The sequence below is a fragment of the Halomonas faecis genome (assembly GCF_010993975.1).
GTDB classification, from domain to species: Bacteria; Pseudomonadota; Gammaproteobacteria; order Pseudomonadales; family Halomonadaceae; genus Halomonas; species Halomonas faecis.
Map to the genome: position 1 here is coordinate 572,923 of NZ_JAACZO010000011.1, position 55,239 is coordinate 628,161.

Annotated in this window: 49 protein-coding genes, 1 tRNA gene and 1 pseudogene (1 of these 51 only partly in view); 23 read left to right on the top strand and 28 right to left on the bottom strand. The window is 65.9% G+C overall.

Annotated features, from left to right (window positions below; all coding sequences use genetic code 11):
• From GFD32_RS08005 to GFD32_RS08035, 7 genes are all read right to left on the bottom strand, one after another.
• Nucleotides 1–143, bottom strand: partial view of a 2-hydroxyacyl-CoA dehydratase gene (locus GFD32_RS08005; RefSeq protein ID WP_163576011.1) — the beginning only. Its footprint begins 322 nt before the window's first position; 143 of the gene's 465 nt are visible here — the first part of the coding sequence; its start codon is at nt 141–143; the stop codon falls past the left edge of the window.
• 90 nt (nt 144–233) lie between these two features.
• Complete coding sequence (locus GFD32_RS08010; RefSeq protein ID WP_163576012.1) at nt 234–3,377, bottom strand: efflux RND transporter permease subunit; 3,144 nt, start codon at nt 3,375–3,377, stop codon at nt 234–236.
• A complete protein-coding gene (locus GFD32_RS08015; RefSeq protein ID WP_163576013.1) occupies nt 3,374–4,570 on the bottom strand; it encodes an efflux RND transporter periplasmic adaptor subunit in 1,197 nt (398 codons plus the stop codon). Before GFD32_RS08015 ends, GFD32_RS08010 begins: the two co-directional genes overlap by 4 nt.
• Nucleotides 4,567–6,741 carry a TolC family protein gene (locus GFD32_RS08020; RefSeq protein WP_163576014.1) on the bottom strand — a complete coding sequence of 725 codons (2,175 nt, stop codon included), beginning with the start codon at nt 6,739–6,741 and terminating at the stop codon, nt 4,567–4,569. The genes GFD32_RS08015 and GFD32_RS08020 overlap by 4 nt, the downstream gene beginning before the upstream one ends.
• A gap of 143 nt (nt 6,742–6,884) precedes the next feature.
• Nucleotides 6,885–7,349: a DUF6586 family protein gene (locus GFD32_RS08025; RefSeq protein WP_163576015.1), complete on the bottom strand. Its 465-nt coding sequence runs from the start codon at nt 7,347–7,349 to the stop codon at nt 6,885–6,887.
• On the bottom strand, nt 7,346–9,973 hold the full coding sequence (gene topA, locus GFD32_RS08030) for a type I DNA topoisomerase (RefSeq protein ID WP_163576016.1): 2,628 nt from the start codon (nt 9,971–9,973) through the stop codon (nt 7,346–7,348). The genes GFD32_RS08025 and topA overlap by 4 nt, the downstream gene beginning before the upstream one ends.
• Before the next feature lie 365 nt (nt 9,974–10,338).
• Entirely contained in the window at nt 10,339–12,738 is a 2,400-nt protein-coding gene (locus GFD32_RS08035; protein WP_163576017.1) for a DUF3141 domain-containing protein, read from the bottom strand.
• Between the two features lie 338 nt (nt 12,739–13,076).
• Between GFD32_RS08035 and lipA the strand changes: the two genes are divergently transcribed.
• Nucleotides 13,077–14,132, top strand: a complete 1,056-nt coding sequence (gene lipA / locus GFD32_RS08040; protein WP_163576018.1) for a lipoyl synthase — start codon at nt 13,077–13,079, stop codon at nt 14,130–14,132.
• Here lipA and lipB read toward each other — a convergent pair.
• The 11 genes from lipB to GFD32_RS08095 all read right to left on the bottom strand — a co-directional run bounded on the left by lipB (nt 14,119) and on the right by GFD32_RS08095 (nt 24,301).
• Nucleotides 14,119–14,766 (bottom strand): lipoyl(octanoyl) transferase LipB, encoded by a 648-nt coding sequence (gene lipB, locus GFD32_RS08045; RefSeq protein ID WP_163576019.1) that lies wholly within the window; start codon nt 14,764–14,766, stop codon nt 14,119–14,121. The genes lipA and lipB overlap by 14 nt on opposite strands.
• Entirely contained in the window at nt 14,766–15,074 is a 309-nt protein-coding gene (locus tag GFD32_RS08050; protein ID WP_163576084.1) for an HP0495 family protein, read from the bottom strand. Before GFD32_RS08050 ends, lipB begins: the two co-directional genes overlap by 1 nt.
• The gene (locus GFD32_RS08055; RefSeq protein ID WP_163576020.1) at nt 15,074–16,270 is read right to left on the bottom strand and encodes a D-alanyl-D-alanine carboxypeptidase family protein; all 1,197 of its coding nucleotides are present in this window, start codon (nt 16,268–16,270) and stop codon (nt 15,074–15,076) included. Before GFD32_RS08055 ends, GFD32_RS08050 begins: the two co-directional genes overlap by 1 nt.
• Nucleotides 16,271–16,318: 48 nt before the next feature.
• Entirely contained in the window at nt 16,319–17,269 is a 951-nt protein-coding gene (locus GFD32_RS08060) for a septal ring lytic transglycosylase RlpA family protein (RefSeq protein ID WP_163576021.1), read from the bottom strand.
• The gene (mltB, locus tag GFD32_RS08065; protein WP_163576022.1) at nt 17,266–18,330 is read right to left on the bottom strand and encodes a lytic murein transglycosylase B; all 1,065 of its coding nucleotides are present in this window, start codon (nt 18,328–18,330) and stop codon (nt 17,266–17,268) included. Before mltB ends, GFD32_RS08060 begins: the two co-directional genes overlap by 4 nt.
• Before the next feature lie 51 nt (nt 18,331–18,381).
• Nucleotides 18,382–19,542 (bottom strand): rod shape-determining protein RodA, encoded by a 1,161-nt coding sequence (gene rodA, locus GFD32_RS08070; RefSeq protein WP_163576023.1) that lies wholly within the window; start codon nt 19,540–19,542, stop codon nt 18,382–18,384.
• A gap of 3 nt (nt 19,543–19,545) precedes the next feature.
• A complete protein-coding gene (gene mrdA / locus GFD32_RS08075) occupies nt 19,546–21,456 on the bottom strand; it encodes a penicillin-binding protein 2 (protein ID WP_163576024.1) in 1,911 nt (636 codons plus the stop codon).
• Between the two features lie 41 nt (nt 21,457–21,497).
• Nucleotides 21,498–21,965, bottom strand: coding sequence for a 23S rRNA (pseudouridine(1915)-N(3))-methyltransferase RlmH (rlmH, locus tag GFD32_RS08080; RefSeq protein ID WP_163576025.1), 468 nt, complete (start codon nt 21,963–21,965; stop codon nt 21,498–21,500).
• A complete protein-coding gene (rsfS, locus tag GFD32_RS08085; RefSeq protein ID WP_163576026.1) occupies nt 21,962–22,330 on the bottom strand; it encodes a ribosome silencing factor in 369 nt (122 codons plus the stop codon). The genes rlmH and rsfS overlap by 4 nt, the downstream gene beginning before the upstream one ends.
• A gap of 67 nt (nt 22,331–22,397) precedes the next feature.
• Nucleotides 22,398–23,027 carry a nicotinate-nucleotide adenylyltransferase gene (gene nadD / locus GFD32_RS08090; protein WP_163576085.1) on the bottom strand — a complete coding sequence of 210 codons (630 nt, stop codon included), beginning with the start codon at nt 23,025–23,027 and terminating at the stop codon, nt 22,398–22,400.
• A 35-nt stretch (nt 23,028–23,062) separates the two neighbouring features.
• Nucleotides 23,063–24,301, bottom strand: coding sequence for a glutamate-5-semialdehyde dehydrogenase (locus tag GFD32_RS08095; protein ID WP_407081073.1), 1,239 nt, complete (start codon nt 24,299–24,301; stop codon nt 23,063–23,065).
• Nucleotides 24,302–24,463: 162 nt separating this feature from the next.
• Between GFD32_RS08095 and GFD32_RS08100 the strand changes: the two genes are divergently transcribed.
• The 3 genes from GFD32_RS08100 to GFD32_RS08110 are packed head-to-tail and all read left to right on the top strand — an operon-like array spanning nt 24,464 to nt 27,682.
• On the top strand, nt 24,464–25,327 hold the full coding sequence (locus GFD32_RS08100; RefSeq protein ID WP_163576028.1) for a hypothetical protein: 864 nt from the start codon (nt 24,464–24,466) through the stop codon (nt 25,325–25,327).
• Nucleotides 25,320–26,252 (top strand): diguanylate cyclase domain-containing protein, encoded by a 933-nt coding sequence (locus GFD32_RS08105; protein ID WP_163576029.1) that lies wholly within the window; start codon nt 25,320–25,322, stop codon nt 26,250–26,252. The genes GFD32_RS08100 and GFD32_RS08105 overlap by 8 nt, the downstream gene beginning before the upstream one ends.
• 32 nt (nt 26,253–26,284) lie before the next feature.
• Nucleotides 26,285–27,682 carry a bifunctional DedA family/phosphatase PAP2 family protein gene (locus tag GFD32_RS08110; protein WP_163576030.1) on the top strand — a complete coding sequence of 466 codons (1,398 nt, stop codon included), beginning with the start codon at nt 26,285–26,287 and terminating at the stop codon, nt 27,680–27,682.
• A 24-nt stretch (nt 27,683–27,706) separates the two neighbouring features.
• Here the strand turns inward: GFD32_RS08110 and GFD32_RS08115 are convergent, their stop codons facing one another.
• From GFD32_RS08115 to mpl, 3 genes are all read right to left on the bottom strand, one after another.
• Nucleotides 27,707–28,333 (bottom strand): LysE family translocator, encoded by a 627-nt coding sequence (locus GFD32_RS08115; RefSeq protein ID WP_205599064.1) that lies wholly within the window; start codon nt 28,331–28,333, stop codon nt 27,707–27,709.
• 89 nt (nt 28,334–28,422) lie between these two features.
• Nucleotides 28,423–29,037: a flavin prenyltransferase UbiX gene (locus GFD32_RS08120; RefSeq protein WP_163576031.1), complete on the bottom strand. Its 615-nt coding sequence runs from the start codon at nt 29,035–29,037 to the stop codon at nt 28,423–28,425.
• Nucleotides 29,027–30,409, bottom strand: coding sequence for a UDP-N-acetylmuramate:L-alanyl-gamma-D-glutamyl-meso-diaminopimelate ligase (gene mpl / locus GFD32_RS08125; protein WP_163576032.1), 1,383 nt, complete (start codon nt 30,407–30,409; stop codon nt 29,027–29,029). The genes GFD32_RS08120 and mpl overlap by 11 nt, the downstream gene beginning before the upstream one ends.
• 172 nt (nt 30,410–30,581) lie before the next feature.
• On the opposite strand from mpl, the gene GFD32_RS08130 reads away from it, so the two are divergent.
• Nucleotides 30,582–31,841 (top strand): 6-phosphofructokinase, encoded by a 1,260-nt coding sequence (locus GFD32_RS08130; RefSeq protein WP_163576033.1) that lies wholly within the window; start codon nt 30,582–30,584, stop codon nt 31,839–31,841.
• Between the two features lie 201 nt (nt 31,842–32,042).
• On the opposite strand, the gene GFD32_RS08135 is transcribed toward GFD32_RS08130, so the two are convergent.
• A complete protein-coding gene (locus tag GFD32_RS08135) occupies nt 32,043–33,773 on the bottom strand; it encodes a bifunctional protein-serine/threonine kinase/phosphatase (RefSeq protein ID WP_163576034.1) in 1,731 nt (576 codons plus the stop codon).
• A 218-nt stretch (nt 33,774–33,991) separates the two neighbouring features.
• Between GFD32_RS08135 and ppa the strand changes: the two genes are divergently transcribed.
• Nucleotides 33,992–34,522, top strand: a complete 531-nt coding sequence (gene ppa / locus GFD32_RS08140) for an inorganic diphosphatase (protein WP_163576035.1) — start codon at nt 33,992–33,994, stop codon at nt 34,520–34,522.
• 87 nt (nt 34,523–34,609) lie between these two features.
• Here the strand turns inward: ppa and GFD32_RS08145 are convergent, their stop codons facing one another.
• Nucleotides 34,610–35,746 (bottom strand): DUF2333 family protein, encoded by a 1,137-nt coding sequence (locus GFD32_RS08145; RefSeq protein ID WP_163576036.1) that lies wholly within the window; start codon nt 35,744–35,746, stop codon nt 34,610–34,612.
• Nucleotides 35,747–35,945: 199 nt separating this feature from the next.
• Between GFD32_RS08145 and dsbD the strand changes: the two genes are divergently transcribed.
• The 7 genes from dsbD to purH all read left to right on the top strand — a co-directional run bounded on the left by dsbD (nt 35,946) and on the right by purH (nt 44,020).
• Nucleotides 35,946–37,805 carry a protein-disulfide reductase DsbD gene (dsbD, locus tag GFD32_RS08150; RefSeq protein WP_407081074.1) on the top strand — a complete coding sequence of 620 codons (1,860 nt, stop codon included), beginning with the start codon at nt 35,946–35,948 and terminating at the stop codon, nt 37,803–37,805.
• A 208-nt stretch (nt 37,806–38,013) separates the two neighbouring features.
• Nucleotides 38,014–38,472 carry an acetyl-CoA carboxylase biotin carboxyl carrier protein gene (gene accB / locus GFD32_RS08155; RefSeq protein WP_163576038.1) on the top strand — a complete coding sequence of 153 codons (459 nt, stop codon included), beginning with the start codon at nt 38,014–38,016 and terminating at the stop codon, nt 38,470–38,472.
• Between the two features lie 27 nt (nt 38,473–38,499).
• On the top strand, nt 38,500–39,840 hold the full coding sequence (accC, locus tag GFD32_RS08160; RefSeq protein WP_163576039.1) for an acetyl-CoA carboxylase biotin carboxylase subunit: 1,341 nt from the start codon (nt 38,500–38,502) through the stop codon (nt 39,838–39,840).
• A 72-nt stretch (nt 39,841–39,912) separates the two neighbouring features.
• The gene (prmA, locus tag GFD32_RS08165; RefSeq protein ID WP_163576040.1) at nt 39,913–40,827 is read left to right on the top strand and encodes a 50S ribosomal protein L11 methyltransferase; all 915 of its coding nucleotides are present in this window, start codon (nt 39,913–39,915) and stop codon (nt 40,825–40,827) included.
• A gap of 152 nt (nt 40,828–40,979) precedes the next feature.
• Nucleotides 40,980–42,035, top strand: coding sequence for a tRNA dihydrouridine synthase DusB (gene dusB, locus GFD32_RS08170; protein ID WP_163576041.1), 1,056 nt, complete (start codon nt 40,980–40,982; stop codon nt 42,033–42,035).
• Nucleotides 42,032–42,382, top strand: coding sequence for a DNA-binding transcriptional regulator Fis (fis, locus tag GFD32_RS08175; RefSeq protein WP_163576042.1), 351 nt, complete (start codon nt 42,032–42,034; stop codon nt 42,380–42,382). Before dusB ends, fis begins: the two co-directional genes overlap by 4 nt.
• Nucleotides 42,383–42,436: 54 nt before the next feature.
• Nucleotides 42,437–44,020: a bifunctional phosphoribosylaminoimidazolecarboxamide formyltransferase/IMP cyclohydrolase gene (purH, locus tag GFD32_RS08180; RefSeq protein ID WP_163576043.1), complete on the top strand. Its 1,584-nt coding sequence runs from the start codon at nt 42,437–42,439 to the stop codon at nt 44,018–44,020.
• A gap of 125 nt (nt 44,021–44,145) precedes the next feature.
• Here the strand turns inward: purH and GFD32_RS08185 are convergent, their stop codons facing one another.
• The 3 genes from GFD32_RS08185 to folE all read right to left on the bottom strand — a co-directional run bounded on the left by GFD32_RS08185 (nt 44,146) and on the right by folE (nt 46,715).
• Nucleotides 44,146–45,603 (bottom strand): NAD-dependent succinate-semialdehyde dehydrogenase, encoded by a 1,458-nt coding sequence (locus GFD32_RS08185; RefSeq protein ID WP_163576044.1) that lies wholly within the window; start codon nt 45,601–45,603, stop codon nt 44,146–44,148.
• Nucleotides 45,604–45,682: 79 nt separating this feature from the next.
• Complete coding sequence (gene folX / locus GFD32_RS08190; RefSeq protein WP_163576045.1) at nt 45,683–46,093, bottom strand: dihydroneopterin triphosphate 2'-epimerase; 411 nt, start codon at nt 46,091–46,093, stop codon at nt 45,683–45,685.
• 64 nt (nt 46,094–46,157) lie between these two features.
• A complete protein-coding gene (gene folE, locus GFD32_RS08195) occupies nt 46,158–46,715 on the bottom strand; it encodes a GTP cyclohydrolase I FolE (protein WP_163576046.1) in 558 nt (185 codons plus the stop codon).
• A gap of 274 nt (nt 46,716–46,989) precedes the next feature.
• On the opposite strand from folE, the gene GFD32_RS08200 reads away from it, so the two are divergent.
• Nucleotides 46,990–47,550 (top strand): hypothetical protein, encoded by a 561-nt coding sequence (locus GFD32_RS08200; protein ID WP_163576047.1) that lies wholly within the window; start codon nt 46,990–46,992, stop codon nt 47,548–47,550.
• A gap of 44 nt (nt 47,551–47,594) precedes the next feature.
• Here the strand turns inward: GFD32_RS08200 and GFD32_RS08205 are convergent, their stop codons facing one another.
• A complete protein-coding gene (locus GFD32_RS08205; protein ID WP_163576048.1) occupies nt 47,595–48,581 on the bottom strand; it encodes a serine/threonine protein kinase in 987 nt (328 codons plus the stop codon).
• Between the two features lie 65 nt (nt 48,582–48,646).
• The gene (locus GFD32_RS08210; protein WP_240455576.1) at nt 48,647–49,348 is read right to left on the bottom strand and encodes a ComF family protein; all 702 of its coding nucleotides are present in this window, start codon (nt 49,346–49,348) and stop codon (nt 48,647–48,649) included.
• Between the two features lie 82 nt (nt 49,349–49,430).
• Here GFD32_RS08210 and bioB point away from each other — a divergent pair, with 82 nt between their 5' ends.
• The 9 genes and pseudogenes from bioB to tnpB all read left to right on the top strand — a co-directional run.
• Entirely contained in the window at nt 49,431–50,534 is a 1,104-nt protein-coding gene (gene bioB, locus GFD32_RS08215) for a biotin synthase BioB (RefSeq protein WP_163576049.1), read from the top strand.
• Between the two features lie 6 nt (nt 50,535–50,540).
• Nucleotides 50,541–51,719, top strand: a complete 1,179-nt coding sequence (bioF, locus tag GFD32_RS08220; protein WP_163576050.1) for an 8-amino-7-oxononanoate synthase — start codon at nt 50,541–50,543, stop codon at nt 51,717–51,719.
• Entirely contained in the window at nt 51,716–52,459 is a 744-nt protein-coding gene (locus GFD32_RS08225) for an alpha/beta fold hydrolase (RefSeq protein WP_163576051.1), read from the top strand. Before bioF ends, GFD32_RS08225 begins: the two co-directional genes overlap by 4 nt.
• The gene (bioC, locus tag GFD32_RS08230) at nt 52,456–53,256 is read left to right on the top strand and encodes a malonyl-ACP O-methyltransferase BioC (RefSeq protein ID WP_163576052.1); all 801 of its coding nucleotides are present in this window, start codon (nt 52,456–52,458) and stop codon (nt 53,254–53,256) included. Before GFD32_RS08225 ends, bioC begins: the two co-directional genes overlap by 4 nt.
• Entirely contained in the window at nt 53,257–53,964 is a 708-nt protein-coding gene (gene bioD, locus GFD32_RS08235) for a dethiobiotin synthase (RefSeq protein WP_163576053.1), read from the top strand.
• A 112-nt stretch (nt 53,965–54,076) separates the two neighbouring features.
• Nucleotides 54,077–54,161 (top strand) — tRNA-Leu (locus tag GFD32_RS08240).
• A 123-nt stretch (nt 54,162–54,284) separates the two neighbouring features.
• Nucleotides 54,285–54,779 (top strand): annotated as a pseudogene (locus GFD32_RS08245) (aminotransferase class III-fold pyridoxal phosphate-dependent enzyme); the annotation flags it as partial.
• 79 nt (nt 54,780–54,858) lie between these two features.
• Nucleotides 54,859–55,068, top strand: a complete 210-nt coding sequence (locus tag GFD32_RS08250; RefSeq protein WP_163576054.1) for a hypothetical protein — start codon at nt 54,859–54,861, stop codon at nt 55,066–55,068.
• A partial coding sequence (gene tnpB, locus GFD32_RS20115; protein ID WP_205599065.1) for an IS66 family insertion sequence element accessory protein TnpB occupies nt 55,065–55,239 on the top strand: 175 nt, incomplete at its 3' end. The genes GFD32_RS08250 and tnpB, both read left to right, overlap by 4 nt.

The following is a 55,239-nucleotide window of genomic DNA, read 5'->3' on the forward strand; positions in this document are numbered from 1 at the left end:
CGCTCATGCTCGGCCAGATAATCGAGCGCCATGCGGACCCGCTCGGCTACCGACTCGGTGGCCAGCCCCGCATACCGGTCCGCGAGCCGCGCATGGTAACGGGCGGCCCAGGTCACCAGTTCTTTGACTTGATGAAAGCGCATGCACAGTTCCTCCTTGCCGTGCCGCCGCGACCATTCCGACGGCCTTTTCCTTCATCCTAGCCAAAGCACGATGAAACCGCTTGATGCGTGTCAACTCGCACGGCCTTGCTCGCGCTCAGGGACCGGGTAGTGAGTCGCACCGAAGGGCACCCGCATCAGCAGCGAGTAGAGCACCGGCACCACGCACAGAGTGATCAAGGCGGCCGCCAGCAGGCCGAAGATGATGGCGATCGCCATGGGCGCCCACAGCAGGCCGCCTCCCAGCCACAGGGGTAGCAAGCCGCCACTGGTGGTGAGAGTCGACATCACGACCGGCCGCAGCCGGCGCCGCCCCGCTTCCAGGATCGCCGCCTGCGGCGTGGCTCCTTCACGAATTTCCAGATCGATGCGGTCGATCAGCACGATGGCGTTGTTGATCACGATACCCGCCAGCGATACCACGCCAAGGAAGGTCATGATGCCGAAGTGCGAACCGGTCACGGTCAATCCCAGTATCACGCCGATCAGCGACAAAGGAATGGTGGCCAGAATGATCAGCGGGCGGCGCAGGGAGTTGAACTGAACCACCAACAGCAGCAGGATCGCCAGTCCGCCGATGGGCAGCTTATCGACGATGGAGAGAGTAGCGGTCAGCGAGGACTCCACCTCCCCTCCGAAGTCGAAAGAGTAACCGTCGGGCCAGTGGCGCTGCTGCGCTTCCAGCCAAGGCCGCAGCTCGCCGGCGAGGCCCGCGGCGGTCACCCCGGGCACCAGTTCCGACTCCACGCTAATGGTACGCTGGCGGTCGCGGCGCAGAATGCGTGCCGGCCCCCATTCCAATTCGACATCGGCCACCTGGGCCAGCGGTACCCCCTGCCCGCCCTCTGCAGGCATGACGGTGAGCCCCTCGAGCTGGTCGGGCATTCGCTGCTCGCCACCGATCTGTCGCAGGTGGATGGGGACCAGGCTATCGGCATCGCGAAAGATTCCCACCGGATAGCCCGACAACGCCGTCTGCAGGCTCAGCGCCACATCGCGCTCGGTGACCCCCGCGCGCAGAGCGCGCGCCGGGTCCACGTCGACACGCAGACGCTTGATCCATTCGCCCCAGTCATCGCGCACGTTGCGCGTGCCCGGCAGTTCGGCTACCCGCTGCGACACGGTCGCGGCAATCTCGCGCAAGCGCGTCTCATCTTCGCCGGCGATGCGTACCGCCAGCGGCACCTTGACCGGAGGCCCGAAGCTGGTGGCGGAAACGCTGGCGTTGAGGTCGGGAAAACGCTCGCCAAGCCACGCATCCAGCCGCTCGATCACCCCCTCCACCGCCTGCCAGCGATTGGCCTGGAGCAGCAGGAAAGCATACTCCGGGCTCGGTGGCTCGGGCGCATGGTTGATGATGTAACGCTCGCCGCCGAACCCGATGAAGCTGCCCCAGTGGGTGGCCCCGTCCTGGCGCCACTCGCCATCGTCATCGCGTTGGGCGGCCAGTTCATCGGCGAGGAAGGCCTCGATGCGCTCGACGGTGCTCTGGGTACGCTCAAGGGGCGCCGAATAGGGCAGTCGCAGCTCGACGGTCACCAGAGTACGCTCCGCCTGAGGGAAGAATATCTTGGGCAACGGGCCGAACCCCAGGTAGGCCACGCCCAACAGCGCCGCAACGGCCAACAGGGTCAGGCCGCGATGGCGCAGAAGGGCCAGAAGAAGGCGCCGGTACCCCGCGTAGATGCGACGACTGGCGCGCTGTGCCAGACCATGAGTCGAGCCGTCATCCGCCGGCCCGCGATGTACGCGGATGAAAGCCACGCACAGCAGCGGAATCACCGTCAGCGCCAGCAGCCAAGATGAGAGCAGAGTCAACGACACGACCTGGAACAACGAGCGTGTGTACTCACCCACGTCAGAGACGGCGAGAAACTGCGGCAGGAAGGCAGCTGCCGTGGTCAGCGAGGCGGTGAGCAGCGGAAAGCGCAGCTGCCGGGCACTGTCCAGGGCGGCCTGACGCACCGTACGACCCTCGCGCGCAGCCACCTGAATGGACTCGACCATGACGATGGCGTTGTCCACCAGCATGCCCAGGGCGATGATCAGGGCCCCCAGCGAGACCTGGTGAAGGCCAATGTCGAACAATCCCATCAAGGCCAGGCAAGAGAGAATCGACAGTGGCACCAGACTGGCGACGATCAGGCCGGTGCGCAGCCCCAGGAACAACAGCATCACCAGGCAGACCAATACCACCGCCTGCAGCAGGTTGACCAGAAATTCATTGATGCGTCCGTCCACCCGCTGAGGCTGGTTGGCCAGCACCTCGATATCGAGCCCCACCGGCAGGTGCCGCTCCAGCGATGTCACCGTCCGCTGCACCTGTTCGCCCAGGTCGAGGATGTTGCCCCCCTCGCGCATGGCGATTCCCAGCGCCAGCCCCTGCACGCCGCTGGCGTGGTAGCGCGTCATCGGCGGGTCGGCATAGCCATGGCGCACCTCGAGCAGAGAACCCAGGGGCACCAGGGCGCCGTCGGGCAGCGGCACCAGCGCGCGGCGAATGTCTTCGACGGCTTCGAAATTGCCGGTGGGCTCCAGCACCAGACGCTCGTCGGCGGTGCGAATGGCGCCGCCGGGCAACACGATGTTGCGGGCCGCGAGCAGCTGTGCGAGCCCCTGGGGGGATACGCCGAGGTCAACGAGTCGCGCCTGGTCGTAGTCGAGAAAGATGCGTTCTTCGGCATGCCCGTGAATGCTCACCTTGGCCACGTCGTCGAGGAGCAGCAGCCGGTCGCGCACGTCGTCGGCGACCGACTTGAGCTCGGCAGGCTCGAAGTCTTCCCCGGTGAGCGAGAGCATGATGCCGAAGACATCGCCGAACTCATCGTTGATCGAGGCCACCCGCGCCTCCTCGGGCAGCTCTGCGCGAGTATCGTCGATCTTGCGGCGCAGCTTGTCCCAGCCGGACTGGACGTCGCTAACATCCGGACGCAATTCGACGCGAATGATGGAAACGCCAGCACGCGAAGTGCTTTCCACGTAATCGAGTTCCGGCATTTCCATGATGGCCGTCTCGAGCGGGTCGGTGGCCAGCTGCTCGACGCGTTCCGGCGTGGCACCGGGCAGATAGGTGACGACCTGGGCCACGCGCACGGTCACGGCCGGATCCTCGGCACGCGAAATATCGAAATAGCTGATGACAGCGCCCAGCAACACCACCAACAGCGCGGCCAGGGTAACGCGGTCGTAGCGCAGCGCAGCCTCGGTGAGAGTCACGGCGTGGCCTCCAGGCCCTCGCCTTCCGACGGCCGATCGAGCCATCTCACGCGCTGGCCTTCATCGAGGCGACTCATGCCGGCGGTCACCAGAGCCATGCCCGCTTCGAGGCCCTCCCGCACTTCCAACCGCTCGCCGTGTCGACCGCCAAGCTCGACGGCAACGCGTCGAATGCGTGCCTCGCGCTCACCAGCGGACTCATCCCGAGGAGGCACGCCGGTATCGATGGGTTCGGCGATGTAGACATAGGCGCCCTGGGCATCGCGTTGCACGGCGACCATGGGTACCCAGATGCCCGCGACCGTGGAGTCGTCGGGCAGCGACAGCTCGGCGGCCATGCCCGGCCGCAGCCGTTCGCGCAGACTCGGCTCCCGGATGTCCAGAGTGACAGCCAGCGGCCAGGTGGCCTGACGCGGAGCCACCGGCAGCCCGATCTCACGGACCCGACCGGGCAACGACACGTCATGTAGAGGGAGATGCACGCGTACCGCATCGCCGGGAGCCAGGTGGCCGAGCCTCTCTTCGGGCAGCGCCGCACGGACCTCCAGATCGTCACCGCAAGCCATCATCAGAACGGGCTGCCCGGCCGCCAGATTTTCCCCGACCTCGGCCAGGCGCCGTGCCACCCGACAGTCACCCGGCGCCGTCAGCTCGGCGAACCCCTTCTGCCGCTCGGCCAGCGCCAGGGCATCGGCAGCGCTGTCTCGTTGCGCCCGCGCCGATTCGGCCTGGGCACGCGCCGCATCCAGATCACGCGCTGCTAGGCTGCCCGCTTCGTACAACCGCCTGGCACGCTGCCACTCCGCCTCGGCATTGGCCATCGCGGCGGTCGCCGCGGCCAGTGACGCCCGCGCCTGATCGCGCTTGAGATCGAAATCGTCATCATCCAGTGCCGCGAGACGCTGGCCGGCAGCGACCCTCTCACCCTCCCCCACTTCAAGGGCAGCCAACTGCCCCGCCACGCGAAAGCTCAGGCGACGGTTGGCACCGGCTTCGAGGCGCCCCGGCAAGCGCTGCTCGCTCACCGGGTCGGCTTCATTCAGTATCTGGGTGCGCACGGGTCTCAGCGGCGCCTCTGGCGGCGCTTCCTCCGCACAGCCGAGCAGCGTGAACATAAGTGGAACGGCCAACAGCCACCGCGGGTAACGCCTCTTCGCCACGCCCTCGGGCAGGGCCGCCGAGATACCGCTCATGATACGTCGTCTCCTGCACTCTCCGTGGGGTACCCCAGCAGGCGCCGTCGCGCCGCGGCATCCATCGGCCCCGGCGTCATGCCCAGGCTGCGCTGCAGGTGGACCAGGGCCTGCAGGTACTGCCAGCGAGCCTCCGTCGCGGCCAGCGCCGCCTGTCGGGCAGCGGTACGTGCATCCAGCAGCGCCACCTGATCGAGGCTGCCCTCCCGCCAGGCAGCCTCGGCGAGGTCGAGAGCGGTTCGAGTTTCCCGACGAGCGTCGTCGCGCAGCCCGAGGCGTCGCCAGGCGGCCAGCAGCTCGACGCTGGCCGCACGCAGCCGCGTCTCGATGCCCTGGCGTACCTCGGCATCGGCGAGAACCGTCTGCTCCAGTCGTGCCGCGCTGCGGTCGCGCTCGATGCTGCGCCGCCCTCCGGCATAGAGGGGAAGCCGTGCCGACAGGCCCAGGCTCCATTCGTCACGACCGGTTTCGGGCAGTGGCACCCCGGCCTGCTGCACCTGGTTGACCACTCCCTGCACGAGCGGTGACGGGGATTCCCAAGGCGCCCGATCACCGACCCCGTCACGGCTGATCTCATGGGAATAGCGCGCCTCGATACCGACCTCGGGCAGCCAGAAGGCGCGCCGACGAGACGCCAGCTCACGCTCGGCGGCGCGCTGGCGGGCGGCCAGGGCCTGAAGTTTGCTGGATTCGGCCAAGGCAGAAACGACCAGCTCGTTCTGCCAGCGGGTCAGGGTGTCGCGGCTTGCCAGCAGTCGCTGAAAGCGCGCATCGCCACCCAGCCAGCGTGGCGCTTCGATATCCGGCGCTGCCGGGGACAGGGGGACATCGGAGTCACGCCCCAGGCGTCGATTGAGAGCCAGGCGCAAGCGCTCGTGCTCGGCAACGACCGTCTCCAGGCGCTCACGAGCCTGAGCCACTTCCGCCTCGAAACGCGCCACCTCACCGCGCCCCGAAGCCCCAGCATCCAGGGCGCGCTCGGCGCTATCACGCTGGCCACGAGCCAGCTCGAGATCGGCCACCAGTACCTGGCGCCGCGCTTCCAACCGCAGCATATCGAGGAACTCACTGGCCACCGACAGCGCCAGATCCAGAGTTTCGGCCTCCAGTTGGGCTCGACGCGAACGATCGAGGCTCTCGGCAATGGCGATCCCGGCCATGGCGGGCTCAGAGAACAGCAGCTGCTCGAGCACGGCACCGCCGCTGACGCGACGTTGCGGCGACTGCCCCAGGCCGGCACGCGCACGGTTTGCGTCGATGATGCGCCCGGTCGCTTCCAGATAGAGATTGGGCAGAAACCGCGAACGCGCCAGATCGACGGCGTAGCTCTCCACCTCGACGCTCTGGTGCGTCACCGCCAACCCCAGGTTGTCGGCGAGCGCCAGGCCGACGGCCTGTTCCAGCGTCAGTTGCGTCTGCGACGTCTCCGGCTCGGCGACCAGATGAGCCTGGCTGAGCAGGTCGAAAGGCGGCGACCAGTCCACCTGTCCCACCGTCGCCAGGTTGAGCCAGGGCCGCTCGCGTTGGGGGTGGCTCTCCAGCGGCTCGGGCTGGCGGCCGCCGGCCAGGTCGTGAAGACGCAGTGCCAGGTGGCGGTGAAGAGCAACGGCATCCACGGCACCGCCCACGGAGAGCAGGGCGCCGCGTTCGACCTGTTGCGCATCCGTCAGCGCAAGACTGGGCAGCCGAGCCTCACCAAGCCGCGCGAAGAGACGACGCTGCGTGGCCTGGTCATGCTCGGGAAGCGCCAGCACCAGCGCGGCGTCCATAGCGGCGTAAGCCGAGCTTTCGGGAAGCTCATTGGCCGACAGAGCCAGCGTATCCAGCGACTGCTGGCGATGCTCGACCCGTGTCATCAGCTGCGCCTGCGCTGCCTCGACCTGTCCGGGCGGACCAATCAGCAGCAACCGACGGGCATCGTCGACGAAAGCAAAAGCGAAGGGATCGCGAGGCCCGACCAACCCCTGGGAGAGGTCATCGGCGTCGTCGACACCCGGCAAGGCGACTCCCCGACCGGCTGGAGCGGCCTCCACACGCGGGGCATCGCCCGCGGCGGAAAGCCGCTCCAGCTCGGCCTGGACGGCGGCCAGAGAGCCATGGCCGCCCGGCAGACGACGGGGATCCAGAGTCAGCGTATCCGCCCAGGCCCGGAAGGCCACCAGACTGAGCAAGAGCGCTATCCCGACGATGAACACGCGCGTCCTTGGCGATGCGTTCATGGCGTTACGACCCCGTTGGGAAAGGGAATGACCGTCGGCCGAGTGTAAACGAGTGTTTGAAAAATGTCAGCCCGGCGGCTAGGGCTCGCCGCGGGTCACCACTCCTCGCTGGTTTCACGCAGAGAGGCGATCTCGCTCTTGGCCTGAGCCAGACAGTCACGGAGCTCCTCGGCCAGCGCGGCAGCGCTGCCCACCGCGATCATGCCCGGTGCGGTGGCAGGCATGCGGCGTGCCACGCCATCCGACTCGTGCAAGGCCGTGAGCCGGGGCAACAGCCAGGCCAGCCAGCTATCGTCGCGAAGCGCCAATTCGCGCAGACGCTGCAGTTCGGCAATGCCGGCAACCTCGGCACCGAGCAGCTCGCGCCAGTCATGCCGTTCGAGACGGGCATGCTCGGTCACCTCGCGCAGCAGCGATTCCAACGCCAGCTCGACCAGGGCCAAGGCGCCCTCCTCGGCGGCCATGCGCCTGGCCTCGGCGTGCTCGTCGTCGCCAGGCGCCACGTCGAGCAACAGTTCGGCCTGGTATAGCAGCTGGTTGGTACGTCCTCGCGGCGTCACTTGCGTTTGTCCTCCACTCGCCACTGGCCATCGTCGAAGGTGGCCTTCCAGCCCGTCGCCTTGCCGTTCTCCTCGGTCATTACGTACTGCGCCTTGGCCTTGCGCGAGAAGCGGATCTGTGCCGGGCGACCGTCAGGATCCTCGCTAGGCGCGTCGAGCAGGTGGCGGTACTTGCCGGGCAGCTCCTCGGCGTGCGCCCTGAGCTCGCGCACCAGAGGTGGGCGCGTCTCGCGGTTCTTGGGGAACTTGCTCGCGGCCAGGAACAGGCCGCTGGCACCGTCGCGCAGCACGTAGTGGTCATCCACCTTCTGGCAGGCCAGCTCCGGCATGGGAATGGGGTCGATCTTGGGCGGCGCCACCTCGCCATTCTTGAGCAGTTTGCGGGTGTTCTTGCACTCGCTGTTGGTGCAACCGAAATATTTGCCGAAGCGCCCGCTCTTGAGCTGCATTTCGCTGCCGCACTTGTCACACTCGATGGTCGGGCCGTCGTAACCCTTGATGCGGAAACGCCCCTTCTCGACTTCGTAGCCGTCGCAATCCGGGCTGTCGCCGCAGATGTGCAGCTTGCGCGTCTCGTCGATGAGGTAGCTGTCCATGGCCGTGCCACACTTGGGGCAGCGGTGCTTGGCGCGCAGCGCCTGGGTCTCGGCCTCTTCGTCGGCGTCGGCGGCCACGGCTTCCTCGCCGGGCAGCAGGTCGATGGTCGTCTTGCAGCGCTCCTTGGGCGGCAGGTTGTAGCCACTGCAGCCCAGGAAGACGCCCGTCGATGCCGTACGGATCTGCATCTTGCGCCCGCAGCTCGGACAGTCGATGTTGGTGGGCACCGGTTGGTTGGGGCGCATGCCCGCTTCGCTCTGGGCCGCTTCGAGCTCCTGCTTGAATTCGGCATAGAAGGCATCGAGCAGTTCGCGCCAGTTGCGCTCGCCTTCGGCCACTTCGTCGAGGCCGTCCTCCATGCGCGCCGTGAAGGAGTAGTCCATCAGGTCGGGGAAGGATTCCTTGAGACGCTCGGTCACGATGTCGCCGAGCTTCTCGGCATAGAAGCGGCGGTTCTCGAGCTTGACGTAGCCGCGTTCCTGGATGGTCGAGATGATGGAAGCGTAGGTGGAGGGACGACCGATACCGCGCTTCTCCAGCTCCTTGACCAGGCTCGCTTCGGTGTAACGCGCCGGCGGCTTGGTGAAATGCTGCTGCGGGTCCAGCGCCTCGAGGGTCATTGGCGTGCCTTCGGCCAGATCGGGCAGCGCCTGATCCTCGTTCTTGCCGCTCGGTTTCATCACCTGAGTGTAGCCGTCGAACTTCAGCACCCGTCCCTTGGCCTTGAGCTCGTAGCCGCCGGCCTCCACGACCAGCGTCGTGGAGAGGTACTCGGCCGGCGTCATCTGGCAGGCCACGAACTGTCGCCAGATCAGTTCGTAAAGGCGTTCGGCATCGCGCTCCATTCCGGCCAGGTCGCCGGCGCGCCGCGATACGTCGGAAGGACGGATGGCCTCGTGGGCTTCCTGAGCGCCCTCCTTGCTGGAATAGCGATTGGGAGACTCGGGCAGGTAACGGCCGCCGAACTCGCCATCGATGAAATCGCGCACGCTGGCAATCGCATCGTTGGAGAGATTGGTGGAGTCGGTACGCATGTAGGTGATATAGCCCGCCTCGTAGAGGCGCTGGGCCAGCGTCATGGTCTTCTTCACCGAGAAGCCCAGGCGTCCGCTCGCCGCCTGCTGCAGCGTGGAAGTGATGAAGGGCGCGTTCGGCTTCGAGCGGGTCGGCTTGTCCTCGCGCGAGGTGATCGCCAGGCTTGCCTCGCGCAACGCCGCGATACGCTCCAGAGTTTCGGCCTCGGCGGTGGGCCGGAAGCCCTTGCCGTCCTGGCGCACCAGCTCGAAACGTACCGGCTCGCCGTCCGGGGAGACCAGGTCGGCGTGAACGTCCCAGAACTCCTCGGGTACGAAGGCGCGGATCTCGCGCTCGCGCTCGACGATCAAGCGCATGGCCACCGACTGCACGCGACCCGCCGACAGCCCGCGAGCGATCTTGGCCCACAGCAGCGGCGACAGCATGAAGCCCACCACCCGGTCCAGAAAGCGCCGCGCCTGCTGGGCCTCGACGCGGGGAATGTTCAGCGTGCCGGGGTCCTGAAAGGCATCCTTGATGGCATTCTTGGTAATTTCGTTGAACACCACACGCTTGTAGCGAGACGCCTCGCCGCCGATGGTCTCGCGAAGGTGCCAGGCGATGGCCTCCCCCTCACGGTCGAGATCGGTGGCAAGGTAGACGGCATCGGCCTTTTCAGCGAGTTTGGCCAGCTCGGCCACCACCTTTTCCTTGCCCGGCAGGATCTCGTAACGAGCCTCCCAGCCGTGCTCAGGGTCGATCCCCATGCGCCGGATCAACTGTTCGTTCGCCTTGCGCTGCTTGTAGGCGGCCTTGTCTTCCGGCGACATCTTGCGCGTCGCAGCGGCCTGGCGAGCCCGTTCCTTCGGGTCGCTGGCCGTCTTGCCCGAGCCGCTGGTCGGCAGGTCGCGGATGTGACCCACGCTCGACTTCACGATGAACTCGTTGCCGAGATACTTGTTGATCGTCTTGGCCTTGGCCGGCGACTCGACGATGACCAGTGACTTGCCCATAGTGCTCCACTTTGTGCAGGGCGGGACGACGGATCCCGCCTGACGGTTTACGTTCGCGCTTCCTGACGAACGCCTGACGAACGTTGCCTGCAGGGTGCAAAATTCGCTTACCCTACCCCAGGCATCGACTCAGTGCCAGTCGCGGCCGACGCAGTAGAGGGCAATCGCAGTTGAACGCGACGAGGGGCGCCGGGACCTGCCGACGGATCAGCCCCGAGCCAACTTGCTAACGGCGATGGCCCTGCGACGCAGTATCGGAGAGCCTAGACCGCGTGCCAGGATCGCCGCAAGCATCCGGAAACCATGCAGAGCGCCCCCTCCGGAATGCCGGAGGGGGCGCATCGTCCAACCCACGTCAGGGTCGCTCAGCGTCTGCGCGAGCGGCGTCGAACCGGCGTCCTGGCCGCCTGTGTGGCGGCACCCTCGCCCCCCGCGCTCGCCGCATCGCGGGCAACCGGTTTCTTCCACTGATCGAGCAGCCCCTCGACTTCGCCTCGGGCCAGAGAGTGGGCACGGGCGCCGCTCTCGAGCTCACCGTACACCTCGGCCAGCGCCTCGGGGCACTCTCGCGGCACCGCCGACTCCAGAGCTTGCAAGAAGAGCGTCTTGATGTGCTCGTAACGTCGGCGCGCATGTTCGGACAGCCCCCCACTGGCGGCGAGGACGTGATCGATGTGCGCCAGATGGCCCTCGATCGCCTCGGTGCTTTCGCCGTGCAACAGTTCGGGGATCGCGGCCAGTGCCGCTTCGCGGTAGTGCTTGAGAATGAAGAACTGCTCGCGCACCAACCGCTTGAAGTCGGCCAAGGAGCTGGCGGGCTCCAGTTCGGCCCGCGAGGCCCGCAGACGTTTGAAGTTGCGCTCGTCGGTGGTGGGCGAACCTCCCAGCACGTGAATCACCGAACGCATCACCGCTGCATGGCTGCCTCCCTTGGCAATGCGCCCTTCGAGTTCGAGCTGACGCTGCTCGAGGAAACGCAAGTGCTCCGGCTCGCGCCCGGGGCGCCGGCGCTGCGCATAGGCATCGCCGTACAACCCTACCATCGCCTGGAGCTGCGGCTGACCGTAGACATCCAGGAAGAAGCGCTCGGTGCTCTGGTCGCGCAGTACGCGCCAGGCATCGAGGCTGCGCGAAATCTGGCTGGAGGCTGCCTGCTCGAGCATGCGAAAGAGGTTTCCTTCCGCCACTGGATGGCGGTCCTGGCGAACCCAGTCGGCCAATACCGGCAGCGGCACCGACAGCGGATTGCGATCGGAAAGCAGCTTGTAACCCAGGCGTATGGGATGCATGCGGCGGATCCAGCGCGAGGCTTCGGGTGTCATCGCCGCGCGTATCCAGGGCTGGACGAAGAGCCGATAGAGGCCCAGGTTGATCTGCGAAACCCGCGCCACCGTGGCGAAACGGGTATCGTCCTCTTCGCGATGATGGATCTCGCGATTGAGTCCCTCGATGGAACGCGCTTTGAATTCCAGCAGGTAATCGCGTTCGATGAGGTCCGCATCGCTGCGCTCGGCAGCGCTCGACACCTTGGTTTCGTAGAGCCCCGGAGGCAAGACATCGATGTAGTCGATGTTGGCGGTGAATTCGGTATGCTCCTTACGCGATACGTTGCCCGACACGAAGATGCCCAGATGGCCGGTGGTATCGTGCACGCAGTAAACGATGGTCTGACCACTGGCAACGATGTCGTCGGCGTCCTCGTACAGGTCGCGGATCCAGCCCAGAGCCTGCGGTGGCGGCGTGATCTCGTCGCCTCGCGAGCAAAACACCACCACCGGCGAACGCACGTTGCGCAGGTCGATGCGCCGCCCATCGGAGGTGGCCAGTTGAGCCGTGGAGAGACGGTTGCCGACGAAGAGATTGTCGACGATGTACTGAATCTCCTCGCCGCCAAGCACCACGTGACCGCCCCACCAACGCTCGAAATCGAGATAGCGTTCGGCCTCGCTATCGACCTGGGCATAGAGTCGATACTGCTTGTCCCACCAGGTATTGGCCGGATTCAAGCGCTCGAAATTCTGCACCAGCCAGGCCCCGTCGAAGAGCCCGCTGCCGATATCGCTGACCAGAGCGGTGAGCCAGCTGCCGCCGGTCATGCCGCCAGAGTAGCGCATCGGCGCATGGCCGCGCTCCCCGGCCCAGTAGGAGAGTGGCGCTCCCGCGATCAGGATAGGGCCAAACACCTCCGGCTCCAGAGCCGCCGCCATCATGATTTGCCAGCCGGCCTGACAGTTGCCCACCACCATGGGCTTCTCCGAGGTCTCGGGATGGCTGGCCACCACATGCCGCAGGAAAGCGACCTCGGCCTCCACGACGTCTTCCACGGTCTGGCCGGGCTCGGGAAACGGCAGGAAGCCGATGAAGTAGCAGGGGTGGCCGGCGCGCAGCGCCACGCCAACCTCGCTGTCGGGCTTGAAGCCGCCGATGCCAGGGCCATGGCCGGCACGCGGATCCACCACCACGAAGGGCCTGGCCTGCAGATCGACTTCCACACCCTCGGGAGGCAGGATGCGCATCAGCTCGTAGTTCACTGGCCGTGGCAGCTGGCGGCCGTCCATCACCACCTCGGCGTCGAAGCCGAGGACGTTGGGTTTGGTCTTTTCGATGTGCTCCAGGTACTGGTTGCCGCGCTGGCGCATCACGTCCATGTAGAGCACGCTGCGTTCGACGGCATCTCGCCAGTAATCGAAGGCGGCGCGGCCGAAACCGAACGGATCCAGAAACGGCAGTGCCTGGGCAGGCGGTATCGGCATCAGGGGATTCATGATCGACTCCATGGTTCGAGGCTCCATGGCTCGTCGGCGACAGGGACATCCTGGCGACGAGATGAAATGTTGCATTGCAACATATGCAGGATACGCCCTCTTCACCGGGTACGCAGCCCCCTGGCAGCGATTTTTTTCATGACGCTGCGTTGCGAACGCATGACTCACCGTTCTGAGTCCCCATGCGCGGCGCCGCGCCAGCGGCAAGCCCGTGACGGCATCCCTGTGCCGCCTGCTGGCGAGTGTGGTAAATTACCGGCCTACGACCAACGTATCGATCGGCCCGCCGCGCCCTCTGCGGCATGGCCCGGCAAATGCCGAGTGGAGAGGCTCACCCTATGAGCGAGGACACCGAAAAACGCATCCCCAGCGGCGAGAAGTTTCGCACCGAGTACGGTTTTGCCGCCATCAAGGATGGCATCAAACAGAGCAAGCCGTCCGCCGGGCACAGCGGCGAACCGGGCCGCAAGCCCAAGTGGCTGCGCGCCCAGATTCCCGGCGGCGAGCGTTTCGAGGCAGTCAAGCGCAACGTCAAGGAGCATCGTCTGAGCACGGTGTGCGCCGAGTCCCACTGCCCCAACATGGGCGAGTGCTGGAGCAATGGCACCGCCACCATCATGCTGATGGGGTCGGTATGCACCCGCGCCTGCCGCTTCTGCGCGGTGGATACCGGCAATCCCGGCGGCTGGCTGGATGCCGAGGAACCGGCCAATACCGCCGAGTCGGTGGAACTGATGGGGCTGCGCTACGTGGTGCTGACCTCGGTGGACCGCGACGATCTCGACGACGGCGGCGCAGGCCACTATGCCGCCTGCATCCGTGCCATCAAGACCAACACCCCCGACGTGGTCGTCGAGGCGCTGACCCCGGACTTCGATGGCGATCCGACCGCCATCGAACGGGTGGTGGATTCCGGCCTCGAGGTCTTTGCGCAGAACGTCGAGACCGTGGAGCGCCTCACCCGTCGGGTGCGCGACCCGCGAGCCGGCTACCGCAAGACCCTCGACGTGCTGGCACACGCCAAGGCCCACAAGCCTGCCGTATTGACCAAGACCAGCCTGATGCTGGGCCTGGGCGAGACCGACGAGGAGATTCTCGCCACCTTCGACGACCTGCGCGCCATCGGCGTGGACATCGTCACCCTGGGCCAGTACCTGCGCCCGACCCGCAACCATCTGCCGGTGGAGCGCTGGGTCAGTCCAGAGGAATTCGAGCGCTATCGCCGCTTGGGACTCGAGAAGGGTTTCATGGAGGTCGCCTCGGGGCCGTTGGTACGCTCCAGCTACCGCGCCGACCGCGTGTTCGAGAAGAACAACTTGGGCCTGGCAGCTCCCTCCGAAGTACCGGGACAGCAAGCCGATCCCAACCGGATCGACGCCATCAACGTGGGCTGAGCCTCTCTCGCCCCAGTTCGAGCGCCAGGCACTCGGCCAGGCGCTCGCCCACCGTTGCCACTCCGGGGCAATCGTCAACCAGATCCGCCAGTCGCGTCATTGACATGCCGGCATGACCGCAGGGATTGATGCGCGAAAACGGCGCAAGGTCGCCGTCGACGTTGAGCGCCACGCCGTGGAAGCTCGCTCCGCGACGAATTCGCAGCCCGAGCGAAGCGATTTTGGCCTGTCCAACGTAGACCCCCGGCGCATCGGGCCGCGCCCTCGCCGTCACGCCTCGCTCCGCGAGCAGGGCGATCACCGCATTCTCGATGGCGCTCACCAGGTCGCGCACCCCGAGGCGGGCACGGCGAACGTCGAGCAGCGGATAGAGTACCACCTGCCCCGGCCCATGATAGGTCACCTGACCGCCGCGATCGGTCTGCACCACCGGGATGTCGCCCGGCATCAGCACATGCTCAGGCTTGCCGGCCCGCCCCTGAGTGAACACCGGATCGTGCTCCACCAGCCAGAACTGATCGGGCGTATCGGCAACACGCGTGTCGGTGAGTTCGCGCATCGCCTGCCAGACCGGCTCATAGGCGCGCCGACCGAGGCGATGCAGCTCGATGGGCGGCGGGGAATCGGCCGTCATCACACCACCATGTGCACGCGGCCGGTCGCCTTGAGCTCGGCGAACAGCGTCTTGAGCTGCGCTTCACCGGTGGCGCGCAGCGTCAAGCGAACCGATTGGAAACGGCCCTGGCGGCTCTCCACCACCTCGAGGGAAGAGGCATCGAAGGAGCTATCGTGACGGGTCACCACTTGGCAGACGATGGCAGCGAAATCCTCGCTGGCATCGCCCACCACCTTGATCGGATAGTCGCAGGGAAAGTCGATCTTCGCTGGCTGACGCGGAGCGCTCGTGGCGACACGCAGGTCTCGCAGGCGTTTGTCACTCATCATCCGAACCACTGCTCGTAGAGATTGCTGAAGAAGCGCTGCACCCGATCCAGCAGGCGCTTGACGAACCCGCCCTCGGCGATGCTTTCCAGGGCCACCAGCGGCTGCTCGCCGACCACTTCGTCACCCAGCATCACCTGAAGCGTACCGACCTCTTCGCCGGCCGCCACCGGTGCAGTGAGGTCGGCCCGCAAGTCCAGATGCGCGCCCAGTTCCTGGTTGCGCGAACGCGGCACGGTCATATGCACGTTCTCGTCGACACCGACACGCAACTCGTTCTTCTCGCCTCCCCAGATGCGCGGCGAGGTGAGCACGGCGCCCTGGTCGTAGAGACGCAGCGTCTCGTAGTAGCGAAATCCGTAGCTGAGCAGTTTCTGCGTTTCCTGGGCACGTGCTTCTTCCGAACTGGTGCCCATCACTACCGAAATCAGCCGCATTTCGTCACGCTCGGCCGATGCTACCAGGCAATAGCCTGCCTCTTCCGTCCAGCCGGTCTTGAGACCGTCGACGCTGGGGTCACGCCATAACAGGCGGTTGCGATTGGGTTGCGAAATACCGCCGTAGCTGAACTCCTTCTGGGCATAGGTCGCATAGTGCGAAGGATAGTCATTGATGATGTGCTCCGACAGCAGGGCCAGATCTCGCGCCGTGGAGTAGTGGTTCCCGTCGGGCAGTCCGGTAGCGTTGACGAAATTGGTGTTATGCATGCCCAGGCGAGACGCATGCTGATTCATCATGTCGGCGAAGGGTCGCTCGCCGCCGGCCAAATGCTCGGCGATCGCCACGCTGGCATCGTTGCCCGAGACGACGATGATGCCCTGCAGGAGATCCGCCACCGATACCAGAGTGTCGACCTCGATGAACATCTTCGAGCCGCCCGTACGCCATGCCTGTTCACTGATGGGCACCGTGTCGTCGGGCTGGATGTTGCCGCGATCGAGTTCGCGCTCCACCAAGTAGGCCGTCATCAACTTGGTCAGGCTAGCCGGCGGCAGGCGTTCGTCGGCATCGTGCTCGGCCAGCACACGACCGCTATCGGCATCCATGAGTATCCATGACGTGGCGGCCAGCTGTGGCGGGGCAGGGATCATCGTCTGTGGCACCGGTACCGACTGGGCCAGCGCCTGAGAAGCGACCAGCAGCAGGCTCAGCAGCATCAGTCGCCATGGGGGGAAAGCGGGGGTCGACACTCTCATGGTGTTGGGTCTCTTCACATCATCGGGGTTCAGGGGGGAGGAGCACCGTCAGTCGGTGCCCTTGACGATAAAACTCTGGGAAAAACCCGCGCGACGCAGCTCATCACGGACTGGAGCGACCTGGCCGGCATGGGCCAGGGGGCCGACCTGCACCCGGTATACGCCGGTGCCACTGGCAACCCGGACCGGACGTGACAGCTCTTCCTCGAGCTGAGCCTTGAGCTGGCGGGCATTGTCTACCGAACCGAGCGCCGCCACTTGCAGGTATAGGGGGCGCTCTTCCGCGGCCCCACTTTCCCGCTCGTCGGCACTCGCGGTTGGCGACGGCGTCGCCACGGCCTGGGTCAGCGACTGACCAGCATCGCGCGCGGGGGCAGCAGCCACCTCGCTTGCCCCACGCGCGCCGGGACGATTCTCCGCCAGCCACGCCTCAGGGTCGATGGCCTCGACTGTCACTCGCCCGGTACCCTGCTCCAGAAAGCCCAGCCGTGCAGCGGCGGCATAGGAAAGGTCGATCTCACGATCGCTATGAAAGGGGCCACGATCGTTGACGCGCACGATCGCCGAACGTCCTGTGTCGCGACTCGTCACCCGGACGTAGCTGGGCAGCGGCAACGAGCGATGGGCGGCGCTCATCTTGTACATGTCGTAGATCTCGCCATTGGAGGTGGCATAGCCGTGAAACTTCTCCCCGTACCACGAGGCCGTGCCTTCACGGGAGTAGCCACGAGCATCGGGCAATACGTGATAGGTCTTGCCCCAGACCCGGTAGGTTTCACGGTTGCCACCTGCGGACGGCGGCTCTACGCGCGGTACGGCATCGGGAATCTCGCTGACGTCCGGCGGCTGTTCAGGATAGGCATCGCCGCTGAGAGCATAGCGTCCATCGCTGGACGCCGGTTCCGTCGTCCCGCGCTCCACCGACGGTTGCGATCCCCCACGACCGGCGCAGCCAGCGAGCAACGTCACCAGGACCAAGCCGATCAGCGCGACTCTCATGCATCCTCCTCACGCTCGCTGCGAGTGGCTTCGAGGCGGTGCGGCGCAAGTGATCGACTCGCTTCGATCGCTTCGGCCAGCTCGCTCACCGCCATGGCATACAGGTGACTGTGATTGTACCGCGTTATCACATGAAAATTGTCTCGCCCCAGACGATAACGCCAGGCCGTCTCACTCGTCTCCAACGCCAAGGGGATGACCTTCTGATCGTCGCCCAGCGCCGCTTCGGTGACCACACCCGTCTCACGCAGTTCCACCATGCTGACATAAGGGGGTGACGTACGATTGAATGCGATCGCTGCGGGTGGAGCCGTAGGCCCCTCAGCCTCATGGTAGATCGGCTCGCCCGGCTGCCAACCGTGCTCGGCGAAGTAGTTGCCCACGCTGCCGATGGCGTCGACGGGGTTGGCCCACAGATCGCGCTGGCCATCGCCGTCGAAGTCCACGGCATAGGCACGATAGCTGGTGGGAATGAACTGCGGGTACCCCATCGCTCCGGCATAGGAACCGTCGATGCTGCCAGGATCCACGCCCTGTTCATGGGTGATTTCCAGAAAGGCGGCCAGTTCGCCGCGAAAGAAGTCGCCCCGCGAGGGGTGCTCGAAGGCCAGCGTCGCCAGTGAGTCGAGTACACGGTGGCTGCCGGTATGGCGGCCATAGGCCGTTTCGACGCCGATGATGGCCGCAACCACCTCGGGCGGCACGCCGAAGGCCTTCTCGGCCCGCTCGAAAGCCGGCGCGTGGGCGTCGATGAAGGCAACGCCCTGGGCAATGCGTTCGGGGGTCAGAAAGATGGCACGATACTCGTCCCAGCGCAGATGCCGCTCGGCAGCGCCGGCCATGGCTTCCAGAACGTCCGGCTGCATCACGGCCCGACGCAGAGCGGTGGCGGCCCAGTCACGCTCGAGGCCGCGAGCGTCGAGTTCCTCGACCAGGGCACGCGCACCGTCATGACGTGCCGGGTCGAACTCCCCGGCTAGTGTGAGCGCAGAGATCACCCATAGGATCAGAACCGCTACGCCGACGGCGACGCCCTTGTTCCATCTGCCCGCTGGCATCATGCGCTTGCCACTCCTGGAGGGGAAATCACCCGAATGAACCGTCGCCCACGACTAACGAGGCAGGAATCGGCGGTGTCCGTGAATGGACATGAGAATACCGAAACCCGCCATCAAGGTCACGCTGGAGGTGCCACCGAAGCTCACCAGAGGTAGCGGCACGCCGACTACCGGCAGAATGCCGCTGACCATGCCCACGTTGACGAACACGTAGATGAAGAAGGTCAGAATGATGGCCCCGCCCAACAGGCGCCCGAAGGTATCATGCGCCGTGGCAGCCAGCCACAGGCCACGCATGACGATCAGCAGATAGAGAGCGAGCACGACCAGCATGCCGATCAGTCCGAACTCCTCGCCGAGCACCGCGACGATGAAGTCGGTATGCCGCTCGGGCAGAAATTCCAGCTGCGACTGCGTACCCTCAAGCCACCCTTTCCCCCACAGGCCGCCGCTGCCGATGGCCGTGGTCGACTGGATGATGTTCCACCCCGACCCCAGAGGGTCGCTGTCGGGATTGAGGAAGGTCAACACGCGCTGACGCTGGTAATCGTGCAGGTTCATCCACAGCAGCGGCAGTGCCGACGCCGCCAGCACGCCCAGGGCGAGGATGAAACGCCAGGAAAGACCGCTCAGCAGTACCACGAAGATGCCCGCCGTGGCGACGAGCAGTGCGGTCCCCAGGTCCGGCTGCTTGGCAATCAGCACCACCGGCACCCCGATGATGAGGGCACCGACTGTCAGGTCGCGGAGCCGCGGCGGCAGTTCGTGACGGCTCAACCAGGCAGCGACCATCATCGGCATGGCGAGCTTCATCAGCTCCGAGGGCTGGAAGCGAATCACGCCGGGAATCACCAGCCAGCGCTGCGCCCCCATGCCCATGTCACCCACCAGCTCAACGGCAATCAGCATCAGCAGGCCAATGCCATAGGCCAAGGGAGCCCAGCGCAACAACGTCGACGGCGATACCTGCGCCAGCACCACCAACACGCCGGCCGCGACCAGAAAACGCGTCGCCTGAGCGACCACCACTTCCAGGCGCTGCCCGCTGGCACTGTAGAGTACGCCCAGGCCCGCCGCCATGAGCACCAGCAACAGGAACAGCAGCCAGGGATCGAGATGGGCGCGCTCCCAGGGGCCCTTGCGACGCGTCATGCCACTGTTGGGGGGACCCACTGGATAGCCGCGCAGACGCCGACTCAGGTAGTTCAACGGCATGGATCAGTTCCCCGCCACGCTTGCGTCATCGTTTTCCAGCGTCTCGCGCAACTCATCGACATCGGGCACCTCTCCTTCCTCGAGCAGCCAGGCATCGGTCATGGCCCGCGCCAGGTGTGCAGCGTGAGTACTGCCTCCACCGGCATTCTCGACGATGACCGCCACGGCAATTTCCGGCTCTTCCAGCGGAGCAAAGGCCACGAACAGCGCATGATCACGCAACCGTTCAGCCAACTCCTCGGCGTCGTAGCGTTGGTCCTGGCCCAGCGAAAAGACCTGGGCCGTGCCCGATTTGCCGCCCATGCGGTACTGCAGCCCCTCGCCGGTTCGCCGTGCCGTTCCCTCGCGCCCACTGACGACCTTCTCCATGCCGGAAAAAATATGCTCCCACCAGGCTTCGTTCTCCACGCCGATGTCGGGCGGGGTTTCAGGCAGCTCGCTGGGCACCGTGTCTTCGCCGATGCGCCGCGCCAGGCGCGGCTTGACCCACTCGCCGCGATTGGCTAGCACCGCGGTGGCAGTGGCCAGCTGCAGCGGGGTGACCTGCCAATAGCCTTGGCCGATCCCCACCGACAGCGTCTCTCCCGGATACCAGGGCTCTCCGAAACGGCCGCGCTTCCAGTCTCGGGACGGCATGAGGCCAGCACTTTCTCCGTAGACGTCATGGGCCACCCGCTGCCCGAAGCCCAGCGCGCTCATGCGTTCATGCAAGCGGTCGATGCCCAGCTCATGGGCCAGGGAGTAATAGTAGGTATTGTTGGAAACGGCAATGGAGCGCTCCAGGTCGACACGCCCGTGCCCCCAGCGCAGCCAGTTTCGATAGCGCCGCGAATCGTTGGGCAACTGGAAGTAGCCGGGATCGTAGATGGTCTTGTCCGGGGTGACCTCGCCTTCGGTCAGCCCGGCCAGGGCCAGAAACGGCTTGATCGTCGACCCCGGCGGATAATGGCCGCGAATCGCACGGTTGAATAGCGGCAGGTCGAGGTCTTCCTGCAGGGCGCGATAGGTGGTGACGTCGATCCCCGTGACGAAGCGGTTGCTGTCGAACCCGGGCGCCGACACCATGGCCAGGATCTCGCCGGTCTTGGGAGCGATGGCGACGATGGAACCACGACGCTCTTCGAGCAGCTCGTAGGCCAGCGTCTGCAACTCCTTGTCGAGGGTCAGCGTCAAATCCTTGCCAGGTACCGGGTCGGTGCGGCCCAGTTCCTGCAACACCCGCCCCCGTGCGTTGGTCTCCACCTTGCGCAGTCCCGCCTGGCCATGCAGCACGTCCTCATAGAATCGCTCCACGCCGGTCTTGCCGATGAAGTGCGTCCCGGCATAGCGACCGGCATCCAGCGACTTCAGTTCATCGGCATTGATGCGGCCCACGTAGCCCAGCGCATGGGCCATCACTTCGGCATCGGGATAGTAACGCAGCAGCTGCGCCTCCACCTCGACGCCAGGCAAGCGATGACGATTGACCGCCAGTCGGGCGATCTGATCCTCGTCGAGGTCGCTCATCAGCAGCGCCGGCTGAAAGGGGCGCTGGCGCTGGCCGGCACGCACGCGAATGGCTTCGGCCTCCTCCTCCGACAACTCCAGCAACGAGTCCAGGTGGTCCAGGGTGGCATCGATATCGTCGACTCGCTCGCGTATGAGCATCAGATTGTAGGTAGGACGGTTGTCGGCCAGCAGCACACCGTTGCGGTCATGGATCAACCCACGGGTAGGCGGCAACGGCTCGACGCGCACGCGGTTGCTTTCCGAACGCGTGGTGTAGACCTCATGCTGAACCACCTGAAGGTAACCCAGGCGCCCCATCAGCAACCCGGTCAAAGCGATGACCAGTAGCGCCGCCAGCAGCGAACGGGCACGAAAGATGCGCAGTTCGTGCTGGGGATTCTTGAGCGTGTCACGGCGAAGACGCATGCGGTCATTGACCTCGAACCGTCGTTGCAATAATACCGCCATCAGCGGTGATAGGGGTGGCCCACCAACAGCGTCCAGGCGCGATAGAGCTGCTCGGCGACGATGATCCTGACCAGGGGATGCGGCAGCGTCAGAGGCGAGAGCGACCAGCGCCGGTCGGCAGCGGCAGCGAGCGATGGTTCGAGTCCATCCGGACCACCCACCAGCAGCGCCACGTCGCGCCCTTCGAAACGCCAATTCTCGGCTTCACGCGCCAGGCGCTGGGTACTCCATGCCTGTCCACCCACCTCCAGCGCCACCGTGAGTTCGTCCCCCCGCAGGCGCTCGCGAAGCCGACGCCCCTCCAGGGCCATGGCCTTCGTCACGTCGGCGTTCTTGCCACGCGCGCCTGGGGCGATCTCCTCGATCTCCAGGGCGAAGTCACGGGGCAGCCGCCGACGGTAGGTCTCGACCCCTTCGGCCACCCAGTCGGGCATGCGCGTTCCCACCGCCAGCAGGCGGACCTTCATAGACCGCCTTGCCGACTGCCGACGTCGGCATCGCTGGGCATGTCCGCCCACAGACGTTCGAGGTCATACAGCTGTCGGGTCTCAGCGAGCATCACATGCACCACGAGGTCACCCAGATCGACCAGCACCCAGTCGGCGCCAGCCCTGCCTTCCACCCCCAGCGGCTGGATCCCCTGCTCCTTGGCCTCCTGGATGACGCGATCGGCGAGTGCCGCCACGTGGCGGGAGGACGTCCCGCTGGCCACGACCATCACATCGGTGACGCTGGTCAGCCGCGAGACGTCCAGAGTGGCCACGTCCTTGGCCTTGAGCGATTCGAGTGCGTCGAGCACCAGTGATTTCGTGGTGTGCGAATGGTTGTGCATAGCCCCTCGTCGATGGGAAGTCCGGATCGGCGTCCATTGTAGCGTCTTGCCGTGTCACTGGCAGCGGTCAATGCGACCGATAGAGGTCGCCCTCGAGAATCCGTGCTTCTACCGCTTCCGGAAGCAAGTAGCGCACACTGCGTCGCTCGGCCAGGCGATGCCGTACCGCCGTAGCGGAAATGGCCATGCGCGTGGGCAGTGCCAGTCGCAGCAGCTTCCCGGCCGGTTGCTCCATCAGCGTCTCGGCATCGGCCACTTCGCGGCCGTGGACCAGCTCCTCCAGCGCCGGCGGCAGTGGCGCTTCATGATCGGGGCGGTCGATCACCACAACATGGGCGAACTCGAAGAGCCGTTCGGGGGCATGCCAGCTGGCGAGCCGCAGGAACGCATCATGCCCCAGCGCCATGACCAGTCGCGCCTCGCCGCCCGACTCCTCGCGCAGGCTGGCCAGCGTGTCGGCGCTGAACGAAGGGCCGTCGCGCTCGAGCTCGCGGGGGTCGGCAACCAACCCGGGAGTATCGCCAATGCCCAGTCGCAGCAGCGCCAGACGCATCTCGGGCGAGACCCGCGGCTCGCCTCTCAACGGGGGCATCTTGGCGGGAATCATGCGCACCTGGTCCAGACCCAGCCCCTCGCGCAGCTCCACGGCACTGCGCAAGTGGCCGAGGTGCACCGGATCGAAAGTACCGCCAAGCATGCCGATGCGCGGCGGTACACGATACGGACGCTCTCTCACTGGCGAACCTGCCCGTCGCCGAGCACCACGTACTTACGGGTCGTCAGCCCGTCGAGACCCACCGGGCCACGGGCATGCAGCTTGTCGGTGGAAATGCCGATCTCCGCACCCAGACCATACTCGAAGCCATCGGCAAAGCGCGTCGACGCATTGACCATCACCGAGCTGGAGTCGACCTCGGCCAGAAAACGCCGCGCCAACCCATAGTGCTCGGTAACGATGGCGTCGGTATGATGAGAGCCGTAACGTTCGATATGCGCGATGGCCGCCTCGATGCCATCCACGACGCGAATGGCCAGCACCGGCGCCAGGTATTCGGCATGCCAGTCGGCTTCTTCGGCCGGCACGCAATCGGACAGGATCGTCCGGGTGCGCTCGCAGCCGCGTAGCTCGACACCATGCTCGGCATAAGCCGCGGCCAGACGCGGCAGCAGAGCTTCGGCCACCGGGGTATCGACGAGCAGCGTCTCCATGGTATTGCAGGTACCGTAGCGATGGGTCTTGGCATTCACCGCGATCGCCAGCGCTTTTTGCGGATCGGCGCTGGCATCGACATACACGTGGCAGACGCCATCGAGGTGCTTGATCACCGGCACTCGCGCTTCGCGGGCGATACGCTCGATCAACGACTTGCCACCGCGGGGAATGATCACGTCGACGTACTCGGGCATGGCGATCAGTCGTCCCACGGCCTCACGGTCGGTGGTCGCCACCACCTGCACGGCGGCTTCCGGCAGTCCTGCCTCGGCGAGTCCCGCCGTCAGGCAGGCAGCAATCGCGGCATTCGAGTCACGGGCCTCGGAGCCGCCGCGCAGAATGGCAGCATTGCCGGACTTGAGACACAGGCTCGCCGCTTCCAGGGTGACGTTGGGGCGCGATTCGTAGATGATGCCGATCACCCCCAAGGGAACTCGCATCTGACCGACCTGGATACCGCTCGGGCGCGCCTTCAAGCCATCGATCTCACCCACCGGATCGGGCAAGCTCACCACCTGATGCAGCCCTTCCACCATGGCATCGATACGGGCATCATCGAGAGCCAGACGATCGAGGAGGGCCGCATCGAGCCCTGCTGCACGCCCGCGCTGCACATCGCGCGCATTGGCGGCCAGGACTTCGGCACGCTCCCGCTCGAGCCGGTCGGCCATAGCCAACAGGGCAGCGTTCTTCATGGCGGTGGGGGCGCGCCGCATCTGTGCGGCAGCATCCCGTGCAGCCTGCCCGAGTCGAGTCATGTAGGCGGCGACATCTCCGACATCACCGGCGGCGTTACCTGTGGATCGAGAAGCGAGAACTGACATGCGTTGTGACTCTCCTGGGTCAAAGCGCGAAGGGCACTTTGGTCGTTATACTGTGGGCGGACCGTCCTGCGGTGGGATCATTCATAGTAAGGCACCATGCAAAGCAAGTACAAAGTCGGGCTGATGCGTCTCAATCTGCTGGCCGGAGCCCTCCTGCTGGCCTTCCTTGCGCCTCGTCAGACACAGCTGGCCAGCGCGCTACTGCTGTGGCTGGGCGTCCTCTGGCTGACGCTGACGGCGGCACTGCTCGAATTCAGCCACCGCCGGCCCGCCATGCTGCCCTGGCAACTGCTGCCCGGCTTGCTGCTCACCGGCCTGCTGTGGACGGCGCCGGAAGGCTATGCACTGTGGTTCTGGCTGTGGCCTGCCGTGCTGCTGATGCCGCAACCCAGCTGGACGCTGGGCACCAACCTGATGCTGGCGGGAATTTCCTGGTGGGCACTCTACCCACTGTTCGGCCCCATCCAGGCGGCGTTCGTCGGGCTGACGCTGGCCGTGCTGACGGCCATGGCCATGGCACGCCGCCATCAGCCGCAACAGCCGGTGGTCCGCCAACGGGTACGGCTAGTACCGGGCCTCCCTTTGTGGTCGGCGCATCAGCTGACGGAGGACCTCCCTCGAGAGCGTGCCCGCTGCCAGCGTGAAGACGTCCACGGCGAGCTGCTATTGCTCGAGGTGCCACGTCACCAACTCTGGACCACGGCACGCATGTTGTGCCACCAGCTGTATGGCTTCGAGAGTTGCTACCGCCTTGACTCACGCACCCTGGCAGCTCTACTGCTCAGTCGCGATGACGTTCAGGCCGGGCAGCGCAGATCGACGCTGATGGCCACCCTGCCGACGCCACGCAAGGCACGCTTCCTGACCCTGGCGACGGCCGATGACCTGGGGATTCCCCTGGCCGACTTCCAGCGCCAGCGCACAGCTCTCACCACCGACCGCGAGTTCGAGCATGGATGAAAGCACTCCCAACACGGCCGGGCGCTTTGCACTCGCCTATGTGTCAGGCGCCCTGCTGCTGGTCAGCTATGCCGCATGGCACTATCTGATGGGCCACTATGCACGCATCCTGCTTCCCGCATTGCTGGCCATACTGATGCTGGTTGCCGCCGTACTGCGCCTGACGGTCCTCAACCACCCACGTCTTCCCGCCTATCTCGCACTGATCGCCGGCTACCTGCTGCTGGCGGTGGAGCTGCCGCGGCTGGGAGATTCCGCTACGCTATGGGTCGGTCTGGCTCCCGTGCTGTCGACACTCCTGCTGCCGCTGATGCCTGCGCTCACGCTCAATGTCGTCATGGCTCCAGCCTGGCTGCTGCTGTGCGGAGCGCCGCTTTTCAGCGACCCGTCTCTGGCCTACCTGACGGCCATGGCATTGGCTCCCCTGGCCCTCTGGGAGCAACGGCGACAGCGCGCACTCATGCTGGCCACCGACCCTCGCGACAGGGATTGCCAAGCGCTTTCTCGCGACGGCCTGCACGCGCACCTGGACAGCGAGTTCCAGCGCACCGAACTGTTGCACCAATCGCTGGCGATCGTGGTGATCCATCTGCCCCAAGTGGAAATGGCCAGCGAACAGTTCGGCAGTCGCGCACGCCAGGCGCTGCTCGACACCCTGTGCCGTGAGGTGCGCCGCTGCTCGCGCCGTCACGACTTCCTGGGCCGCCAGACCCTCTCGACTTTCTGGCTGGTGCTCCCCGACACCAGCGAAAGCGGCGCCCAACTCGTGCAGCAGCGCATCCTGCACGCACTGGAGTCCGTGGTACTGGTGGATACCGGTCCGCTGCGCTCGCGCATGGGGCTGTGCCAACGTCTGCCCGGCGAGGATTGGCAGCGGTTCCTCCGCCGCCTGCTCGATCTGACCCAGCGCCTGGAAACCCAGTAGGGAATCGCTTACTGCCGCTTCGGAGTTGCCGCTTGAACCTCACCGCCACCCTCTACCAGTTGACCCCCTCCCCGGGAATGCTGCTGCTAATCATCGGCGCGATCGCCATGATCGAATCCCTGGCCATGGTGGGGCTACTGGTGCCGGGCGTGGTACTGATAACCGCCGCTGCCTCGCTGGCCGGTCACCAGGAGCTGTCGATTCCTGCTGTGCTGCTGGCGGCCTTCGTCGGCGCTGTCATCGGCGACGGCGTAAGCTTCATCCTGGGCTACACGCTGCGCGAACGCGTGACACTGCTCTGGCCATTCTCACGCCATCCGGAGTGGCTCGCCCACGCAGCCCGCTTCTTCCAGCGCCATGGCACCCTGTCCGTGTTCCTGGGACGATTCGTCGGCCCGGTGCGTCCGGTCATCCCACTGACTGCCGGCATACTGCACATGCCACCGCGCACCTTCACCTGGGCCAACCTGGCCTCGGCGGCCCTATGGGCACCGGCCTACGTGCTGCCGGGCTACCTGCTGGGCCAGGCCTGGCAGCAACGACTCGACCTACCCCCGGGGCTGGAGCGCTGGCTGATCGTACTAGGGGTCGTCATGGTGGCACTGGCGGTGACGTTCTCGTGGCTACGCCAGCAGGTCAGCCGACCCGGCCGGCTATACCGCCTGTTGCTTAGCGGAGCGCGTCGTTATCCGCTGCTGCGACGCCTGTGGTTGGAACAAAGCGAACACGGAGAGGTACCGCTCGGCATCTGGCTGCTGCTGGTGCTATCGCTGGGCGGGCTTTCCGGCTGGACGATTCTGGTCATCCACCACGATGGCCCGCTGGAGATGGATCTCGCAGTGCAGGCCCTGTTCCAGGCGCTCGATACGCCTTGGCTGCACACCAGCAGCGAGACGCTGGCCCGGGTTGGCGACCGCTACGGCATTCTGGCGCTGAGCCTTCCCTGGGCGCTGTGGCTGCTGACCCGACACCGGCTCGACGCGCTAGTGCAGGGTATCGCCGGTCTCGTTGGCATCGCACTGCTCAACACCCTGGGCAAGCTGCTGATCGGCCGCGCGCGGCCTTTCGCACCGGAGTACCTGGCCGACTCGCTGGCCTACCCCAGCGCTCACACCTCCACCACGGTGGTGCTGCTCGGCACGGCTGCCGCCTTCGTCGCCAGCGAGCTTCCTCACCGGCAACGTTTCTGGCCCTATTGGATCGCCATTCTCCTGACGCTACCCATGGCTCTGTCGCGCCTGACCCTTGGGGTACACTGGCTCAGCGACGTGGTGGGCGGCGCCCTGCTGGGGCTGGTGGTGTGCGCTCTGGTGCAGCTCGCCTGGCAGCGACGCCCACGCCCCTCTCTCGCCCCCTGTCCCTGGACGTGGCTGCTGCTCGGCTCGCTGCTGCTGACCACGATCCGGGTGGTTTGGCTGCCGCTAGCTTAGTGGGCTTTTCCCAGCGAAGCCCGGTCAGCCAAGCGCCAGCCACGCCCCTACCCCCACCATCAACGATCCCGCCAGGCGATTGAGCAACCGCACGTTGCCGCTTTCGCCCAGCAGTCGGCGCAGGGTGCGTCCGCCGCTGGCGTAGAGCATCAGGGCAAGGAATTCGATGACCAGAATCACCGCCACCAGCATGGCCAGTTGGGGCGCCAAGGGGCGGGAAGCCTCCAGGAAAGGAGGCAGCAAGGCGACGAAGAACGCCCACCCCTTGGGGTTGGCAACGGCCGTCACGAACCCCTGCAGGGCCAGCTGTCCACGGGCCACCGGGGCGGCATCACGATCCAGCGTCAGCGGGATCGCCATGCGCCCGCGCGAACGCCACATCATGACCCCCAGATAGCCGAGATAGGCTCCGCCCACCCATTTGAACATGGCGAACAGCGCCGGCTGGCGCAGCATCAGCGTGGCCACGCCGGCCCCGGCCGAGGCGGCCACCAGCCCCACGCCGGCGAGCTCCCCGGCCATCATCCACAGGGTGCGGCGCACGCCCTGCGTCATGCCCAGCACCATGGAGAGCGTCATGCACATCCCCGGGGTGAGCGAAACGAGCAGGAAGGTCGGCACGAAGACCGAAAGCATCGACAGCTGCAGCATCGTCGCCATTCTCCATCCCTGGAAAGTTCAGGAACCACACAGCATACCATCGCCGCATGACACCGGCATGATGGCAACGAGCCACCCGCCTACTCGCCCCAACGCGGCATCAGCCGGTGAGGGATGCCGAGCTGGTTGAGAATGCGAGCGACGATGAAGTCGACCAGATCGTCCACCGAGCGCGGCTGGTGATAGAAACCCGGTGCGGCAGGCAGGATGACCGCCCCCAGCCGGGACAGGCTGAGCATGTGCTCGAGATGGATGGCCGACAGCGGCGTCTCGCGCGGCACCAGGATCAATTGGCGCCGCTCCTTGAGCGCCACATCGGCGGCGCGCTCGATCAGGTTATTGCTGGCTCCCGTCGCCACTGCCGAGAGGGTGCCGGTGGAGCACGGGCAGATCACCATCGACGACGACGCCCCGGAACCGGACGCCACCGGCGCCATCCACTCCTCGCGACCGAAGCAACGGACCTGTCCGTGGCGCGCGCCGCTGCGCTGCGCGAGCGCCTCGGCCAGGCGTGCCGGGCGCGCCGGCAATTCCGCTGTCGTCTCGGTCTCGATGACCAGGTGGGCGGCCTTGGAGATCATCACCCACACCTCATGGTCGGCGGCCACCAGGGCATCGATGAGACGCAGACCGTACTGGGCACCGGAAGCACCGGTCAGCGCCACCGTGATTGGTCGCTGGAAATCAACGCCCATGCGCCACCTCCAGGGCGGCGAGCAGCTTCTCGTGGATGCCGCCAAACCCGCCGTTGGACATCACCACGACACGGTCGAGAGGTCGTGCCTCGGCCACCACCATCGCCACCAGGTCGTCCAGGGTAGTGGCAAGCCGCCCCGGTACCGCACCCGCTTCGAGTACCGATTCCAGCGACCAGTCGAGCCCTTCCGGCTGGTACCACCAGGCGGCGTCGGCGGCCGCCACGCTGGCCGCCAGGCGGTCGCGCAGCGTACCCAGCCGCATGGTGTTGGAACGCGGCTCGATCACCGCCAGCAGCCGCCCGCGCGGGGTGGCGGCCCGCAACCCTTCGAGGGTGGCGGCGATCGCCGTGGGATGGTGGGCGAAGTCGTCGATGACCTGGATGCCAGCCACCTCGCCGCGCACCTCCTGGCGTCGACGCGGCGTCTCGAAACGGGCGAGAGCCGCCGCGCCGCGCGCGAGGTCGACGCCGCAGGCGTGGGCCGCAGCCAGGGCGGCCAGAGCATTGCAGGCGTTGTAAGTGCCGGTGAGCGACCAGTCGACGACGGCGTCCTCGTCGACCTCGGCCGTCTGGTGAACGACCCGAAAGCGCGAAGCATCGTCACGTTCGAGTTCGAGGCGCCAAGGGCTCGACGATTCGCTACCGAAACGCTCCACCGGCGTCCAGCACCCCATTGTCAGCACCCTGTCCAGCGCCGGCTCGCCATCGGCCACCAGCAGCAGCCCCTTGCCTGGCACGGTACGCACCAGGTGATGGAACTGCCGTTCGATGGCGGCTAGGTCGTCGAAGATGTCGGCGTGATCGAACTCCAGATTGCCCAGTACGGCGATCTCGGGGCGGTAGTGGACGAACTTGGAGCGCTTGTCGAAGAAAGCGGTATCGTACTCGTCGGCCTCCACCACGAAGGGGGCATCCGCTGCCCCGAGGCGCGCCGAAACGCCGAAGTTGCGCGGCACCCCACCGATCAGAAAGCCCGGCGAGAGCCCTGCAGATTCCAACAGCCAAGCGACCAGACTCGCCGTGGTGGTCTTGCCGTGGGTGCCCGCTACGGCAATGACTCGCCGACCGGGCAGCACTCGCTCGGCGAGCCACTGCGGGCCGGAGACGTAAGGCAGCCCGGCGTCGAGCACCGCTTCCACCTCGGGGTTGCCGCGCGACAGGGCATTGCCGATCACCACCAAGTCTGGATGCGGTTCGAGATTGGCCGCCGCATAGCCGTCGCACAGGCCGATACCCGCCTCGACGAGCTGGGTGCTCATCGGCGGATAGACGCCAGCGTCCGAGCCGCTGACGGTGAAGCCGGCTTCACGTGCCAACAGCGCCAGGCTGCCCATGAAGGTGCCGCAGATTCCGAGAATGTGCAGGTGCATGCCGACGTCGACTCCTCGCCAGTCTGGCGGGCCGGCCGCGGCCCGCTATCAGTGAAGCGGCAGACTAGCACGCTGGCCGGGGGCCCTCCAGCGGATGCAGCCTCAGGCGCTTTGCGCTAGAATTCTTCGCCCGATTGCCAACCCCGCCCACGATCCAGGAGCATGCAGCCCCATGGCCCCGCATAATGCCTTCTATGCCCAGTCCGGTGGTGTCACCGCCGTGATCAATGCCAGCGCCTGTGGCGTGATCGAGGCCTGTCAGCGTCACCCCGACCGCATCGGCAAAGTCTATGCCGGCCACAACGGCATCATCGGCGCCCTCACCGAAGATCTGATCGACGTCAGCCGGGAGTCCGCCGAGACCGTCGCTGCCCTGCGCCACACGCCGGGCGGTGCCTTCGGATCGTGCCGCTACAAGCTCAAGGACATCGAGACTCACCGAGCCCAATACGAGCGGCTGATCGAAGTCTTCAAGGCTCACGACATCCGCTACTTCTTCTACAACGGCGGCGGCGACAGCGCCGACACTTGTCTCAAGGTTTCCCAGCTCTCCGAGAAGCTGGGCTACCCGCTTACCGCCATCCACGTCCCCAAGACCGTGGACAACGACCTGCCGATCACCGACAACTCGCCGGGCTTCGGTAGCGTTGCCAAGTACATCGCCACTTCCACGCTGGAAGCCTCGCTGGACATCGCCTCCATGTGCGCCACCTCCACCAAGGTGTTCGTGCTCGAGGTAATGGGCCGCCACGCCGGCTGGATCGCCGCCGCCGGGGCTCTCGCCGGTCGGGGCGAGAGCGAACCGCCGCACCTGGTGATCTTCCCCGAGGTGCACTTCGACCGCGAGGCGGTGATGGCTCGGGTCGACGAAGCGGTCAAGCGCTACGGCTACTGCGTGATCGTGGTCTCCGAGGGGGCCCGCTACGAGGACGGCACCTTCCTGGCCGACTCCGGCAACACCGACGCCTTCGGCCACCGCCAGCTGGGCGGGGTGGCCCCCACCCTCGCCGGCATGGTCAAGCAGGATCTAGGCTACAAGTATCACTGGGCGGTGGCCGACTACCTGCAACGCGCCGCCCGTCACCTCGCCTCGAGAACCGACGTGGAACAGTCCTATGCGGTGGGCGAAAAGGCCGTGGAGCTGGCTCTCGAGGGCAAGAACGCCATGATGCCGACCATTCGACGCCTCAACGACACCCCCTATGAGTGGCGTATTGAGGCGGCTCCGCTCGCCGAAATCGCCAATCGCGAGAAATTCATGCCACGCGACTTCATCCGCGCGGACGGCTTCGGCATCACGGAGGCGTGCCGCACCTACCTGGCTCCGCTGATCCAGGGCGAGGAATACCCCCCGTTCGAGAACGGCCTGCCCAAGGTCGCCAAGCTCGCCAAGCACCGCGTCGAGCGCAAGCTGCCCGAGTTCACGATCTGAGCGGCGGGCTGCGGGCTGCGGGCTGCGGGCTGCGGGCTGCGGGCTGCGGGCTGCGGGCTGCGGGCTGCGGGCTGCGGGCTGCGGGCTGCGGGCTGCGGGCTGCGGGCTGCGGGCTGCGGGCAATAGTCTAACTCGCCCCTCGAAACCCGAAGCTCGTGGCTCGTGGCTCGTGGCTCGTGGCTCGTGGCTCGTGGCTCGTGGTCAGCGCAGCAGCCAGGACAGCACCAGCAACAGCAGCAAGAGGCCGGCGACCCCCTGCCAGAAGCTGGCCGGATCGCCCACCCACCGGCGTCGCTGGCGTTGCGACGCGCCGGGCCGGTCGTCATGGTGACGCAGTGCGTAGAGCAGCTCCGACATGCGGCGAAAGCGCAGCGAGCGCTGCGGGTCGAGCGCCCGGCGCAGGGTATCGTCGAGCGCCGCCGAGACCTCCGGATTCACGGTGCGCGCGCTGCGATAGGCGAGCTGTTCCAGATCGGTATGACTGCGCAACTGGCTGGGCACCCGGGCATAGGGAAGCTCGCCGGTGAGCAACCAGTAGATGGTCGAGGCCAGCGAATACTGATCGCTGCGCCGCCCCACGCTGTCGTCGAGGGCATATTCCGGAGCACTGTGTTCGTTGAGCCCCACCTGCCGTGCCAGCTCGCGGGAGCGACGATGCCCCTCCAGGTCGCGCATATGGCAAGCGCTGAAGTCGGTGAGCACCACTTGCCCATGGGCGTCGATCAACACGTTGTCGGGATGGATGCGCTGATGCAGAAGGTCGCGGTGGTGAAGCGCCTGCGTCGCCTTGCCCAACTGCAGGGCGATGTCCAGGCGCTGGGACAGGCTCGCCTGGGGATGGCGCCGAGCCCACTCGGTTAGCGTCTCTCCTTCGACGTAGGCCATCAGATAATAGAGGTAGCGGCGTGGCCGGGAAGGCTCCATGACGCGTACCACGAAGGGCGACTTGACTCGCTCGACGACCCACTGCTGCAGCAGGAAATGCTCCAGATACGCATTACGGTTGGAAAGCTCGGGGCTCGGCGCCTTCATGACCATTTCGCGCTCGGTGCGCACATCGCGAACCCGGTAGACCCGCGACTGGGCGGTGCGCGACAGCACCTCCTGTACTTCCAGGCCCTCGAGGCGCTCACCCACGGTGAGCTCGGGAGGAATCGGCAGATCGCCGTAGATCTTGCCGGGATGATCCTCTTGCTGCTCGGGCAGCGCATCGACACGCACCAATTGGAAGCAGAACTGGTCGGCACCGTAGCCTCGCGACTGGGCGCGTTCGCGTGCCGCCTGCGCCATGCGCTCGCAGGCGGCATCCAGATCGCTGGCATCCATGCGAATCAGCTGCACGTAGTCCGAGGGCATCAGCGTGCCCCGCACCGCCTGGGTGGTGAACAGAAAGATGTCGCCTTGCTTGAGCGGCAGGCGGAGATAGTCGATATCGATGCTGCCGTCGAGGCCCAAGGCGCGCGACGGATAGCGGTAGCCGCCCAGATCGGAGACATGATCGCGGCTGAGCTGCTCGAACTCGGCGCCACGCAGACGGAACACCAGCGTGTCTCCCATGTGGAACAGATGGGCCTCCTGGCCACGGTAGACCATGGCCGAGAGCGCGGCCACGAAACTGCCATTCTCGACGAAGTGGCTCTGGCTGTAGCACCACGCATTGAGGGCTCGCAGCACCCGGGTAGCGGAGGTCTTGACGTCCCAGTGATCCGGGGTGGAGAAGTAATCGGCGAGAAAGCCTCGCACGCTCAAGTCGCCGGCCTGCTTGGCGATGGCATTGCGCGAGCTGGTGTCGCTGATCACGGCGCAGCCCCCCTTTGCCGTCAACAGCCCCACCTCGTCGGGAAGGCGAACCGACATGGAGCTACGATGATGACGCCGATCCGGGGCCACGAAGGCCTGTCCAATGCTCAATGACAGCTGGGTCGATGACAAGTCGCGCTCCTGATGGCCGGTGGTCCCTCGTTGGAACGGGGTCGACGGCACCCCGCCCGCACCGGCCATCATACACGCTTGTCGGAAACCGGGCCTGTCAACCAAAGCCCAAGCCACCCGAACCGCACCTATGTCGCATTGGTAATCACCCTAGCGGCTCCGTATAATTTGCAGCATTTCTCGGCCAACCCGCATTTCCGCCAACCAAGGAAGCGATGATGAACTTCGACAACATCCCTGCCGGCAAGGATCTCCCCAACGATGTCTACGTTGCCATCGAGATCCCCGCCAACCACTCGCCGATCAAGTACGAGATCGACAAGGACATGGGAGCCTTACTGGTCGACCGCTTCATGGCCACGCCGATGTTCTACCCGGCCAACTACGGCTTCATTCCCCATACCCTGGCCGACGACGGCGACCCACTGGATGCCCTGGTGGTGACGCCCTATCCGGTTCAGCCCGGCAGCATCATCCGCGCTCGTCCGGTCGGCATCCTCAACATGACCGACGAAGCCGGGGAAGACGCCAAGCTGGTCTGCGTACCCCATGCCAAGCTGTCCACCCTCTACGACGAGGTACAGGAAGTGACCGACCTGCCCGAGCTACTGCGCCAGCAGATCGCCCACTTCTTCGAGAACTACAAGGATCTCGAAAAGGGCAAGTGGGTGAAGGTGGAATCCTGGGAAGGGGCCGAAGCGGCCCGCAAGGCGATCGAGAAGTCCGTGGCCGCCTACGAAAAGGCTTGAACGACGTCGCGACAGAGTTGACCGCTGGACTTAGTTGACCACTGAACGAAGAACGGGCCACCTGCGGGTGGCCCGTTCGCTTGGCGGTCAACTCTCGTCCATTTCGTCCTCGCCGGAGACGCTCGCCTCACCCTCCGGCTCGGAAACCTCAGCACCGGAAGTGGACGCCGGATCCCTTTCCTCCTCCCCCGAGACATCCGCTTCTCGACGCTGCCGTTCTAGGTCGTCGGCCAGCGAACGGGCCAGATCGCGAGCCTGGAGCAGGTGATTGGCCATCACCAAGGAGTGATTGGCAAAGAAGCCGAAGCCGGAGCCGTTCAGCACCACGGGGCTCCACAAGCGACGCTGGGTACGCTCGAGCACCACCCGCAGTCGCTCCCAGCGCTGGGTAGCGCCCGCAGCGTCGATCACGTCGGCATGATCGCGCTGTACCCCTTCCATCAGTTGCCCCAATGCCCAGCCGGTGCCACGTGCCTCATGGAAGACGTCATCGACGCGATACCAGGGCGTCTCGTCGGGGGCGGCCTCCACGTCCAACTGGCTCACTATCTCGTCATCGGCGACGCTCGCCGACAGGCTCTGGCTCTGCGTATCGAGCCGTGCGGCCACCCGATCGAGCCATTGCGCCAGCCCTTCACCATCGGCAGCGAAGCCCGTTCCCGGCTGGGTCAAAGCGGCCAGCCGCTCGCCCAGGGCATCGCGGGCCTGTGCGAGCCTCTTCTCGGTACCGGGATAGAGCCAGTCGCGGCTATCGTGCCGAAGCGTGGCTTGCACCTCGTCCAGCTCGGCGGTCTCCTCGTCGAACATGGCCGGTAATGCAGCGGCCAGTTCCCGTGCCTGCAACAGCACGCCGTACTCCCAGGCCGGCATGTTGTCGAGCCATGCGCCGGGTGGGGCCACGTCATTGCGAAGATAGCCGCCCGGCTTGTCGAGCAGGGTATCGACCAATGTCATCAACGTCGCCAAGGTAACGGCCCCACGCTGCGCTGGCGCGGTAGCGGCTTCGGCCGTACCGTCGGCGACGGCGTCACGCTGAATGGCCGTGGCCCGCTCCACGTCGAAGGGCGCCGGAGCGCGACTCCACCACATGCCCAACACCACGACCGCGACCAGATAGATACCGGCCAGCACGACGAGAGGCTTCCAGATCCAAGCGTACTCGGGGCGTTCGAGCCTATCCGCCCGGCTGCGAGGGCGGTCGGCTTTGCGCGGTTTCAAGGCCATGACGAGGACTCCCTGTCTGAGTGGCGCGATACCGGAATTCAGCGGCGCGACAATTCGGCGCACCCCCCTTCCGGGACGTCGATCAACACGGATGACGACTTGCGTTATCCTAGCACGGTCCTGGCGCAACCGGCCGGAACTCACTGTGCCGGACCGGGTCACAATGGCGCCGCCTTCGCTCGACAAAAGGATCCTTGCGTTGATCGTCCCACGTTCGCTTCGCTGGCTCGTCGCGCTGCTTCTGCTGCTCGGCCCCTCGTTCGCCCATGCCCAGTGGTTCTCCTCCGCCGATGAAGAGGCGTTCCTGCCGGTCATGGAAGCTTTCCAGCCAAGCGTCTGGCATGACGGCGAGAGGCTCTACATCGGCTTCGAAAACGCCGCGGGCTACTACCTCTATCGCCATCGGCTCGACGTGGAAAGTCGCCATGCCGACGTAAAGCTGGGCGAAGCCTCGATCCCGCCGGGCGAGTTCAAGGACGACGAGTTTCTCGGCGAGGTCTACGTCTTCTACGAACACGTCGTCTTCGAGGCCCCCATCGAGAGCGGCCACGCCGGCCCGCTGGACGTGCGCGTCAGCTTCCAGGGCTGCGCCGATGCCGGCCTCTGTTATCCGCCGGAGACCGTCGACCTCGAGGCCCCCCAGGGCGACATGCCGGCGGCCTTCGTCGGCTGGCGTGACGGCGACGATGGCCAGCCTCAAGCCAGATCGCCGGAGACCGACAGCAGTGCTTTCACCGCCCAGAGCGGGGACGGCCGCTTCAGCGGCCTGATGCGTGAGGCGAGCCTACCACTGGCACTCGGGCTCTTTTTCCTGGCCGGCCTCGGGCTCACCTTCACGCCTTGCGTGCTGCCCATGGTGCCGATCCTGTCGTCGATCATCGTCGGCCAGAATCCCAGCCGACCGCGTGCCTTCATCCTCTCGGCAAGCTACGTGGGCGGGATGGCCGCCACCTACGCGGCAGTCGGCGTGCTGATGGGAGTGTTCGGCGCCGGCCTCAATCTCCAGGCCCGGCTGCAGTCGGCACCGGTGCTCATCACCTTCGCCGTGCTCTTCGCACTGTTCGCCCTGGCCATGTTCGGCGCCTTCGAGCTGCGCCTCTCGCCGCGCCTGGCCGGTCGTGTCGAGCGCTGGCAGGCACGCGCGCAGCGCAGCGGTCCGGGCGGTCTGGCACTGGCCGGTGCGCTCTCGGTACTGGTGGTCTCGCCCTGCGTCTCGGCTCCCCTGGCCGGTGCCCTGGTGTTCATCTCCACCACTGGCGATGCCCTCATGGGTGGCGCCGCCCTGCTAGCCCTGGGGCTGGGAATGGGCATACCGCTGCTGCTCGTCGGCACCTTCGGCACGACGGCGTTGCCGCGTAGCGGTGCCTGGATGAACGGCGTCAAGGTCGCCTTCGGCATTCTGCTGCTGGGCGTGGCCATCTGGCTCATCGAGCGCCTGGTGCCGGCACCGGTCGCACTGTTGCTGTGGGCTGCCCTGGCCATCGGTAGCGCGTTGGCGCTGGGAGCACTGACCGTCAATCAGGCCCAAGGATGGCCGCGGGTGCGACAGGCGGCCGGACTCCTGCTGCTGGCCTGGGGGGTAGCTCTGGTGATCGGCGCGGCGAGCGGCGCCCAGAATCCGCTGCGTCCGCTGGCCCCACTCACCGCATCCGGCACGGGCTCATCGGCAGAAGCCCAGGCCGTCGCCACCGTGGAGACTCAGGAAGAACTGGAACGGGCCCTCCAGCAGGCCAGCAGCCAGGGGTTGCCCGCTTTCGTGCACGTGACTGCCGACTGGTGCATCTCGTGCAAGCAGCTCGAACGCAAGGTCTACCCCGATCCCCGCGTTGCCGAGCCGCTCACCGCGTTCAGCCGCATCAATCTCGACGTCACGCGCAGCGATGACGTCAGCCGCGCCCTGCTCGACCGCTTCGATCTGTTCGGCCCACCCAGCCTGCTGTTCTTCGCCGACGGCAAGGAGCTGACCGCAGCGCGCATACAGGGCGAAGTGGATGCCGCAGAGCTAGCCCGTCATCTCGATGAAGTACTGCGAATGATGCCTTCGCGGCAAAGCGGATAGCGAGTCATGGCAGCCCTCCCGCATGGGGACGAACAGCGTTCGAAGCCAGCTGGACATCACCTGGAATTTTAGGCAAACTCCGCCGACAACACCTATCACGGGCGATAGAGCAGGCAAAATATGCCATCTTGCCGCGATCTATCGAAACACGGCGCGGGTTGACAGCGCCCGGGGCCGCCGCCAACTACCCACCGATCGAGACAGACTCATGGATATTCGCAAGGTCAAGAAACTGATCGAGTTACTCGAAGAATCCAATATCAGTGAAATCGAGATTCAGGAAGGCGAGGAGTCGGTACGCATCAGCCGCCACCCCAACGGCGTGAGCTGGCCGCAGCCCACCATGCCACAACCGGCGGCTGCCCCGCCGGCAGCCGCTCCCGGTACCGCTCCGGCAGCCGAGCCCGAACCCGCCGCACCGGCCGAACCCCAAGGCCATGCCCTCAACTCGCCCATGGTCGGCACCTTCTATCGCAGCCCGGCGCCCGGCTCCAAGCCTTTCGTGGAAGTGGGCCAGAGCGTCAAGAAGGGTGAGACGGTGTGCATCGTCGAGGCGATGAAGATGATGAACCAGATCGAGGCCGACCGCGACGGCGTGATCGAGGCGGTCCTGGCCGAGGATGGCGAACCGGTCGAGTTCGACCAGCCGCTGCTCATCATTTCCTGATACCCATCTGACACGGGCGGATCCATCATGCTGGACAAGGTACTCATCGCCAACCGCGGCGAGATCGCCCTGCGCATTCTGCGCGCCTGCAAGGAACTGGGCATCAAGACGGTCGCGGTGCACTCCAAGGCCGACCGAGAACTGATGCACGTGCGTCTCGCCGACGAAGCCGTATGCATCGGGCCGGCATCGTCGGCCCAGTCCTACCTCAACATTCCCTCGCTGATTAGCGCCGCTGAGGTCACCGACTCCAGCGCCATCCACCCCGGCTACGGCTTTCTTTCCGAGAACGCCAACTTCGCCGAGCAGGTGGAGCGCTCAGGCTTCGTGTTCATCGGCCCCCAGGCCGAGACGATTCGCCTGATGGGCGACAAGGTCAGCGCCATCGAGGCCATGAAGAAGGCCGGCGTGCCCACGGTGCCCGGCTCCGACGGCCCGCTGGGCGACGACGAGGGCGACATCATCGCCACGGCGCGGCGCATCGGCTATCCGGTGATCATCAAGGCCGCCGCCGGCGGCGGCGGGCGCGGCATGCGCGTGGTGCACACCGAGGCCCACCTTCTCTCCGCAGTCACCGTAACACGCACCGAAGCCCACTCGTCCTTCGGCGACGGTACCGTCTACATGGAGAAGTTCCTGGAACGGCCACGCCACGTCGAGGTACAGGTGATCGCCGACGGCCAGGGCAATGCCATCCATCTCTATGATCGCGACTGTTCGCTGCAGCGCCGTCACCAGAAGGTGCTGGAGGAGGCACCGGCCCCAGGCATCGACGAGGCAGCCCGCGCCGACGTGCTCGAAGCCTGCCGTCAGGCCTGCATCACCATCGGCTACCGCGGCGCCGGCACCTTCGAATTTCTCTATGAAGATGGCCAGTTCTTCTTCATCGAGATGAACACCCGCGTGCAGGTGGAGCATCCCGTCACCGAGATGGTCACCGGCGTGGACATCGTCCGCGAACAGTTGCGTATCGCCTCCGGCATGCCGCTGTCGATTTCGCAATCCGATGTCGAAGTCAACGGTCATGCCTTCGAGTGCCGCATCAATGCAGAGGATCCGCGCACCTTCATGCCCTCTCCGGGCAAGGTAACCCTCTACCACCCGCCGGGTGGACTGGGCGTGCGCATGGACTCCCACCTCTACACCGGCTACACCGTGCCACCCCACTACGACTCGCTGATCGGCAAGCTGATCACCTGGGGGGCGAGCCGCGAGAATGCCCTGGTGCGCATGCGCAACGCACTGGATGAACTGCTGGTCGAAGGCATCAAGACCAACATCGACCTGCACAAGGACCTGGTGCGTGACGGCTACTTCCAGCAGGGCGGCGTCAACATCCACTATCTGGAGAAGAAGCTCGGCGAGTGAGCCGTCCCTCCACTAACGCCAGCGGGCGGCCGTGGCCACCCCGCTGGCGTTCCCGACATCCCCGGAGGCCTCATGCCCTGGCTGCAACTCAAGGCCCGCGTCGCCCCCGAACAGGCGGAACTGCTCGAAGAGCTGCTGCTCGCCGAAGGCGCCACCGCCATCACCCTGCAGGACGCCCACGACGCCCCGGTATTCGAGCCCGAGCGGGGCACCACCCCACTATGGGACGAGACCGTCCTCACCGGGCTCTACGACGACCTGGAGGGCCTGGAGGGCATGCTCGAGCGTCTCGCCGCCGCCTGGGCCGAAGCGCTGCCTGGCGAGCCCTGCCCGACAATCGAACATGAACTGGTTGCCGATCGCGACTGGGAACGCGAGTGGATGGACGGTTTTCAGCCACTGCGCATGGGCGAGCGGCTGTGGATCGTGCCGAGCTGGCACACGCCACCGGAACCCGATGCCGTCAACTTGCATCTCGACCCGGGACTGGCCTTCGGCACCGGCACTCACCCGACCACGGCGCTGTGCCTCGCCTGGCTCGACACCCTGGCCGTGAGCGGCGAACTGGAAGGGAAGAAGGTGCTCGACGTGGGCACCGGCTCGGGCATCCTGGCCATCGCCGCACTGAAACTCGGTGCATCCCACGCCACCGGTACCGACATCGACCCCCAGGCACTCGCCGCCAGTCGCGACAACGCCGAACGCAACGGTATCGACGCCTCCCGGTTTTCCCTCTGCTACCCCGAGCAGTTCGAAACCGAGCGCCGCTTTCCCATCGTCACAGCCAACATTCTCGCCGGACCGCTGATCGAGCTAGCCCCGGTCATCGCCGCTCATGTCGCGCCGGGAGGTCGCCTGGCGCTCTCCGGCATCCTCGAGAACCAGGCTCGCAACGTGCTCGATGCCTATGCCGGCCAGGGGCTGGTCATGGACGATCCATGCCTGCGCGAGGGCTGGATACGCCTCACCGGCCGACGCACTCCCTGAACGGCTGGCAGGGAAAGCGCCATTACCCAGCACCGGAGGCAGGACGAAACGGGACGCAGTGGCTCTCACCGCCCCCCTGGATCAGCAGCGCACCTTCACCATCGCCGGACGGGGGCGTATGATATGCCCCCCGCATACCATCAGGCTCGACCATGCCAGACAGTCGCTCCTTGCCACAGATCGGCCACCACCGCCTGGCCAACCGGGTGATCCTCGCCCCCATGGCCGGTGTCACCGACCAGCCCTTCCGGACGCTGTGCCGCCAGTTGGGCGCAGGGTTGGTAGTCGGCGAGATGGTCACCTCCGACCCCGCCCTATGGCATACCCGCAAGTCGCGCCTACGCATGGACCACCGCGGCGAGCCCGGCCCTCGTAGCGTACAAATCGCCGGCGGCGATGCCGCCATGCTGGCAGAGGCGGCCCTCTTCAACGCTCGAATGGGCGCCGAGATCATCGACATCAACATGGGCTGTCCGGCGAAGAAGGTGTGCAACAAAGCAGCGGGATCGGCATTGCTGCGTGACGAATCGCTCGTGGCAGAGATCCTCGAGGCCGTGGTCGCTGCAGTGGACGTACCGGTGACTCTCAAGATTCGCACCGGATGGTGTGCCGAAAGCAACAACGGCGTACGCATCGCCCGCCTAGCCGAGGCCGCCGGCATCCAAGCGCTTGCCGTGCATGGCCGCCACCGACAGCAGCGATACGCGGGCACCGCCGAGTACGACACCATCGCCGCGATCAAGCAATCGGTTGCCATTCCCGTCTTCGCCAACGGCGATATCGACTCGCCGGAGAAAGCCGCCGCCGTTCTCGACTATACTGGTGCGAATGCCGTAATGGTCGGCCGCGCCGCTCAGGGCAATCCCTGGATATTCCGGGAGATCGACCACTACTTGCGCCATGGCCAGCGGCTACCGCCGCCGAGTGCCGCCGAGCGCGCTGCGGTTCTGCGGGAACACCTGACCGAGCTGCACCGCTTCTATGGCGATTACATGGGACTGCGCATCGCCCGCAAGCATCTCGGCTGGTATCTGGCCTCGGACACCCGCTTCGATGCTCAGGAGCGGCGCGCCCTGAGGATGGACTTCAACGCGCTGGAGCAGCCGGACGCACAACACCGCTTCATCGACGAACTTTTTCGCCCAGGGGCGACGTCGCCAGCTCGACTCGTCGCACCGCGGACAACGCATGGAACCAGTGCCGCATGAATCAGCAACCCACCCAGTCTTCCTTTTCCACCGCGGCGGAGAGCGAGCAGCCGCCCACTGAACTCTCCGTGCCCAGCAGCGCTTCCCCGCCCTCGGGCGAGCCCACCGCCCCCGTGGTCGAACGACCGCTGCGAGAGGCCGTGGACGCTGCCATGCGACGTTACTTCGCTCACCTGGATGGCGGCACCGTCACGGACCTCTATGCCATGGTGATGGCCGAGGTGGAGGCACCGCTGCTGGCCACCGTGATGGACCACGCCCAGGGCAACCAGACCCGTGCCGCCGAGATTCTCGGCCTCAACCGCGGCACCCTGCGCAAGAAGCTCAAGCAGCATGATCTGATCTGAGCGGGAACGCCCCTTCTCGCCATCCGCTTTTCGTCCACCATCAAGAGTTGCACCATGTCCGACACTCACCGTCCCCAGCCGCTCCGACGCGCGCTGCTCAGCGTCTCAGACAAGACTGGCATCGTCGATTTCGCCCGTGGCCTCAGCGAGCGCGGCGTCGAACTGCTCTCCACCGGCGGCACCTTCCGCCTGCTTCAGGAGAATGGCATCGCCGCCACCGAGGTTTCCGAGCACACTGGCTTTCCCGAGATCATGGACGGCAGAGTGAAGACCCTGCACCCGACGATCCATGGCGGCATCCTGGGGCGCCGTGGCCAGGACGACGCGGTGATGGCCGAGCACGCCATCGCGCCCATCGACATGGTGGTGGTCAACCTGTACCCCTTCGCCCAGACCGTGGCAAAACCGGACTGCACCTTGGAGGACGCCATCGAGAACATCGACATCGGCGGCCCGACCATGATACGCGCCTGCGCCAAGAACCACGCTCACACTACCGTCGTGGTGGATGCCGGCGACTACGCCCGGGTACTGGGCGAGATCGCCGCCCAGGGCGGCACGGTGAGTGACGCCACCCGCTTCGACCTGGCAGTGAAGGCTTTCGAACACACTGCCGGCTATGATGCCGCCATCGCCGACTATCTCGGCCAGCGGGTGCCGGGTGGCGAAGACGGCTTCCCACGCACCTACAACCTGCAGTTCGTAAAGAAGCAGTCGATGCGCTACGGCGAGAACCCGCATCAGAACGCAGCTTTCTACGTCGAGGCCGACGCGCAGGAAGCCAGCGTGGCCACCGCCACCCAGCGGCAGGGCAAGGCGCTCTCCTTCAACAACGTGGCCGACACCGATGCGGCCTTCGAGTGCGTCAAGGCGTTCACCGACACCGCCTGCGTGATCGTCAAGCATGCCAATCCCTGCGGAGTGGCCATGGGCGCCACTCCCCGAGAGGCCTACGACAAGGCCTTCGCCACCGACCCCACCAGCGCCTTCGGCGGCATCATCGCCTTCAACGTACCGCTGGACGCCGATACCGCACGCGCCATCATCGACCGCCAGTTCGTCGAGGTGATCATCGCCCCCGGCGTCGAAGAAGAAGCCCGCACCATCGTCGCCGAGAAACCCAACGTACGTCTGCTCGACGTCGGCGAACACTGGCCCGGCGAGCGTGAGCACGCGCATGATTTCAAGCGCGTCACCGGCGGCCTGCTAGTGCAGGACCGCGACCTGGGCATGGTCGGCCGCAATGAACTCACCGTGGTCAGCGAGCGCGTGCCCACCGAACAGGAACTGCGCGACCTCGCCTTCGCCTGGAAGGTCGCCAAGTACGTCAAGTCCAACGCCATCGTCTATGCCAAGAACGGCCAGACCATCGGCGTGGGTGCCGGCCAGATGAGTCGCGTCTATTCGGCGAAGATCGCCGGCATCAAGGCGGCCGACGAAGAGCTTCCGGTTCCCGGCTCGGTGATGGCCTCCGACGCCTTCTTTCCCTTCCGCGACGGCATCGACGCCGCTGCCGCTGCCGGTATCGCCGCGGTGATCCAGCCCGGCGGCTCGATGCGCGATCAGGAAGTGATCGACGCCGCCAACGAAGCGGGGATCGCCATGGTGTTCACTGGCATGCGCCATTTTAGGCACTGACGCCTACGGCGAGCTGGAAGGCAGCCTGTCGTCACCCAATCAGGTGTCAAGGTTTTTTCTTCCAGCTTCCAGGCACGAAGTGCCGCTCTTCAAGCTTCAAGCTTCAAGCTCCGGGCGAAGCCCGGTCAGCCCAGATCGATGCACAGATACTTGGTCTCGAGGAATTCATCCAGGCCCTGGTGACCACCCTCACGGCCGAGGCCAGACGCCTTGACCCCGCCGAAAGGCGCGGCGGCGTTGGAGATCAACCCGGTGTTGATGCCCACCATGCCGTATTCCAAAGCGTCGGCAACGCGCCACACGCGCCCCAGGTCGCGGGAGTAGAAGTAGGCAGCCAGACCATACTGAGTGTCATTGGCCATTTTGACGGCATCGGCTTCGTCTTCGAACGGAAAGACGGCCGCCAGTGGTCCGAACGTCTCTTCCTGGGCCACCTTCATGTCTTGGTTGGCGAAGCTGATCAGCGTCGGCGTAAAGAAGTTGCCACCCAGTGGGTGCGGGTGACCGCCCAGCAACAGCTCGGCACCGTGGTCGACGGCATCGTGAACATGTTCGCTGACCTTGGCCACGGCCCGCTCGTCGATCAGCGGCCCGATATTGATGTCCGGCTGGGTCCCGTCCCCCACCTTCAGCTCGCTGTTCATGGCGACGGCCAACTTCTCGCAAAACGCATTGACCACGCTGGACTGCACCAGGAAACGGTTGGTGCAGACGCAGGTCTGGCCGGCATTGCGAAACTTGGCAGCCATGGCACCCTCTACCGCGGCATCCAGATCGGCGTCCTCGAAGACCAGGAAAGGGGCATTGCCGCCCAGTTCGAGCGATATCTTCTGGATATGCTGGGCCGCGTTGGCCATCAGTTCGCGCCCCACCTCGGTGGAACCGGTGAAGGTGATCTTGCGTACCAGCGAAGACTCGGTGAGCGCTGCGGCAATCTCGCTGGCGCGTCCGGGCACCACGTTGAAGACGCCACGCGGTACGCCAGCCCGCTCGGCCAGCATCGCCAGGGCCGTGGCCGAAAACGGGGTCTGACTGGCCGGTTTGACCACGAAGGTGCAGCCCGCAGCCAGTGCAGCCCCTGCCTTGCGGGTGATCATCGCCGCCGGGAAATTCCACGGAGTGATGGCACCCACCACGCCCACCGGCTGCTTGGTGACGACGATGCGCTGATTGGGCTTGGCCGCCGGTACGGTTTCACCGTAGATGCGCCGCGCCTCCTCGGCGAACCAGCGCAAAAAGCTCGCGGCATAGGCAATCTCGCCTGCCGCTTCCTTGAGCGGCTTGCCCTGTTCAAAGGTCATGATCATGGCCAGGTCGTCCTGATGCTCGAACATCAGGTCGTGCCATTTCATGAGAATGTCGGCACGCTCGAGGGCGGTAAGGGCCTTCCATGCCGGCAGGGCCGTATCGGCGGCGGCAATGGCGCGCTCGGTTTCGGCACGCCCCAGTCGTGGCACGTTGCCGAACGACTCACCGGTGGCCGGGTTGACGACGTCGATCTGCTCGCCGCTGTCGGCGGCCACCCAGCTGCCGTCGATATAGGCGAAGGGGCAGTAGAGCTGCGTTTCCTTGAGGGCTTCCATGGGGTCTCCTGGCCGTGGTCGGCCTCGTTGACGATTTGCCTACCATGCTAAGCGCAAAGACCCCGCGGCACCAAGCCAATCACCGTGCTCGGCGCGGTTCACGGCTCGCCGACAGCGTGATCGATACCGAGTCGGCGAAGCGCAGCGCATGGGGCTTGTCGATTTCCACCTGCGCCGTGAGCACGGGTTCGTAGGACATGATCAGGTCGAGCACCTCCCGGGTCATGCGCTCCAGCAACAGGAACCGGTTGTCCTCGACATGGGCGATCAGCGCCTTGGTGATGGTGCGATAGTTCAGCGCTTGCTCGATGTGGTTGAAGGCGACCGCCTGATCAGCCCGGTAACGGATCACCGCATTGATCACCACATCCTGGCGGTTGTTGATCTCGTCTTCCTTGATGCCGATATAGGTCCGCAGCCTGAGGTTCTTGATGCGAATCGTGGCGAGGTCGTGATCGAGGTGCTGGTCATCGAGGGCATGCAGCGCCATGGTGGTCTCCCTGATTGGCGAGTCGGGGCCTGTCGAAAGGTCGTCAGCGTAGCGCGACACCGCGTCAGCGACCGTTGACCAAAGTGAGGAACTCCTGACGCGTCGGCTGATTCTCGCGGAAAGCGCCCAGCATCACCGATGACGTCATGCTGGAATTCTGCTTCTCCACTCCGCGCATCATCATGCAAAGATGGCGTGCCTCGATCACGACGGCCACGCCTCGCGCCTCGGTCACCTGCTGTACCGCTTCGGCGATCTGCCGGGTGAGGTTTTCCTGGATCTGCATGCGTCGGGCATACATGTCGACGATGCGGGCGAACTTGGAAAGTCCCAGCACCTTGCCATTGGGCAGATAGGCGATATGGCACTTACCGATGAATGGCAACAGATGGTGCTCGCACATCGAGTAGAGCTCGATATCCTTGACCAGGACCATCTCGTCGGTCTCGGAGGCAAAGACGGCCCCGTTGATGATCTCCTCGAGACGCTGAGTATAACCGCGATTGAGGAACTGCATGGCCTTGGCAGCCCGCCTGGGAGTGTCGCGCAGCCCTTCCCGATCGGGATCCTCACCCAGACCCTGGATGATCCGGCGATAATGATTGGCGAGTTCTTCTGTCATGATCAGGCCCTGTGCCAGTAGCGAGCGTTTGCCGGTCGCGGCCATAGCAGCCCGACCCAAATATGTACAAATAATATACAGAAAACATAGCTTGTACAATGAAAGCGTGCTTGGAGCCCCATTCTAGCCCAAGCCGGGCCCGATCGCCGACCTGCAACGCCATCATCCACTCGCCCTGCGACGATGCGCCCGCTGCCTCGCCTACGGCCGCTATGATAAAATGAATGGCATGTTCCATGGCGCCGAGCGCCGTTCGCTGCAATGAGATCCTGCGATGATCAAGACCCCGAACGCAATATTGACCGCCGTAGGCCTGGGCCTACTGATTCTGCCGACAGCCGCCCTGGCCGATAGCCTGACCCTTCCCGCCGATGCACGGGTCGCCGTCACCGTGGTCGACAACCTCACTCTGGATGACGCAGAAAGGGATCGCAACGATATCCTCCTGCACCCGGCCGGCGACCACGCTGCGGCTAGCCACACGCTGCCCGAGCATTGCGTCCTGGTGGGCAATGCCCGCCTCGATGGCGATCGAATCCGCATTACCACCCATGCGCTGACCTGTATCGAAGCCCAAGCCAGCGACAGTGAAATATATAGCGGTGAGATCTCCGCCGCCGCTTACGAAGACGACGGCAGCTACGGCGTACTGGCTAACTGCGACGCGGGGCGCTGTGAGCTGGCTGCGGATACCCCTTTCGTGCTGCAGCTAGCCGAGGAGCTCAGTCTGGAAGAGCAACCCAATCCCTCGGCGGAGATCAACGCGCAACGCCGTCAGGCCAATGGTGAGGGCGTCGCCAACCCCATCCCCAGCGACGCTCCCGCCCCCGACTGAACGCGGGGTAGCCGTCACCTGGCTGGCGCTCACCCAACTGATGCTCACGCCAGCCAGCGTGGCTTACGCTGCAGCACCTGACGCTGCTGCTCCAGCAGACGGATGTGACCGTCCCAGTAGCCGGAGTCCGCGAGCCAGGGAAAGGCCGGCGGAAAAGCGGGGTCGTCCCAACGAGCTACCAGCCACGCGCTGTGGCGCATCAATCTCAGGGTCCGCAACGGCTCGATGAGCCTGAGCTCGCTGCGATCGAAATCGCGATGCTGCTCGTAGCCCTCCATCACCTCCGATAGCTGCATCTGCCACTCCGCCTCATGCGCAGCAGTGAGCAGCATCCACAAATCCTGCACGGCCGGGGCCATCAGACAATCGTCGAAGTCGACCAGGGCAAAGTCCTCATCCCGCCCCAGGATATTGCCCAGGTGGCAGTCGCCATGGACACGGATCGCTCGCTCGTCGGCCCAGGCATGGGGGGTCAGGTCGCTCAGCAGTGCCTCGCTGACCCGTGCATAGGCACGCCGCTGATGGCGATCGAGCCAGGGGCTCTGCAGCACCGCTTCACTGGCCTGTCGGGCCATGGGCACGAGCGAGAGGCTGCCCCGCGCTCGAAAGCGACTGCGCTCGCCGACTGCGTGCACGGCGCCGATCAGCTCCCCCAGCGCGAAGAGGTGCGCCGGGTTCTCCAACTCAGGGGCCTGCCCAGGCAACTGCGGAAACACTGCCAGGCGAAAACCTTCGACCCGATGCAGGCTCTCACCACTGGCATCCTGCCAGGGCGCTGCCACGGCCACGCCCAATGCCACGAGCTCCTGCAAGAAGGCATGCTCCTCGCGGATCTCGGCATCGCTCCAGCGGTCAGGGCGATAGAACTTGACCACCCAGCGCCGCCGCTCGTCGTCATGCACCAGAAAGACACGATTCTCGTAACTATTCAGAGCGAAGGGTTCACCGGGCAGCCAGAACCCCAACGACTCCATGGCATCGACCACACGGGCGGGGGACAGCTCGGCGAAGGGATGAGACGAGGCTTGCATGAGGCACTCCCGTAAGATCGGCGTTGCCATGCTATCAGGGAAGCGACCCGCTGTATCCGCCTGGGTCAGTCATGGTCCAACGGGGTGCGAGCAAAGACCCAGACCTCGACGGCCTCGGCCCCGGCCTGCCGGCAGGCCCGAGCCAAAGCATCCAGGGTTCCTCCGGTGGTCATCACATCGTCGACCAGCACCACGCGACACGGCAACGCCCCACGGACTCGGAACGCCTCATTGAGGTTGCGGCGACGTTCCGCACGGTCCAGGCCGCGCTGGCTTCGGGTATCGCGCACCCGCACCGCGTGCCCCAGCGGGCATCCCAATCGGCGTGCCAGACGCCGAGCCAGCCATTCGGCCTGGTCGAAACCTCGCTGCCTGGCGCGCCGCGGATGCAGCGGCACCGGCACCACGGCTTCGGGCCAGGCTCGATCCGCTTCCGACAACCCGCTTTCCAGCAGTGCCAGCAACACCGCCCCCGCTCGCGGCGAAGCATGGAACTTGAAACGCTGCACCAGCCCCGGTACCACGTCGGCGTAACGCAGCGCGGCATGGGTGCGATCGAAGGCCGGCGGCTGACGCAGGCAGGCACCGCACACTCGCCCCACTGGGCCGTACTGCGGCTCTCCGCAGCACGGGCAAGCCGGCAAGTTCCATGGCAACTCGGCAAAGCAGCTCGCACACCAGGGTGCCTCGCCATCGGTCGCTCCCAGGCAGAAGGCGCAGCGCCCGGGCAAGGCATGTCGCAACGCCTCGTCAACCCTGTCAAACAACCGGGTTGACAAGTCCTGCCGACCCCTTACCCTGTCCGTCAACTTGGAACTCCCATTCATGTTGACCTCAAGCGAGCCCATCATGTCTTCAGCTTCCCACGCCGTCGCCGCCGATGCGAGTCTGGCAACCCATACCACCACGCGCCACGACTGGTCTCTCGACGAGATCCAGGCTCTCTTCGCCCTGCCCTTCAACGACCTGCTCTTCCGTGCCCAGCAGGTGCATCGCAGCCACTTCGATCCCAACGCCGTCCAGGTTTCCACTCTGCTCTCGATCAAGACCGGCGCCTGCCCCGAAGACTGCAAGTATTGCCCCCAGTCCGGCCACTACAACACCGGCCTCGGCAAGGAAAAGCTGCTCGAAATCGAGAAAGTGGTGGCCCAGGCCGAAGCGGCCCAAGCGGCCGGTGCCAGCCGCTTCTGCATGGGCGCCGCCTGGAAGCGCCCACGCGAGCGCGACCTCGACGTGGTGCTGGAGATGGTGCGCCGGGTCAAGGCGCTGGGGCTCGAAACGTGCATGACACTCGGAATGGTCGACGCCGACCAGGCCGACCGCCTGGCCGAGGCCGGGCTCGACTATTACAACCACAACCTGGACACTTCGCCGGAATACTACGGCGAGATCATCACCACCCGTACCTATGCCGACCGCCTGGAGACCCTGGGCCACGTACGCGAGGCGGGCATGAAGGTGTGCGCCGGCGGCATCCTCGGCATGGGCGAAGCCCCCCGCGACCGTGCCGCCCTGCTTCAACAACTGGCCCTTCTCGATCCGCACCCGGAGTCGGTGCCGATCAACATGCTGGTCAAGGTTCCCGGCACGCCGTTGGAGGACGTCCCGGATCTCGACCCCATCGAATTCATCCGCGCCATCGCCGTGGCCCGCATCCTGATGCCGAGAAGCCACGTACGTCTCTCCGCCGGCCGCGAGCAGATGGACGAGTCCACCCAGGCGCTGGCCTTCCTGGCCGGCGCCAACTCCATCTTCTACGGCGACAAGCTGCTGACCACCGGCAATCCCCAGGCACAACGCGACCGAGCGCTGTTCGCCAAGCTCGGCCTGCACCCCGAGGAGCGGAGCACGTGCGCCGACGACGTCGACGCCCAGGCAAGGATCGAGGCAGCCATGCAGCGCCAGGCGACCGACCGGGCCGCCGAGCTCGCCTACGATGCTACCGGGGCCTGAGCCGCCATGCTGTCGCCAACGCACGACTGGCACACCCGACTCGCCGAACGGTCAGTCGAGCGTCGCGCCGCGGGACTGTGGCGCCAACGCCGCTGCCACGCCCTCGAAACGGCGCGGGACTTCGCCAGCAATGACTACCTGGGTCTTGCCCACGACCCCCGACTGGCCGAGGCCATGGCGGCCGGTGCACGGCGCTACGGTGCCGGAGCCCGAGCCTCGCACCTGGTCAATGGCCACCTCGCCGTCCACGAAACGCTCGAGACACGCCTGGCCGAACTCGTCGGCCGCCCGCGGGCGCTACTCTTCGCCACCGGCTACATGGCCAACCTGGGCACCCTGCAGGCGCTCTGCGACCGCCACACTCTCCTCTTCCAGGACCGCCTCAACCATGCCTCATTGCTCGACGGCGCCACCCTGGCCGGAGCGCGGTCACGACGCTTCCACCACCGCGACCGCGCCGATCTCGAGCGGCTGCTGAACCGCACTCCGGAGGACGCCCCCCGGATGGTGGTCAGTGACGGGGTGTTCAGCATGGACGGCGACGTTGCCGACATCGCCGGGCTGGCCGAAACCGCACAGCATCACTCCGCCTGGCTCATGATCGACGATGCCCACGGCCTGGGCGTAATGGGCGAGGCCGGCGGCGGCTGCGTGGGTCGCGCGCATGGCGTCGAGGCGGTACCGGTGCTGGTCGGCACCCTGGGCAAGGCGCTGGGCACCGGCGGTGCCTTCGTGGCGGGTAGCCATGAACTGATCGAGCACTTGATCCAGTTCGCCCGTCCCTACGTCTACACCACGGCCCAATCGCCGGGGCTGGCGGCAGCCACCCTGGCAGCGCTGGACATTCTGGCTACCGAACCGGAACGCCGACAGCGGCTGCACACCCGGATCGCCCGATTCCGCCATGAAGCCGGCCGCCTGGGCCTGCCACTGCGCGAGAGCGACACGCCAATCCAGCCATTGATGCTGGGTAACGGCGCCCGGGTGATGGCCTGGGCGAAACGGCTTGCCGAGCGGGGCCTGGCGGTGGGGGCCATCCGCGAACCCACGGTACCCAGCGGCCAGGCCCGACTGCGCATCAGCCTCTCCGCCGCCCACGGCGACGACGACCTGGACGCCCTGCTTGACGCGCTGAGCGTCTGCCAGGCCAAGGAGGGTGCCGTTATACGGGAGACGACCCCATGAAACGACTGGTACTGCTCGCGGGCTGGGGCTGCGATGCGCGCATCTGGGAGCTGCTGGCGCCCCACTGGCCGGGAGACTGGGAAGTCCACACTCCGGACTGGCCGGGCTATGCGGGTCGCGAAGCTCTCGCCGATCCCACCTCCATCGCGGCGCTAGCCGAGGCAATGGCCGGCGACCTGCCGCAAGACGCCGTCTGGGCGGGCTGGTCGCTGGGCGGCCTGCTGGCCGGTGCGCTCCTCGACCACCTGCCCACCCCCGTAGGCGTGATTCTGTTGGGAATGGGGCCGCGGTTCTGTCACCCCCTCGGCATCACGGCTGGCGAACTCGCCGCCTTCCACCGTGCCTTTCACCGCGACCCGACGGCCGCCCTGGCCCACTTCCGGCGCTGGCAGCTCGCCGGCGAGCCGAGTCCACGCGTGGCCCATCGGCGGCTGCGCGACCTGCTCGGCGATGCTCCCCATGCCGACACGCCCAGTCTCGCCGCCGGCCTCGAGTGGCTCGCAACGCTCGATGTCGCTCGTCCGCTGGCCGAGGCTTCGTGCCCCGTCCACCGCCTTGTCGGCACCGACGACCCACTGCTGGCGCCACCCCTGATCGAGACTGCCGACCGACGGCTCGACGCCGCCGGACACTGCCCCATGCTCTCGCAACCACAGCCGCTGACCGACGCCCTGACAATGATGGCCCGCGAGAGCCTCCCGGACGGCAGTGCGGCTCGTCATGAGGCATGCCCGACATGAACGGCGCAGCACAGCCGCACCTTACGACACCGCCCGACTGGCCGCGCCGGGTGGCCCACGCCTTCTCGCGAGCCGCCGCCGACTATTCGCGCCTGGCCGGCGCCCAACAAGTCATGGGCGAGCGACTCTGGGAGCGCCTGCCGGAGCGTGCGACGCGTATCCTCGATCTGGGCTGCGGCCCGGGGCACTGGAGTGCACGGCTCGCCGAGCGCTATCCAGCCGGCCGCGTCGTCGGGCTCGATCTGGCGTCGGGCATGCTCGAGGTGGCCCGCCGCACCCCGGATTCGACGGGACGAACGAGCTGGCTGTGCGCCGATGCCGCCATCATGCCACTGGCCGACGCCAGCCTCGACCTGGTCTTCTCCAACCTGGCCATCCAGTGGTGCCGCCACCTGGATGAGGTGCTTGCCGAACTTTACCGTACCCTCTTGCCCGGCGGTCGCGCGCTGATCAATACCCTGGGCCCCGGCACCCTGTCCGAGGTGGCGCATGCCTGGGAACGCCCCGGGCATCCTGCCACCCTGCTTGACTTTCGCAGCCGCGACCGGCACCAGGCCGCGGCTCGGCTGGCCGGCTTCCGCCGGGTAACGATCACGGCCAGTCGGCCGCGCTTCCACTATCCCGACCTGGCGGGAGTGATGGCCTCCATCAAGGGCATCGGCGCCCAAACCGCCGGAAACGGCTCCCGCCTGACGCGTGCCGATCTGGCTCGCGCCAGGCAGCGCTACGAGGCATTGCGCGAGCCTGCGGGGCTGCCGGTCACTTACCGATTGCTGACCCTGGAGCTGGAGAGCTGAATGGCCGCCTACTTCGTCACCGGTACCGACACCGACGCCGGCAAGACCCTGGTCACCGCCGGCTTGCTCGCCCTGGCAAGGCGCCACGGGCTCACCACCCTGGGCCTCAAGCCCGTCGCCTCGGGCTGCGAGACGACGCCCGAGGGCCTGCGCAATGCCGATGCACTGGCTCTGCAGGCCCAGAGCTACCCGTCCGTGTCCTATGCCCTGGTGAACCCCCATGCCTTCGCACCGGCCATCGCCCCTCATCTGGCTGCCCGGCAGGCGGGGGAGACGGTCACCCTCGACGCGCTGGCTTCCCGGGTCCGGGAGGGGCTGTCCCGCCATTGCGACCTGGCCCTGGTGGAGGGCGCCGGCGGCTGGCGCGTGCCGCTCAACGATGACGAGGACCTGGCCGAGCTGGCCATACGCCTCCAATTACCGGTGATCCTCGTGGTGGGCCTGCGGCTGGGCTGCATCAGCCATGCGCGGCTGACGGCGGATGCGATCGCGGCCTCCGGCCTGCGTTTTGCCGGCTGGGTCGGCAGTCTGCTGGAACCAGCCTTTGCCGCCGAGCGCGCGACCCATGACGACAACCTGGCCACCCTGGCGCGCACGCTCGACGCCCCCTGTCTGGGCATTGTGCCTCGCTTGACCGGGAGCGACCCGAACGGCATGGCCACGGCCGCTTCCGCTTACCTGGAGCTGCCCCACGACAATCGCAGTTGAACGCGACGCGGTGCGCCGAGTGTGCTGACTAACTGCGATAGCCCGGGGAGCTGCACGATGCCGATTGACTTGCCAAGGGGGGTCCGTACAATGTGGTCGCCTGCCTATTCGTGCGGATGTGGTGGAATTGGTAGACACGCCAGATTTAGGTTCTGGTGCCTTCGGGCGTGGGAGTTCAAGTCTCCCCATCCGCACCATTTTCGGTCCCCCTTGGAATACCCTCGACTCACCGCCGTCCCTCCACGGCGTGTGACGCTGCCGCGCGTCCGTCCTCGCGTCGCGTGCTGTCTTTCCTGCTCCGTAGTATCCAGGAGGCTTCGATGAACTCACCTGCCCAGAGCTCCTCTCAGCCGAGGGTACCCTCTTCACCGAGGAATCCCTCTTCACCGAGGAATCCCTCCCCCATCTGGCCCCCCTATGCCCACCTCAAGAGCCAGCGGCCGGCGCCCAGAGTGGTCGGCGGCGAGGGACCCTACTTCCATCTCGAGAGCGGCGAATGGCTGCTCGACGCCACCTGCTCCTGGTGGTGCATGATCCACGGCTACCGCCATCCGCGTCTGGTGCACGCCATACAGCGGCAGGCCGACGAGCTCTGCCACGTCATGCTGGGCGGCCTCACCCACGACCCCGCCGACCGCCTGGCCCGGGAGCTCGTGCGAGTCACCCCCGACGGGCTGAACCATGTCTTTTACTCCGACAGCGGCTCGGTGGGCATGGAAGTCGCCATGAAGATGGCGGTGCAGTATCACCGGCTGTGCGGCAAGCCCGACAAGCATCGCATGCTCTCACTGATGAAGGCCTACCACGGTGACACGTAAACGCTCCAGCAACCACATCTACCGCAGTTGATCGCCACTGATCACACTGGTGACCTCTGATAGACGGGAGGACACCATGAACGAACTGACCTCGACGCAGGCCTTCTGGCTTGGCCATCTGTTTCATGCCTCATCTCGGCAACTGCCGCTGAGCGAGTACGCCGAGGAGCAAGGACTGCAGCTGGCGTCACTGATGGCGTGGGAGCAGCGCCTGGTGGTGCAGGAGATGCCGGTGCCACTGCGTTATCGGCCGGCGCGCTTCGTCGCCGTGGAGGTGATCCGATGATTCGGCCGGACACCAGGCTGCGGGTCTATCTCTGTCGCGAGCCTGTCGACATGCGCAAGCAGATCGACGGGCTGGCCTTGCTGGTTCAAGAGGCCATGGAGCTCAACCCCTTCGAGGAGGCCGTGTTCGTGTTCGGCAACCGCCAGCGCGACAAGGTGAAGCTGCTGTTCT

Coding starts and splice junctions, on each gene's coding strand:
- lipA (WP_163576018.1), top strand. CDS start 13,077: ATGAGCGAGGACACCGAAAAACGCATCCCCAGCGGCGAGAAGTTTCGC.
- accC (WP_163576039.1), top strand. CDS start 38,500: ATGCTGGACAAGGTACTCATCGCCAACCGCGGCGAGATCGCCCTGCGC.
- bioD (WP_163576053.1), top strand. CDS start 53,257: ATGGCCGCCTACTTCGTCACCGGTACCGACACCGACGCCGGCAAGACC.
- rodA (WP_163576023.1), bottom strand. CDS start 19,542: ATGCCGTTGAACTACCTGAGTCGGCGTCTGCGCGGCTATCCAGTGGGT.
- GFD32_RS08095 (WP_407081073.1), bottom strand. CDS start 24,301: ATGACTCGACTCGGGCAGGCTGCACGGGATGCTGCCGCACAGATGCGG.
- mpl (WP_163576032.1), bottom strand. CDS start 30,409: ATGCACCTGCACATTCTCGGAATCTGCGGCACCTTCATGGGCAGCCTG.
- bioB (WP_163576049.1), top strand. CDS start 49,431: ATGTCTTCAGCTTCCCACGCCGTCGCCGCCGATGCGAGTCTGGCAACC.
- nadD (WP_163576085.1), bottom strand. CDS start 23,027: ATGCTTGGCGGTACTTTCGATCCGGTGCACCTCGGCCACTTGCGCAGT.
- folX (WP_163576045.1), bottom strand. CDS start 46,093: ATGGCGCTGCATGCCCTCGATGACCAGCACCTCGATCACGACCTCGCC.
- fis (WP_163576042.1), top strand. CDS start 42,032: ATGAATCAGCAACCCACCCAGTCTTCCTTTTCCACCGCGGCGGAGAGC.
- GFD32_RS08130 (WP_163576033.1), top strand. CDS start 30,582: ATGGCCCCGCATAATGCCTTCTATGCCCAGTCCGGTGGTGTCACCGCC.
- rlmH (WP_163576025.1), bottom strand. CDS start 21,965: ATGAAGGTCCGCCTGCTGGCGGTGGGAACGCGCATGCCCGACTGGGTG.
- GFD32_RS08120 (WP_163576031.1), bottom strand. CDS start 29,037: ATGGGCGTTGATTTCCAGCGACCAATCACGGTGGCGCTGACCGGTGCT.
- accB (WP_163576038.1), top strand. CDS start 38,014: ATGGATATTCGCAAGGTCAAGAAACTGATCGAGTTACTCGAAGAATCC.
- GFD32_RS08115 (WP_205599064.1), bottom strand. CDS start 28,333: ATGCTGCAGCTGTCGATGCTTTCGGTCTTCGTGCCGACCTTCCTGCTC.
- GFD32_RS08105 (WP_163576029.1), top strand. CDS start 25,320: ATGGATGAAAGCACTCCCAACACGGCCGGGCGCTTTGCACTCGCCTAT.
- GFD32_RS08100 (WP_163576028.1), top strand. CDS start 24,464: ATGCAAAGCAAGTACAAAGTCGGGCTGATGCGTCTCAATCTGCTGGCC.
- dusB (WP_163576041.1), top strand. CDS start 40,980: ATGCCAGACAGTCGCTCCTTGCCACAGATCGGCCACCACCGCCTGGCC.
- GFD32_RS08060 (WP_163576021.1), bottom strand. CDS start 17,269: ATGAGAGTCGCGCTGATCGGCTTGGTCCTGGTGACGTTGCTCGCTGGC.
- purH (WP_163576043.1), top strand. CDS start 42,437: ATGTCCGACACTCACCGTCCCCAGCCGCTCCGACGCGCGCTGCTCAGC.
- GFD32_RS08225 (WP_163576051.1), top strand. CDS start 51,716: ATGAAACGACTGGTACTGCTCGCGGGCTGGGGCTGCGATGCGCGCATC.
- mrdA (WP_163576024.1), bottom strand. CDS start 21,456: ATGCGTCTTCGCCGTGACACGCTCAAGAATCCCCAGCACGAACTGCGC.
- ppa (WP_163576035.1), top strand. CDS start 33,992: ATGAACTTCGACAACATCCCTGCCGGCAAGGATCTCCCCAACGATGTC.
- GFD32_RS08035 (WP_163576017.1), bottom strand. CDS start 12,738: ATGAATCCCCTGATGCCGATACCGCCTGCCCAGGCACTGCCGTTTCTG.
- bioF (WP_163576050.1), top strand. CDS start 50,541: ATGCTGTCGCCAACGCACGACTGGCACACCCGACTCGCCGAACGGTCA.
- GFD32_RS08055 (WP_163576020.1), bottom strand. CDS start 16,270: ATGAGAGTGTCGACCCCCGCTTTCCCCCCATGGCGACTGATGCTGCTG.
- rsfS (WP_163576026.1), bottom strand. CDS start 22,330: ATGCACAACCATTCGCACACCACGAAATCACTGGTGCTCGACGCACTC.
- GFD32_RS08205 (WP_163576048.1), bottom strand. CDS start 48,581: ATGCAAGCCTCGTCTCATCCCTTCGCCGAGCTGTCCCCCGCCCGTGTG.
- GFD32_RS08185 (WP_163576044.1), bottom strand. CDS start 45,603: ATGGAAGCCCTCAAGGAAACGCAGCTCTACTGCCCCTTCGCCTATATC.
- GFD32_RS08050 (WP_163576084.1), bottom strand. CDS start 15,074: ATGAGTGACAAACGCCTGCGAGACCTGCGTGTCGCCACGAGCGCTCCG.
- prmA (WP_163576040.1), top strand. CDS start 39,913: ATGCCCTGGCTGCAACTCAAGGCCCGCGTCGCCCCCGAACAGGCGGAA.
- lipB (WP_163576019.1), bottom strand. CDS start 14,766: ATGACGGCCGATTCCCCGCCGCCCATCGAGCTGCATCGCCTCGGTCGG.
- GFD32_RS08200 (WP_163576047.1), top strand. CDS start 46,990: ATGATCAAGACCCCGAACGCAATATTGACCGCCGTAGGCCTGGGCCTA.
- GFD32_RS08015 (WP_163576013.1), bottom strand. CDS start 4,570: ATGAGCGGTATCTCGGCGGCCCTGCCCGAGGGCGTGGCGAAGAGGCGT.
- bioC (WP_163576052.1), top strand. CDS start 52,456: ATGAACGGCGCAGCACAGCCGCACCTTACGACACCGCCCGACTGGCCG.
- GFD32_RS08250 (WP_163576054.1), top strand. CDS start 54,859: ATGAACGAACTGACCTCGACGCAGGCCTTCTGGCTTGGCCATCTGTTT.
- mltB (WP_163576022.1), bottom strand. CDS start 18,330: ATGATGCCAGCGGGCAGATGGAACAAGGGCGTCGCCGTCGGCGTAGCG.
- folE (WP_163576046.1), bottom strand. CDS start 46,715: ATGACAGAAGAACTCGCCAATCATTATCGCCGGATCATCCAGGGTCTG.
- topA (WP_163576016.1), bottom strand. CDS start 9,973: ATGGGCAAGTCACTGGTCATCGTCGAGTCGCCGGCCAAGGCCAAGACG.
- GFD32_RS08145 (WP_163576036.1), bottom strand. CDS start 35,746: ATGGCCTTGAAACCGCGCAAAGCCGACCGCCCTCGCAGCCGGGCGGAT.